52 protein-coding genes (1 of these 52 only partly in view) are annotated in these 55122 nt (G+C 71.3%); 21 read left to right on the forward strand and 31 right to left on the reverse strand.

Going from position 1 to position 55122, the window contains the following annotated elements; translation table 11 throughout:
• Positions 1–552: 552 nt before the first annotated feature.
• Entirely contained in the window at positions 553–1587 is a 1035-nt protein-coding gene (gene trpS / locus ACFYZZ_RS42240) for a tryptophan--tRNA ligase (protein ID WP_389188465.1), read from the forward strand.
• 63 nt (positions 1588–1650) lie between these two features.
• Here trpS and proC read toward each other — a convergent pair whose 3' ends face one another.
• The 6 genes from proC to ACFYZZ_RS42270 all read right to left on the reverse strand — a co-directional run bounded on the left by proC (position 1651) and on the right by ACFYZZ_RS42270 (position 6067).
• The gene (gene proC, locus ACFYZZ_RS42245; RefSeq protein ID WP_389188468.1) at positions 1651–2463 is read right to left on the reverse strand and encodes a pyrroline-5-carboxylate reductase; all 813 of its coding nucleotides are present in this window, start codon (positions 2461–2463) and stop codon (positions 1651–1653) included.
• Positions 2464–2544: 81 nt separating this feature from the next.
• Positions 2545–3345, reverse strand: coding sequence for an ABC transporter permease (locus ACFYZZ_RS42250; RefSeq protein WP_389188470.1), 801 nt, complete (start codon positions 3343–3345; stop codon positions 2545–2547).
• Positions 3342–4160 carry an ABC transporter ATP-binding protein gene (locus ACFYZZ_RS42255; RefSeq protein ID WP_389188472.1) on the reverse strand — a complete coding sequence of 273 codons (819 nt, stop codon included), beginning with the start codon at positions 4158–4160 and terminating at the stop codon, positions 3342–3344. The genes ACFYZZ_RS42250 and ACFYZZ_RS42255 overlap by 4 nt, the downstream gene beginning before the upstream one ends.
• A 126-nt stretch (positions 4161–4286) precedes the next feature.
• The gene (locus ACFYZZ_RS42260) at positions 4287–5087 is read right to left on the reverse strand and encodes a class I SAM-dependent methyltransferase (RefSeq protein ID WP_389188475.1); all 801 of its coding nucleotides are present in this window, start codon (positions 5085–5087) and stop codon (positions 4287–4289) included.
• Between the two features lie 101 nt (positions 5088–5188).
• The gene (locus ACFYZZ_RS42265) at positions 5189–5710 is read right to left on the reverse strand and encodes an EamA/RhaT family transporter (protein ID WP_389188478.1); all 522 of its coding nucleotides are present in this window, start codon (positions 5708–5710) and stop codon (positions 5189–5191) included.
• A gap of 42 nt (positions 5711–5752) precedes the next feature.
• Positions 5753–6067: an SH3 domain-containing protein gene (locus ACFYZZ_RS42270; protein WP_389188481.1), complete on the reverse strand. Its 315-nt coding sequence runs from the start codon at positions 6065–6067 to the stop codon at positions 5753–5755.
• Positions 6068–6248: 181 nt separating this feature from the next.
• On the opposite strand from ACFYZZ_RS42270, the gene ACFYZZ_RS42275 reads away from it, so the two are divergent.
• Positions 6249–8390, forward strand: a complete 2142-nt coding sequence (locus ACFYZZ_RS42275) for a serine/threonine-protein kinase (RefSeq protein ID WP_389188488.1) — start codon at positions 6249–6251, stop codon at positions 8388–8390.
• A 52-nt stretch (positions 8391–8442) separates the two neighbouring features.
• Here the strand turns inward: ACFYZZ_RS42275 and ilvD are convergent, their stop codons facing one another.
• The 4 genes from ilvD to ACFYZZ_RS42295 all read right to left on the reverse strand — a co-directional run bounded on the left by ilvD (position 8443) and on the right by ACFYZZ_RS42295 (position 13017).
• Positions 8443–10296 (reverse strand): dihydroxy-acid dehydratase, encoded by a 1854-nt coding sequence (ilvD, locus tag ACFYZZ_RS42280; RefSeq protein WP_389188491.1) that lies wholly within the window; start codon positions 10294–10296, stop codon positions 8443–8445.
• 180 nt (positions 10297–10476) lie between these two features.
• Complete coding sequence (locus tag ACFYZZ_RS42285; RefSeq protein WP_386579601.1) at positions 10477–11082, reverse strand: TetR family transcriptional regulator; 606 nt, start codon at positions 11080–11082, stop codon at positions 10477–10479.
• Positions 11079–11891, reverse strand: coding sequence for a sugar phosphate isomerase/epimerase family protein (locus ACFYZZ_RS42290; RefSeq protein WP_389188494.1), 813 nt, complete (start codon positions 11889–11891; stop codon positions 11079–11081). Before ACFYZZ_RS42290 ends, ACFYZZ_RS42285 begins: the two co-directional genes overlap by 4 nt.
• Positions 11892–12084: 193 nt before the next feature.
• Positions 12085–13017: a Ppx/GppA family phosphatase gene (locus ACFYZZ_RS42295; RefSeq protein WP_389188496.1), complete on the reverse strand. Its 933-nt coding sequence runs from the start codon at positions 13015–13017 to the stop codon at positions 12085–12087.
• Between the two features lie 71 nt (positions 13018–13088).
• On the opposite strand from ACFYZZ_RS42295, the gene ACFYZZ_RS42300 reads away from it, so the two are divergent.
• Entirely contained in the window at positions 13089–13979 is an 891-nt protein-coding gene (locus ACFYZZ_RS42300; RefSeq protein WP_389188499.1) for a hypothetical protein, read from the forward strand.
• Positions 13980–14024: 45 nt separating this feature from the next.
• Here ACFYZZ_RS42300 and ACFYZZ_RS42305 read toward each other — a convergent pair whose 3' ends face one another.
• On the reverse strand, positions 14025–15701 hold the full coding sequence (locus ACFYZZ_RS42305; RefSeq protein WP_389188501.1) for a hypothetical protein: 1677 nt from the start codon (positions 15699–15701) through the stop codon (positions 14025–14027).
• Positions 15702–15898: 197 nt separating this feature from the next.
• On the opposite strand from ACFYZZ_RS42305, the gene radA reads away from it, so the two are divergent.
• From radA to ACFYZZ_RS42320, 3 genes are all read left to right on the forward strand, one after another.
• On the forward strand, positions 15899–17308 hold the full coding sequence (gene radA, locus ACFYZZ_RS42310; protein ID WP_389188504.1) for a DNA repair protein RadA: 1410 nt from the start codon (positions 15899–15901) through the stop codon (positions 17306–17308).
• 81 nt (positions 17309–17389) lie between these two features.
• On the forward strand, positions 17390–18514 hold the full coding sequence (gene disA / locus ACFYZZ_RS42315; RefSeq protein WP_389188507.1) for a DNA integrity scanning diadenylate cyclase DisA: 1125 nt from the start codon (positions 17390–17392) through the stop codon (positions 18512–18514).
• Between the two features lie 138 nt (positions 18515–18652).
• A complete protein-coding gene (locus ACFYZZ_RS42320) occupies positions 18653–19108 on the forward strand; it encodes an RICIN domain-containing protein (RefSeq protein WP_389188510.1) in 456 nt (151 codons plus the stop codon).
• Between the two features lie 98 nt (positions 19109–19206).
• On the opposite strand, the gene ACFYZZ_RS42325 is transcribed toward ACFYZZ_RS42320, so the two are convergent.
• Positions 19207–20013: a hypothetical protein gene (locus ACFYZZ_RS42325; protein WP_389188512.1), complete on the reverse strand. Its 807-nt coding sequence runs from the start codon at positions 20011–20013 to the stop codon at positions 19207–19209.
• Positions 20014–20204: 191 nt separating this feature from the next.
• On the opposite strand from ACFYZZ_RS42325, the gene ACFYZZ_RS42330 reads away from it, so the two are divergent.
• The 5 genes from ACFYZZ_RS42330 to cseC all read left to right on the forward strand — a co-directional run bounded on the left by ACFYZZ_RS42330 (position 20205) and on the right by cseC (position 24649).
• On the forward strand, positions 20205–21080 hold the full coding sequence (locus ACFYZZ_RS42330) for an A/G-specific adenine glycosylase (RefSeq protein WP_389188515.1): 876 nt from the start codon (positions 20205–20207) through the stop codon (positions 21078–21080).
• 272 nt (positions 21081–21352) lie between these two features.
• A complete protein-coding gene (locus ACFYZZ_RS42335; RefSeq protein ID WP_132856486.1) occupies positions 21353–21892 on the forward strand; it encodes a SigE family RNA polymerase sigma factor in 540 nt (179 codons plus the stop codon).
• Positions 21880–22533, forward strand: coding sequence for a hypothetical protein (locus tag ACFYZZ_RS42340; RefSeq protein ID WP_389188518.1), 654 nt, complete (start codon positions 21880–21882; stop codon positions 22531–22533). Before ACFYZZ_RS42335 ends, ACFYZZ_RS42340 begins: the two co-directional genes overlap by 13 nt.
• Before the next feature lie 41 nt (positions 22534–22574).
• The gene (gene cseB / locus ACFYZZ_RS42345; RefSeq protein ID WP_389188521.1) at positions 22575–23276 is read left to right on the forward strand and encodes a two-component system response regulator CseB; all 702 of its coding nucleotides are present in this window, start codon (positions 22575–22577) and stop codon (positions 23274–23276) included.
• Between the two features lie 11 nt (positions 23277–23287).
• Positions 23288–24649, forward strand: coding sequence for a two-component system sensor histidine kinase CseC (cseC, locus tag ACFYZZ_RS42350; protein ID WP_389188524.1), 1362 nt, complete (start codon positions 23288–23290; stop codon positions 24647–24649).
• 234 nt (positions 24650–24883) lie between these two features.
• Here cseC and ACFYZZ_RS42355 read toward each other — a convergent pair whose 3' ends face one another.
• Complete coding sequence (locus ACFYZZ_RS42355) at positions 24884–26476, reverse strand: MDR family MFS transporter (protein ID WP_389188527.1); 1593 nt, start codon at positions 26474–26476, stop codon at positions 24884–24886.
• A 122-nt stretch (positions 26477–26598) separates the two neighbouring features.
• Between ACFYZZ_RS42355 and ACFYZZ_RS42360 the strand changes: the two genes are divergently transcribed.
• Entirely contained in the window at positions 26599–27198 is a 600-nt protein-coding gene (locus tag ACFYZZ_RS42360) for a TetR/AcrR family transcriptional regulator (protein WP_389188529.1), read from the forward strand.
• 22 nt (positions 27199–27220) lie between these two features.
• Here ACFYZZ_RS42360 and ACFYZZ_RS42365 read toward each other — a convergent pair whose 3' ends face one another.
• Positions 27221–27772 carry a M23 family metallopeptidase gene (locus ACFYZZ_RS42365; RefSeq protein WP_389188532.1) on the reverse strand — a complete coding sequence of 184 codons (552 nt, stop codon included), beginning with the start codon at positions 27770–27772 and terminating at the stop codon, positions 27221–27223.
• A 455-nt stretch (positions 27773–28227) separates the two neighbouring features.
• On the opposite strand from ACFYZZ_RS42365, the gene ACFYZZ_RS42370 reads away from it, so the two are divergent.
• The gene (locus ACFYZZ_RS42370) at positions 28228–28848 is read left to right on the forward strand and encodes an HAD family acid phosphatase (protein WP_386579572.1); all 621 of its coding nucleotides are present in this window, start codon (positions 28228–28230) and stop codon (positions 28846–28848) included.
• A 124-nt stretch (positions 28849–28972) separates the two neighbouring features.
• On the opposite strand, the gene ACFYZZ_RS42375 is transcribed toward ACFYZZ_RS42370, so the two are convergent.
• The gene (locus ACFYZZ_RS42375) at positions 28973–31498 is read right to left on the reverse strand and encodes an ATP-dependent Clp protease ATP-binding subunit (RefSeq protein ID WP_386579570.1); all 2526 of its coding nucleotides are present in this window, start codon (positions 31496–31498) and stop codon (positions 28973–28975) included.
• Positions 31499–31946: 448 nt separating this feature from the next.
• On the opposite strand from ACFYZZ_RS42375, the gene ACFYZZ_RS42380 reads away from it, so the two are divergent.
• Positions 31947–32597, forward strand: coding sequence for an SCO3374 family protein (locus ACFYZZ_RS42380; RefSeq protein WP_389188536.1), 651 nt, complete (start codon positions 31947–31949; stop codon positions 32595–32597).
• Here the strand turns inward: ACFYZZ_RS42380 and ACFYZZ_RS42385 are convergent.
• From ACFYZZ_RS42385 to ACFYZZ_RS42430, 10 genes are all read right to left on the reverse strand, one after another.
• Positions 32576–32911 carry an Lsr2 family protein gene (locus ACFYZZ_RS42385; protein WP_386579568.1) on the reverse strand — a complete coding sequence of 112 codons (336 nt, stop codon included), beginning with the start codon at positions 32909–32911 and terminating at the stop codon, positions 32576–32578. The two genes, ACFYZZ_RS42380 and ACFYZZ_RS42385, sit on opposite strands and share 22 nt — an antisense overlap.
• 203 nt (positions 32912–33114) lie before the next feature.
• On the reverse strand, positions 33115–33648 hold the full coding sequence (locus tag ACFYZZ_RS42390; protein WP_386579566.1) for an amino-acid N-acetyltransferase: 534 nt from the start codon (positions 33646–33648) through the stop codon (positions 33115–33117).
• Positions 33649–33657: 9 nt separating this feature from the next.
• The gene (locus tag ACFYZZ_RS42395; RefSeq protein WP_386579565.1) at positions 33658–34053 is read right to left on the reverse strand and encodes a BlaI/MecI/CopY family transcriptional regulator; all 396 of its coding nucleotides are present in this window, start codon (positions 34051–34053) and stop codon (positions 33658–33660) included.
• Positions 34054–34222: 169 nt separating this feature from the next.
• Positions 34223–34402: a hypothetical protein gene (locus ACFYZZ_RS42400; protein ID WP_351216009.1), complete on the reverse strand. Its 180-nt coding sequence runs from the start codon at positions 34400–34402 to the stop codon at positions 34223–34225.
• Between the two features lie 57 nt (positions 34403–34459).
• Entirely contained in the window at positions 34460–35131 is a 672-nt protein-coding gene (locus ACFYZZ_RS42405; protein ID WP_389188768.1) for a hypothetical protein, read from the reverse strand.
• A 194-nt stretch (positions 35132–35325) separates the two neighbouring features.
• The gene (locus tag ACFYZZ_RS42410) at positions 35326–36123 is read right to left on the reverse strand and encodes a type III pantothenate kinase (RefSeq protein ID WP_145885761.1); all 798 of its coding nucleotides are present in this window, start codon (positions 36121–36123) and stop codon (positions 35326–35328) included.
• A 5-nt stretch (positions 36124–36128) separates the two neighbouring features.
• A complete protein-coding gene (gene nadC / locus ACFYZZ_RS42415) occupies positions 36129–37106 on the reverse strand; it encodes a carboxylating nicotinate-nucleotide diphosphorylase (RefSeq protein ID WP_389188541.1) in 978 nt (325 codons plus the stop codon).
• Complete coding sequence (locus ACFYZZ_RS42420; protein ID WP_389188544.1) at positions 37103–38830, reverse strand: L-aspartate oxidase; 1728 nt, start codon at positions 38828–38830, stop codon at positions 37103–37105. The genes nadC and ACFYZZ_RS42420 overlap by 4 nt, the downstream gene beginning before the upstream one ends.
• A complete protein-coding gene (panC, locus tag ACFYZZ_RS42425) occupies positions 38827–39828 on the reverse strand; it encodes a pantoate--beta-alanine ligase (protein ID WP_389188547.1) in 1002 nt (333 codons plus the stop codon). Before panC ends, ACFYZZ_RS42420 begins: the two co-directional genes overlap by 4 nt.
• Positions 39828–40772: a Rossmann-like and DUF2520 domain-containing protein gene (locus ACFYZZ_RS42430; RefSeq protein ID WP_389188550.1), complete on the reverse strand. Its 945-nt coding sequence runs from the start codon at positions 40770–40772 to the stop codon at positions 39828–39830. Before ACFYZZ_RS42430 ends, panC begins: the two co-directional genes overlap by 1 nt.
• Before the next feature lie 172 nt (positions 40773–40944).
• Here ACFYZZ_RS42430 and ACFYZZ_RS42435 point away from each other — a divergent pair, with 172 nt between their 5' ends.
• A complete protein-coding gene (locus ACFYZZ_RS42435; RefSeq protein WP_389188553.1) occupies positions 40945–42117 on the forward strand; it encodes a threonine aldolase family protein in 1173 nt (390 codons plus the stop codon).
• A gap of 27 nt (positions 42118–42144) precedes the next feature.
• Here the strand turns inward: ACFYZZ_RS42435 and ACFYZZ_RS42440 are convergent, their stop codons facing one another.
• Positions 42145–42351 carry a hypothetical protein gene (locus tag ACFYZZ_RS42440; RefSeq protein ID WP_389188556.1) on the reverse strand — a complete coding sequence of 69 codons (207 nt, stop codon included), beginning with the start codon at positions 42349–42351 and terminating at the stop codon, positions 42145–42147.
• Positions 42352–42511: 160 nt separating this feature from the next.
• On the opposite strand from ACFYZZ_RS42440, the gene ACFYZZ_RS42445 reads away from it, so the two are divergent.
• Positions 42512–43615, forward strand: coding sequence for a DUF5937 family protein (locus tag ACFYZZ_RS42445; protein ID WP_389188559.1), 1104 nt, complete (start codon positions 42512–42514; stop codon positions 43613–43615).
• Between the two features lie 188 nt (positions 43616–43803).
• On the opposite strand, the gene ACFYZZ_RS42450 is transcribed toward ACFYZZ_RS42445, so the two are convergent.
• Together ACFYZZ_RS42450 and ACFYZZ_RS42455 are read right to left on the reverse strand one after the other, a co-directional pair.
• The gene (locus tag ACFYZZ_RS42450) at positions 43804–44475 is read right to left on the reverse strand and encodes a response regulator transcription factor (protein ID WP_097253150.1); all 672 of its coding nucleotides are present in this window, start codon (positions 44473–44475) and stop codon (positions 43804–43806) included.
• Between the two features lie 74 nt (positions 44476–44549).
• Complete coding sequence (locus ACFYZZ_RS42455) at positions 44550–45755, reverse strand: sensor histidine kinase (RefSeq protein ID WP_389188562.1); 1206 nt, start codon at positions 45753–45755, stop codon at positions 44550–44552.
• 118 nt (positions 45756–45873) lie between these two features.
• On the opposite strand from ACFYZZ_RS42455, the gene ACFYZZ_RS42460 reads away from it, so the two are divergent.
• Positions 45874–46953 carry an SAM-dependent methyltransferase gene (locus tag ACFYZZ_RS42460; protein WP_389188565.1) on the forward strand — a complete coding sequence of 360 codons (1080 nt, stop codon included), beginning with the start codon at positions 45874–45876 and terminating at the stop codon, positions 46951–46953.
• Positions 46954–46963: 10 nt separating this feature from the next.
• Here the strand turns inward: ACFYZZ_RS42460 and ACFYZZ_RS42465 are convergent, their stop codons facing one another.
• Positions 46964–48112, reverse strand: coding sequence for an NADH-quinone oxidoreductase subunit D (locus ACFYZZ_RS42465; protein ID WP_386579546.1), 1149 nt, complete (start codon positions 48110–48112; stop codon positions 46964–46966).
• 31 nt (positions 48113–48143) lie between these two features.
• Between ACFYZZ_RS42465 and ACFYZZ_RS42470 the strand changes: the two genes are divergently transcribed.
• Together ACFYZZ_RS42470 and ACFYZZ_RS42475 are read left to right on the forward strand one after the other, a co-directional pair.
• Positions 48144–48647: a PH domain-containing protein gene (locus ACFYZZ_RS42470; RefSeq protein WP_389188568.1), complete on the forward strand. Its 504-nt coding sequence runs from the start codon at positions 48144–48146 to the stop codon at positions 48645–48647.
• Positions 48644–49969 (forward strand): PH domain-containing protein, encoded by a 1326-nt coding sequence (locus ACFYZZ_RS42475; RefSeq protein WP_389188571.1) that lies wholly within the window; start codon positions 48644–48646, stop codon positions 49967–49969. The genes ACFYZZ_RS42470 and ACFYZZ_RS42475 overlap by 4 nt, the downstream gene beginning before the upstream one ends.
• A 60-nt stretch (positions 49970–50029) precedes the next feature.
• On the opposite strand, the gene ACFYZZ_RS42480 is transcribed toward ACFYZZ_RS42475, so the two are convergent.
• Entirely contained in the window at positions 50030–51337 is a 1308-nt protein-coding gene (locus tag ACFYZZ_RS42480; protein ID WP_389188574.1) for a hypothetical protein, read from the reverse strand.
• Between the two features lie 97 nt (positions 51338–51434).
• Positions 51435–52562 (reverse strand): alpha/beta hydrolase, encoded by a 1128-nt coding sequence (locus ACFYZZ_RS42485; protein ID WP_389188577.1) that lies wholly within the window; start codon positions 52560–52562, stop codon positions 51435–51437.
• Between the two features lie 226 nt (positions 52563–52788).
• Here ACFYZZ_RS42485 and ACFYZZ_RS42490 point away from each other — a divergent pair, with 226 nt between their 5' ends.
• Together ACFYZZ_RS42490 and folP are read left to right on the forward strand one after the other, a co-directional pair.
• Positions 52789–54603: a phosphatidylglycerol lysyltransferase domain-containing protein gene (locus tag ACFYZZ_RS42490; protein ID WP_389188580.1), complete on the forward strand. Its 1815-nt coding sequence runs from the start codon at positions 52789–52791 to the stop codon at positions 54601–54603.
• Positions 54604–54736: 133 nt separating this feature from the next.
• A protein-coding gene (gene folP / locus ACFYZZ_RS42495) for a dihydropteroate synthase (protein ID WP_389188583.1) crosses the window boundary here: on the forward strand, positions 54737–55122 show its 5' end (the start). 475 nt of this gene lie beyond the right edge of the window; the window shows 386 of its 861 coding nt (coding positions 1–386); the start codon lies at positions 54737–54739; its stop codon lies off the right edge, out of view.

Below are 55122 nucleotides of genomic sequence, written 5' to 3' on the forward strand. Positions count from 1 at the left end.
CCTTTGTACTCACCCTCTCGGGCTTTCCTCCGGGCTTCCCTTCGGTGTTTCCGACTCTATCAGATCCTTTCGGCGTCCGATTCCCGGTCGGCGGGTTTGTCTTCGCGGCTGTTGGGCCGTTCCGACGAGTGAGACTTTAGCGGATTCCCGGCTCCCGAGCTAATCGGGGGCTGCGTCCTTTCGAACGCGGATTCCTCATTTCGCAAATATGCACGCCGAAGCACACGACGACGGGTCGCCGATTGCTGGCAGATACTTGCGGAATGGCTGTCCGGGGACCGACCGGAGTCGGCGCTCACGTCGGACAACCCGGAGAACATTACGTAGCGGGCCGGGGTGTGTCAACTCGCTGCGGGCGGGACCCCTGCGGGCGTACGCTGGCCGACGTGATGACGCGTACGTGTACCCAGCTCTGGTGGGCCGCCTGACCGGCGGCCGTACTCACGTATGCACTCAACGGCCGCCGCCTCGGCGGCCGTTCTCGTATCTCCCTCCAGGACTCCGGGGGCCGGCCGACCGGGACGGCGGTCTCGATCTGGAGGTGGAGTAGAGATGACGCGGGTCTTCAGCGGGGTCAAGCCGACCGGACATCTGACGCTGGGGAACTACCTGGGTGCCATGCGGCAGTGGGCCGCGGTGGACCAGCACCGGGCGGACTCCCTGTTCTGCATCGTCGATCTGCACGCGCTGACCGTGGACCACGATCCGGCGCGGGTGCGCAGGCTCAGTCGTCAGGCGGCGACGTTGTTGCTGGCGTCGGGGCTCGACCCCGAGCTGTGCACGGTGTTCCTGCAGAGCCATGTCGACGAGCACACCCGGCTGTCGTACGTGCTGGAGTGCGTGGCGACGGACGGCGAGATGCGGCGGATGATCCAGTACAAGGAGAAGTCCGCGCGGGAGCGTGAGCGCGGTGGGAGTGTGCGGCTGTCGCTGCTGACGTATCCGGTGCTGATGGCGGCGGACATCCTGGCCTACGGGGCGGACGAGGTGCCGGTCGGGGACGACCAGACGCAGCACGTCGAGTTGACGCGGGATCTGGCGGTGCGGTTCAACCAGCGGTACGGGCACACCTTCGTGGTGCCGAGGGCCACTCCGCCGAAGGTGGCCGCACGGGTGATGAACCTGCAGGACCCGACGTCGAAGATGGGGAAGTCGGACGACTCGGGGCCGGGGATCGTCTATCTGCTGGACGAGCCGGACGTGGTGCGCAAGAAGGTCATGCGGGCCGTGACCGACAGCGGGCGGGACGTGGAGTACGACCGGGAGGCCCGGCCGGGGGTCTCGAATCTGCTGGAGATTCTCGCAGCGTGCACGGGCGGGAACCCTGAGTCACTGGCGGCCGTTTACGACTCGTACGGCGCTTTGAAGAAGGACACCGCTGAGGCGGTGGTGGAGGTTCTCAGGCCCGTGCAGGCCAGGCACAGGGAGCTGTGCGCGGATCCTGTCTATTTGGAGGGGGTGCTGCGAGATGGTGCGGAGAAGGCTCGGGCGATGGCCCGGCCGATCGTCGATACCGCCTATCGGGCCATCGGGTTGCTGCCGCCCGTGGCGGAGCCTTCACTGAACTCGCTGAGCGCCGCTCGCTAGCCGTGGGGCGGCGGGGTGGCCCGCCGCCTTCGCGGTGTCGTGGGTGTCAGTCCTTCTTGGGTGTCAGTCCTTCTTGCCGGAGGCGAGTTCGCGGCTGCGGTCGCGGGCGGCCTCGAGTGCGGCGATGAGCGCGGCGCGGACTCCGTGGTTCTCCAGTTCGCGGATGGCGCTGATCGTCGTACCGGCCGGGGAGGTGACGTTCTCGCGGAGCTTGACGGGGTGCTCGCCGCTGTCGCGGAGCATCACGGCGGCGCCGATCGCGGACTGGACGATGAGGTCGTGGGCCTTGTCGCGGGGCAGGCCGAGCAGGATGCCGGCGTCGGTCATGGCTTCGACCAGGTAGAAGAAGTACGCCGGGCCGGAGCCGGACAGGGCGGTGCAGGCGTCTTGCTGGGACTCGGGGACGCGGAGGGTCTTGCCGACGGCGCCGAAGATCTCCTCGGCGTGGGCGACGTGTTCGGGGGTGGCGTGGCTGCCGGCGGAGATGACGGACATGGCCTCGTCGACGAGGGCCGGGGTGTTCGTCATGACGCGGACGACCGGGGTGCCCGCGGCGAGGCGCTCCTCGAAGAAGGAGGTGGGGATGCCGGCGGCTCCGCTGATGACCAGGCGGTCGGCGGGGATGTGCGGGGCCAGTTCGTCCAGGAGGGCGCCCATGTCCTGCGGTTTGACCGTGAGGATCAGGGTGTCGGCGGTCTTGGCGGCCTCGGGGTTGGTGACCGCGGCGACTCCGTAACGGGCGCGGAGTTCTTCGGCGCGTTCGGGGCGGCGGGCTGTGACCAGGAGGTCGTCGGGGGCCCAGCCGGCTCGGATCATTCCGCTGAGCAGGGCTTCGCCGATCTTGCCGGTGCCGAGGACTGCGACTTTCTGGCTCATGCGGTTCAGTCTGGCACCGGGGTCGGGTGTGCGGGTCGGTTGTCCGGCAGGCGGAATGCCGGTCGGCGGGTGGGCCCGCAGCTATGCCGTGCGTCGTCGCAGCGTCGCTGCCCCGAGTGCCAGGACCAGCACCGCGCAGCCCGCCACGACCGAGACGTCCCGTACGAATGTCGCGGTCATGTCCGTGTGGTGGAGGACCTCGTTCATGCCGTCGACGGCGTAGGACATCGGGAGGACGTCGGAGATGGCCTCCAGGACGGGGTGCATGTTGGCGCGGGGAGTGAAGAGGCCGCAGAGGAGGAGCTGGGGGAAGATCACCGCGGGCATGAACTGGACCGCCTGGAATTCCGAGGCCGCGAAGGCCGAGACGAAGAGTCCGAGGGCCGTGCCGAGCAGGGCGTCGAGCAGGGCGACCAGCAGGAGCAGCCAGGCTGAGCCGGTGACGTCCAGGCCGAGGAGCCAGACGGCGAGTCCGGTGGCGAGGGCCGACTGGACGATGGCGAGGCCGCCGAAGGCGAGTGCGTAGCCGGCGATGAGGTCGGCCTTGCCGAGGGGCATGGCGAGGAGGCGTTCGAGGGTGCCCGAGGTGCGTTCGCGCAGGGTGGCGATGGAGGTGACCAGGAACATCGTGATCAGCGGGAAGATGCCGAGCAGGGAGGCGCCGATGTTGTCGAAGGTGCGCGGGCTGGCGTCGAAGACGTAGCGCAGCAGGATCAGCATCAGGCAGGGGACGAGGATCAGCAGCGCGATGGTCCGCGGGTCGTGGCGGAGCTGGCGCAGGACGCGGGCCGCGGTGGCCGTGGTGCGGGCGGCGTTCAGGGCGCTGGTGGGCGCGGTGGGGGTGGCAGGAGTGGCGGGCGCTGCCGGTGTGGTCGTGCTCATCGGGTCGTCTCCTTGGTGCGGTCCGCGGCGTCCGCGTCGGCGTCGTCTGCTCGGTCTGATTCGTCGACGAGGCGGAGGAAGGCGGCCTCGACGGTGTCGGTGCCGGTACGGGTGCGCAGGGCGTCCGGGGTGTCGTCGGCGAGGATCCGGCCTTCGCGCATGAGGAGGAGGCGGTGGCAGCGCTCGGCCTCGTCCATGACGTGGGAGGAGACGAGGAGGGTGGCGCCTCGGGCGGCGAGGTCGTGGAAGAGGTTCCACAGGTCTCGGCGCAGGACGGGGTCGAGGCCGACCGTCGGTTCGTCGAGGACGAGGAGTTCGGGCGTGCCGAGGAGGGCGACGGCGAGGGAGACGCGGCTGCGCTGGCCGCCGGAGAGGTTGCCGGCGAGGGCGTCGGCGTGGCTGGTGAGGTCGACGTCGGCGAGGACGCGTGCGACGTCCTGGCGGCGTTCGGCGGGGGCGTGGCCGGGGTCGAGGATCGCGGCGAAGTAGTCGAGGTTCTGGCGGATGGTCAGGTCGTCGTAGACGGAGGGAGCCTGGGTGACGTAGCCGATGCGGCTGCGCAGGGTGGGGTGGCCGGCGGGGCGGCCGAGGACGTCGAGGGTGCCGGTGACCTTGGCCTGGGTGCCGACGATGGAGCGCATCAGGGTGGACTTGCCGCATCCGGAGGGGCCGAGCAGGCCGGTGATCTGGCCGCGCGGGACGGTGAAGCGGAGGTGGTGGAGGACGGTGCGGGGGCCGCGTACGACGGTGAGGTCTTCGGCGTGGACGGCGTCCGGTGCGGTGGGATGGGGTGGATCGGGCGCATAATTCATCATGCGATGAATAATCTTCCCGGCGGCCGGTGCCGTCAAGGGGAGGAAGTAGGTGTGCCGCACACGAAAGCGGCGGCCCGGGAAGGAACCGGGCCGCCGCTGCCGCTGGGAGGTTGACGAGGTGTCGGATCAGGGCTTGGTCGCGACGAGCAGAAGCACGTCGTACGTCTCCTCGACGATGCCGTCCGGGAAGACCTTCAGCACATGGCCGCGCTCTTCCTCCAGGAACGCGTTCCGGCGCTCCTCGGGAGTGACGAGGAAGGCCGAGTGGCTGCCGATGTTGGCGATGTGGGTGTCGATCGGGACTCGGCGGCTCCAGCGGACCTCACGGCGGGTGAAGCGGAGGCGGCCGCTGGGGTCGGCGTGCTCGGTGCGGTCTCCGGTCTGGCGCTTCTCGGCGGCGATGTCCACGCCGAAGAACCGACCGAACCGGTCGGCGGCCTCGGCGATCCACTCGACGTCGAGGGCGGAGGTGTTCCACCACAGCGCCAGCGCACCGCCCGGCCGCAGCACGCGCAGCGCCTCCGGCACCGAGTGCGCGGTGTCGGTCCAGTGCCAGGCCTGGGCGTAGGTGAGGAAGTCGGCGTGGGCGTCGGCGACGGGGAGGGCGTTGCCGTTGCCGCGCACGATCGGGATGTGCGGCAGGGCACGGCGGAACTCGGCGGCCATGCCCGCACCGGGTTCGACCGCGAGGACGTCGGCACCGCGGCCGTCCAGCAGGGCGGTCGCGATCCCGGTCCCGGCACCGACGTCCACGACCCGGGCACCTGACAGCGACTGGCCGGCCAGCTCCTCGACGGTGTCGAAGAGGGCGGGCGGGTAGGAGGGGCGGTTCGCGGCGTACTGGGCCGCGGCGGCGTTGAAGGAGTGGGCGCGCAGGGCGGGGGACGGGGCGGCGGCCGGTTCCGGGGTGGCTGGACTCGTGGTCATGCCGCCATCGTGCGCGAGGTGGGGTGGGAGGAGACAGCGGGTTTCCGGCTCACGGGCTGCACGGCTTACCGGCTTTACGGCTCACCTGTGCCCGTCGCGGCTTACCGGTGCCGCTTCTTCTTCGACGGGTTGCCCGTGCGCCGGGAGGACCGGCGCTCGTACTCCTCGCGGGCCTTCTCGTACTCCTCGCGGTGCAGCTTCTCGCCCGGGGCCTCGGTGAGGGAGCGGAAGAAGTAGGCGAGCAGGGAGCCGACGAAGCCGATGGCGAGCAGGCCGCGCAGCTGGGCCTGGCGCTGGGGATCGTGGCGCCGGCCGAAGCCCTCCCAGGTGTTGCGGAAGGCGAGCGCGCTGCAGATCGCGAACATGGCGACGACCAGCACGGTCACGAAGGCGCCGGTGTCGGCGATCCGGATGCCCTCGTAGGCGAAGTTCAGGACCAGGCAGGAGGCGGCGGCCGCGGCGAGGGAGCCGATGGCCACGCCGGCTCGGCGGGCCGCGTACCCGTTGTCGTGGTTCACCCAGGAGGTGCCGAAGAAGCGGAGGGGCTCGGGGCGGGGGCCGCCATGGGCCGCGCCGCCCATAGAGCCCGCCGGGGTGTCCGGGGTGCCGGTCTCGTCGCTCACGGGACGATTATGGCTCCGGGCGGGGGCGGGCTCTTCGCGGGGTCAGCCGCAGCGAGGGGCGACGTAGCCGTCGCTGCCGGTCTGGACGAAGGCGTCCGAGACGTACTCACCGTTGCCGATGTTGTCCCAGATGTTCGAGGTGCCGTACGGGCCGGAGATGGTGGTGCCCGGCGACTGGCAGTAGATGTGGACCTTGGCGCCCTCGGGCAGGACGCGGACGAGGTTGTAGCTGGTGCCGGGTCCGCTGCGGACGTTCAGGCGTACGCCCGGCGCGACCGAGTAGTAGCGCAGGGTCTCCGTCGCGACCGCGGCCGCGGCGCTGCTGTTGTCGTCTTCTTCGACGCGCTCGACAGACATCGAGTGCCTCCCCCCATTGTCCCCATGACTGTCATGGGGTCACGTTGATTCCCCTGAAGCGAATTGCGAAACACCGGTGCGCAACTCGCATGCAGACGCTAGCAAGCCGCCTCTGTCTCGTACGAGTCATCGACTAGGCTCCGTGCGTCGCGCGCGCGGACGAAGAGCACGGGGGTGGTCCATGGCGCCACAGCGCAACACCGGAGCGGGCGCGGAAGCGGAACTTCCCGAGTACGCCGGTCAGTATCACCTGGAGTCGTGTCTGGGCTCCGGTGGCATGGGCGTGGTGCATCTGGCCCGGAGCACCTCGGGACTGAGGCTCGCGGTGAAGGTCGTACACGCCGAGTTCGCCCGGGATCGCGAGTTCAGGGGGCGTTTCCGGCAGGAGGTGGCCGCCGCCCGGAGGGTGAGCGGTGCCTTCACGGCGCCTGTCGTGGACGCCGACCCGGAGGCCGAACGGCCCTGGATGGCCACGCTGTTCATACCCGGTCCGACCCTCTCCGAGCACGTGAAGCGGAGCGGTCCGATGCCGGCGGCGCAGCTGCGCCGGCTCATGGCCGGGCTCGCCGAGGCGTTGCGCGACATCCATCGGGTGGGGGTCGTGCACCGGGATCTGAAGCCGAGCAACGTGTTGCTCGCCGAGGACGGGCCGAAGGTCATCGACTTCGGTATCTCCCGGCCCAAGGACAGCGAACTGCGCACCGAGACCGGCAAGTTGATCGGTACACCGCCGTTCATGGCGCCCGAGCAGTTCCGGCGGCCGCGGGAAGTGGGACCGGCGGCGGACATATTCGCCCTCGGGTCGGTGCTGGTGCACGCGGCGACGGGGAGGGGACCGTTCGACTCCGACAGTCCGTATGTGGTCGCGTACCAGGTGGTGCACGACGAGCCCGACCTGGCCGGGGTGCCGGAGAGTCTGGCGCCGCTGATCCTTCGCTGCCTCGCCAAGGAACCCGACGACCGGCCGACTCCCGACGAGCTGATGCGGGAGCTGCGGTCGGTGGCCGCCTCGTACGACACACAGGCGTTCATACCGGCGCAGCGGACGAGTGAGAGCGGCCGGGAGCCGAAGGCCGGTGCCGAGCAGGCCGTGGAACAGTCCTCGGAGCAGTCCGTGGAGCAGTCCGTGGAGCGGTCCGCGAGACGTCGTCGCCCGGGGAGGCGAGTGGTGGTTCTGGGCGCCGCGGCGCTCGGACTGGCCCTGCTCAGCTCCCTGGTCTCGGTGCGGCTGTTCGAGAGCAGCCGGCACACGTCGCAGCACGGGAGCCCGCGGACGGTGTCGACGGCCTCCGCCGGCTGGACGGCCGAACCGGTCGGGGCGGACAAGGGCATGCCGCAATGCTCCTACGGAGCCGGGAAGTTGCTCTGTGCCCAGCCCGGTGCGGTGTTCGCCGTGTCCCCCGCCGACGGCACCCTGTTGTGGCGGCACTCCGTCGCCACCCGGACCACGAGCGAACCGCCCGTGGTCTCCGCCGGTCTCGTGCAGCCCTATACGAACGGCGGGGCCCGGCTGGCGGCTCTCGCCCCCGCCTCGGGCAAGGAGGTCTGGGAGCGGAGCCTGCCCCCTGACACGACGATCCGTTACGCGGGCGGCATGGCCCTGCTCACGCGTGCCGACGGGACGGTCACCGGGGTGGACGCGGCGACCGGTGAGGCGAAGTGGCAGCGCGGGTTCCCCGGTCAGGGCGCACCGGCCTTTCTCTCGTTCCCGGGGGACTCCTCGGCCTACGCGGCCCGTACGTCCGATGACGGGTCGAGCACGCAGGTGACCGCGGTGGATCCGCGCACGGGGCACGTACGGTGGGACGTCCGGCTCGCCGGAACTCTGCGGCCGTTCGGTGCCCGGGGCGGCTCGGTGTTCTTCCTGTCCGTCGACAGCGTCTACGGACAGACCAAGGAGGTCGTCCGCTACACGGCCGCCTCCGGGCAGACGAGCCGGGTGAGGTTGCCCGTCGCGGTGGACGACGCCCAGGCGACCGTGCGGGGGTCCCTCGTCCACCTCCTGGGCACCGGTGGTTCCCTGGTCGCCGTCGACCTGGACGCGCACAAGCAGCTGTGGCGGCTGGAGACCTCCGTGAGCCTGGGGTCGGCACCGGTCACCGACGGCGCGAGGGTGTACTTCAGCGCGGGTGACGGGCGTCTTCTCGCCGTCGACGCGGCGAAGGGGAGGCTCGTCGGGCAGACCGAGGCCCGTCTCGGCAGCCACTCGGCCCGGGTTGCGGGGGCGCCGCCCGCACCGGTCGTCGTCGGCCATCGCGTGTGCGCCACCGCCCCGGACGGCACCGTCTTCGCCCTCGACGCACGCGATCCCTCGGCCTGGTGACCTGCGAAAGGGGCCGCCCCCGTCCGGGAGGCGGCCCCTTTGCGTGGACCGGTCAGCCCAGCTTGCTCACGTCGCGCACCGCGCCCTTGTCCGCGCTGGTGGCCATCGCGGCGTAGGCGCGCAGCGCGGCCGAGACCTTGCGCTCGCGGCTCTTGGGGGCGTAGACGCCGCCGAGGGCCTGCTCGCGTCGCGTCAGCTCCGCCTCGTCGACCAGCAGCTCGATCGTGCGGTTCGGGATGTCGATGCGGATGCGGTCGCCGTCCTGGACCAGGGCGATCGTGCCGCCGGAGGCCGCCTCGGGGGACGCGTGGCCGATGGAGAGGCCGGACGTGCCGCCGGAGAAGCGGCCGTCGGTGATCAGGGCGCAGCTCTTGCCCAGGCCGCGGCCCTTCAGGTACGAGGTCGGGTAGAGCATCTCCTGCATGCCGGGGCCGCCCTTGGGGCCCTCGTAGCGGATGACGACGACGTCGCCCTCCTTGACCTCCTGGGTGAGGATGCGCTGGACAGCCTCCTCCTGGGACTCGCAGACCACGGCCGGGCCCTCGAAGGTCCAGATGGACTCGTCCACGCCGGCGGTCTTCACGACGCAGCCGTCGACCGCCAGGTTGCCCTTGAGGACCGCCAGGCCGCCGTCCTTGGAGTACGCGTGCTCGGCGGAGCGGATGCAGCCGTTCTCGGCGTCGTCGTCCAGGGCCTCCCAGCGCTCGGACTGCGAGAAGGCCTCGGCGGAGCGGACGCAGCCGGGGGCCGCGTGCCACAGGTCCACGGCCTCGGGGGACGGGGAGCCGCCGCGGACGTCCCAGGTCTTCAGCCAGTCGGCCAGGGAGGGGCTGTGGACCGCGTGGACGTCCTCGTTCAGCAGGCCGGCGCGGTGCAGTTCGCCGAGGAGGGCGGGGATGCCGCCGGCGCGGTGCACGTCCTCCATGTAGTACGTGCGGTTCTTCGCGACGTTGGGCGCGACCTTGGCCAGGCAGGGGACGCGGCGGGAGACGGCGTCGATCTGCTCCAGGCCGAACGGGACGTCCGCCTCCTGGGCGGCGGCCAGCAGGTGCAGGATCGTGTTGGTGGAGCCGCCCATCGCGATGTCCAGGGCCATGGCGTTCTCGAAGGCCGCGAAGGTGGCGATGTTGAGCGGGAGGACCGACTCGTCGTCCTGCTCGTAGTAGCGGCGGGTGAGGTCCATGACCGTGCGGGCCGCGTCCTCGTAGAGCCGGCGGCGGGCCGTGTGGGTGGCGAGGACCGAGCCGTTGCCCGGGAGGGAGAGGCCGATGGCCTCGGTCAGGCAGTTCATCGAGTTGGCGGTGAACATGCCGGAACAGCTGCCGCAGGTCGGGCAGGCGTTCTCCTCGATCCGGAGGATGTCCTCGTCGGAGATCTTGTCGTTGACGGCGTCGGAGATCGCGTCGACCAGGTCGAGGGTGCGGACCGTGCCGTCGACCAGGGTGGCGCGGCCGGACTCCATCGGACCGCCGGAGACGAAGACCGTCGGGATGTTCAGACGCAGGGCCGCCATCAGCATGCCCGGGGTGATCTTGTCGCAGTTGGAGATGCAGACCAGGGCGTCGGCGCAGTGGGCCTCGACCATGTACTCCACCGAGTCCGCGATCAGGTCGCGGGAGGGCAGGGAGTACAGCATGCCGCCGTGGCCCATGGCGATGCCGTCGTCGACCGCGATCGTGTTGAACTCGCGCGGGATGCCGCCGGCCTCCTTGATCGCCTCGCTGACGATCCGGCCGACCGGCTGCAGGTGGGTGTGGCCCGGGACGAACTCGGTGAAGGAGTTGGCGACGGCGATGATGGGCTTCCGGCCGATGTCCGCACCGGGTACACCGGAGGCGCGCATAAGGGCGCGGGCGCCCGCCATGTTGCGGCCGTGGGTGACTGTGCGGGACCTCAGCTCGGGCATCGTCGCTCGCTCCTTCAGAGACTGCGATCAGAGAGACTTCTGACTTCTTACGAGCGTACGCCGCCCCTCCAAGGGCTGGACAAGGTTGTCCGGAATGCGGGACGCGTGTTTCACGGAACGCCGACGTCAGGACTGCGTCACCTTCAGGACCGCGTCACCTTCGGGACCGGGTCCTCACCCTCAGGGCTGAGTCAGATGTCCCTGCACCACCGGCGCCACCCGCGCGATGATCTGCTCCAGGTCCGCCGAGGCCAGCGGCTCCAGCTTGATCACGTAGCGCATCATCGCCGTGCCCACCAGCTGCGCGGCCGCCAGCTCGGCCCGCAGTTCCGCGTCCGGCAGGTCCACCTGGGCGGCGATGCGGCGCAGCAGCTGGGCGGCGACGAGGCGGCGGAAGACGGCGGCGGCGGTCTCGTTGTTCACGGCGGACCGGAGGATCGCGAGGAGGGGCGTACGGGTCGTGGGGTTCTCCCAGACGCCGAAGACGAAGCGGGTCAGCCGCTCCCCCACCCCCTCCAGCGGGCCGTCGGCCACCGCGTTCGGCGCGTTGAGCGCGGGGGCGAAGGCGACCTCGATGGCGGCCTCGAAGACCTGTTCCTTGGTGCCGAAGTAGTGGTGGACCAGCGCGGAGTCGACCCCGGCGGCCTTGGCGATACCGCGTACGGACGTCTTCTCGTAGCCGCGTTCGGAGAACTCCTCGCGGGCCGCGGCGAGGATCCGGTCGCGGGTGTCGGCGGACTCGGCGCGCGGCGGCCGTCCCCTGCGGCGTGCGGTGGCCCCGGTCATCGCCGGGGCACCTGCACGGCGGCGGCCAGATGCTTGCGGGTGAAGGCCAGGGCCTCGGCGAGGTCGGCCTCGCGCTCGGCGCTGGACATCGCCCGGCGGGTGTTGACCTCGATGACGACATGGCCGTCGTAGCCGGTGCGCGCGAGGCGCTCCAGCAGCTCGGCGCAGGGCTGGGTGCCGCGGCCGGGGACCAGGTGCTCGTCCTTGGCCGAGCCCCGGCCGTCGGCGAGGTGGACGTGGCCGAGGCGGTCGCCCATGCGGTCGAGCATGCCCAGCGCGTCCGTGCGGGCCGTCGCCGCGTGGCTGAGGTCGATCGTGAAGTGCCGGTAGTCGTCCTTGGTGACGTCCCACTCGGGCGCGTAGGCCAGCATCTCGCGGTCGCGGTAGCGCCACGGGTACATGTTCTCGACGGCGAACCGTACGTCCGTCTCGTGCGCCATCCGCCAGATCCCGGAGACGAAGTCGCGGGCGTACTGCCGCTGCCAGCGGAAGGGCGGGTGTACGACGACGGTGGAGGCGCCCAGCTTCTCCGCGGCCGCCCTGGCCCGCTGGAGCTTGACCCAGGGGTCTGTGGACCAGACCCGCTGGGTGATCAGCAGGCAGGGGGCGTGCACGGCCAGGATCGGAATGCCGTGGTAGTCGGACAGGCGACGCAGGGCCTCGATGTCCTGGCTGACCGGGTCGGTCCAGACCATGACCTCGACGCCGTCGTACCCGAGGCGCGCGGCGATCTCGAAGGCCGTCGCCGTCGACTCCGGGTAAACGGAGGCTGTCGACAGCGCGACGGACACGTCCCTTGGTTCAGCCACGTCCGTCACCTTACGGGGTCGAGTGGTGAGGGGGTGGGGTGCCTATTCGCCGTTGTGACGTTCGCCATTCGGGTGGGTGCGGGTGTGCTGCGGTTGCCTGCGCCCACGCCGCGGAGCCGCCCACCGACACGGCCCGCACCCCTTCCGATACGGCCCGCACCCCTTCCGACACGGCTCGCGTCCCTTCACGCAGTCAAGCCGTACCCATGTGATCAAGGCGCCGCAGGATCACGCCCTCGCGCAGGGCCCACGGGCAGACCTCCAGGCTCTCCACCCCGAACAGATCCATCGCGCCCTCGGCCACCAGCGCCCCTGCCAGCAACTGGCCGGCTCGGCCCTCGGAGACTCCGGGGAGTTCGGCGCGCTGCTGCGTGGACATGCCGGCCAGGCGGGGGACCCAGGCCTCCAGGGACTCCCGCTTGAGGTCGCGCTGGATGTAGAGGCCCTCGGCGCTGCGGGCGGCGCCGGCGATGCGGGCCAGCTGCTTGAAGGTCTTGGAGGTGGCGACCACGTGGTCGGGGGTGCCGAAGCGGTGGAACTCGCCGACGGTCCGGGCGATCTGCGCGCGGACGTGGCGGCGCAGGGAGCGGACGTCCTCGGCGGCCGGCGGGTCGCCGGGCAGCCAGCCGGCGGTGAGGCGGCCGGCGCCGAGCGGGAGGGAGACGGCGGCGTCCGGCTCCTCGTCGATGCCGAAGGCGATCTCCAGGGAGCCGCCGCCGATGTCCAGGACCAGCAGCTTTCCGGCGGACCAGCCGAACCAGCGGCGGACGGCGAGGAAGGTGAGCCGGGCCTCCTCCGCACCGGTGAGGACCTGGAGTCGTACGCCGGTCTCGTCCTCCACGCGCGCGAGGACGTCGTCGGCGTTGGTGGCCTCCCGCACCGCGGAGGTCGCGAACGGCAGCAGGTCCTCCACGCCCTTGTCCTCGGCGGCCTGGAGCGCGTCCTGTACGACCGCGATCAGCTTCTCGACACCGTCATCACCTATGGCACCGCTGTCGTCGAGCAGCTGGGCGAGCCGAAGTTCGGCCTTGTGCGAATGCGCGGGCAACGGGCGCGCGCCGGGGTGAGCGTCCACCACCAGCAGATGCACCGTGTTCGAACCCACGTCCAGGACACCGAGTCTCATGTACGGAACGCTACTGCCAGAACCGCCGTCCTCGGTCCCCGAAGCGGCCTCGGGCCACTTACCCTGGACGGGTGCCAAAGACGAAAAAGGCTAACTCCGACAAGAGCACCAAGACCACCAAGGGTGCCAAGTCGGGCAAGACGCCCAAATCCTCCAAGGGGTCGAAGGACCCTTCGCAGGTGAAGGCGTCGACGTCCGGGAAAGGCCCGAAGGTGAGCGACGAGAAGGGTCTCGACTTCGCGCGAGCCTGGGTGGAGTTCCCGGATCCGGCGGACGACGAGCAGATCTTCCGCTGCGATCTGACCTGGCTGACCTCGCGCTGGAACTGCATCTTCGGCAGCGGCTGCCAGGGCATCCAGGCGGGCCGCGCGGACGACGGGTGCTGCTCGCTGGGGGCCCACTTCTCCGACGAGGACGACGAGAAGCGGGTCGCCGAGCATGTGGCGAGGCTCACCCCGGAGATCTGGCAGCACCACGACGAGGGCACGCGGGGCGGCTGGATCTCCGAGGACGAGGACGGTTCCCGCCAGACCCGGCCCTTCCAGGGTTCGTGCATCTTCCAGAACCGTCCCGGGTTCGCCGGCGGCGCGGGCTGCTCGCTGCACATCCTGGCCCTGAGGGAGGGCCGGGAGCCGCTGGAGACCAAGCCGGACGTGTGCTGGCAGCTGCCGATCCGGCGCACCTACGACTGGATCGACCGGCCCGACGACACCCGCGTCCTGCAGGTCTCCATCGGTGAGTACGACCGCCGGGGCTGGGGTCCGGGCGGCCATGACCTGCACTGGTGGTGCACGTCGGCGACCTCGGCACACGGAGCGGGCGAGCCGGTGTACGTCTCCTACCGCGCCGAACTGACCGAACTGATGGGCAAGGCCGGCTACGACCGCCTGGTCGAGCTGTGCGAAGCGCGACTGGCCTCGCAGCTGCCCCTGGTGGCACCGCATCCGGCGGATCCGGCGTAGGGGTGCCGGGGCGCCTTCCGGGGCGCCGCGCTGCCTGCGGGGGCACTAGCTGTCCGACGGGCTCGGAGTTCCGTCGTCGCTCGGGGACGGTGACGGGCTCGGGGGGTCGGACGGGGTGGGGGCCGTGGGACTTGGGCTCGGGTCGGCCGGGGTCGGGGACTGGCTGGACGGCGGGTTCGTCGGGGGCGGGGTCGTCGGGCTCGGGTCGGGGGTGCCGGGGACCGGGGGCGGGGTCGTCGGGCGGGTCGGGGCGGTGCCGTAGCCGTCGATGGTGACCACGGCGCCCGCCGGTGAGATGGCCACCTGTGCGTGCCAGTGGCCGGAGGGCTCGCGGAGAGGATCGACGTACACCTTGATCGTCAACGTCTCGCCGGGGGCCAGGGTTCCCGTGGAGTGGCTGAGGTAGAGCCAGGCCGCGGAGGTGGCGGCGGACCAGCGGACGGGGCCAGAACCTGAGGCCGTGAGGGTGATCAGGGTGGTGTCACCGTCGTTGGCGGCACTGACCGCGAGCTGCCCCGCTCCCTTCTTGTCTCCTCCGGAGACGCTGATGACCTCCACGGAGACGTCCGACGTGCCGCCCTTGCCGCGGCCGCCGGGCTTCACGCTGGCGTTTCCGGCGTTCTCGTAGCCGCCTGCGGTGTCGCTGCCGAGCGCGTCGGGCCCCTGCGCCTCGCGCGCGGTGGCCGAGCGTCCCCCCTCGACGTCCGGGGTGCCCCGGTAGGCGGCCCACAGGGCCAGCACGGGGGCCGCGACGACGGTGGCGACGACGGTCGTGGTGACGGCACGCGCGCGCAGGCGGTCACGGCGGGCCGCGCGGTCCTTGGGGTCCATCGGGAAACCGCGCCGGTCGAAGCGGGGCATGGCCGCGCCCCGCGCGCGCGGCTGGTGCGTGAGGGTGCCGTGCAGGGCCGCGCGGGGTGCCTCCAGGACGGGCAGCTCGGCCGGGGTGACCGTGGCGCCGGGCCAGCGGCCGGGCACCGCGCGCTCGGCGGTACGGCGGCAGCGCGGGCAGTCGTCGACGTGCCGGACCAGCTCGCGGCGCAGGGCCGTGCTGAGGACCAGCTGGCTGTCTCCGGTCAGATGGGCCACGCTCGGGCACCCGCCGGTCTCGACCACGGCGAGCGCGGCGCGGGTGCGCTCGACCTCGCAGGCGGCGGAGGCGAGCAGCTCGCGCGCGGCGGCGGGCTCCATACCGAGGACGGCTGCGACCTCGGGGGCGGCGAGGTGGTGGCGGACGGCGAGTTCCAGGGCCTCGCGCTGCTCGGGGGTGGTACCTGCCGCCTCCGGCCACGCGAGCAGGGCCAGTTCGCGGCGCCGCTGCTCCTGGATCTCCGGGGCGACGGGCGGATCGGGTGCCTGTCTCGTGGCCGCGGGCCGGCCCGCCGCGTGGGTGGCCTGACGTTTCTGCTTGGCCTCGGCGAGCCCCCGCAGGCACGCCCAGCGGGCCAGCGCGTACAGCCAGGCCCTGCGGTCGGCGGGGGCCTCCGGGACACGCTGCCCACGCCGCTCGGCCAGCACCAGGACGTCCCCGAGGGCGGCGGTGGCCGCGTCGTGGTCGCACAGCACCGACAGGCAGTAGGTGAACAGACCGTCCAGGTACGGCTCGTAGCGGGCCGGCGGCCGCTGGGCGAGGGTGCGCGCGGCGGCTCGATCGCGCGCCTCTCGGCGCGCCCGGTGCGCGCCGGTGCTGCGGGTCGTGGTCTGAGGACTGCTGCTCATCACCCGTGCGACCGTAGGCGGCTACGGAGTGCACCTTCTTGTACCTTGAGCACTTTTAATCCGTACGGGTGAAACGATCCCTCATAAGGGGACAGGAACCCTTTGCTCCGCGGCTCGAACCCGACGGGCATTGGCCAATACCGATCCACCCACATGCGCCCCGAGCGGGCGTTGTCAGTACCGCGGGCTACGGTTTCCGCATGGCTGCCCGTACCAAGACCACCAAGGACCGACCGTCCTACCGCTGCACCGAGTGCGGCTGGCAGACGGCCAAGTGGCTCGGCCGCTGCCCCGAGTGCCAGGCCTGGGGGACGGTCGAGGAGTACGGCGCGCCCGCGGTCCGTACGACGGCTCCGGGCCGGGTCACCAGCTCCGCGGTGCCCATCGGCCAGGTCGACGGCCGCCAGGCCACCGCCCGCTCGACCGGCGTGCCGGAGCTGGACCGGGTGCTCGGCGGCGGTCTCGTCCCCGGCGCGGTCGTGCTGCTCGCGGGCGAGCCGGGCGTCGGCAAGTCCACCCTGCTGCTGGACGTGGCCGCCAAGTCGGCGAGCGAGGAGCACCGCACCCTCTATGTGACCGGCGAGGAGTCCGCGAGCCAGGTCCGGCTGCGCGCCGACCGCATCCGCGCAATCGACGACCATCTGTATCTCGCCGCCGAGACCGATCTGGCCGCCGTCCTCGGCCACTTGGACGCGGTGAAGCCGTCCCTGCTGATCCTCGACTCGGTGCAGACGGTGGCCTCCCCGGAGATCGACGGCGCGCCCGGCGGCATGGCCCAGGTCCGCGAGGTGGCCGGCGCCCTGATCCGCGCCTCCAAGGAGCGCGGCATGTCCACGCTGCTGGTGGGCCACGTCACCAAGGATGGCGCGATCGCCGGCCCCCGGCTGCTGGAGCACCTGGTGGACGTCGTCCTGCACTTCGAGGGCGACCGGCACGCCCGCCTGCGCCTGGTGCGGGGCGTGAAGAACCGCTACGGAGCCACCGACGAGGTCGGCTGCTTCGAACTGCACGACGAGGGCATCACGGGCCTCGCGGACCCCAGCGGACTCTTCCTGACCCGTCGTGACGAGCCGGTACCGGGCACCTGCCTGACGGTCACCCTGGAGGGCCGCCGCCCGCTGGTGGCGGAGGTGCAGGCGCTGACCGTGGACTCCCAGATCCCCTCCCCGCGCCGGACCACCTCGGGCCTGGAGACCTCCCGGGTGTCGATGATGCTCGCGGTGCTGGAGCAGCGGGGCCGGATCAGCGCGCTCGGCAAGCGGGACATCTACTCGGCGACGGTGGGCGGCGTGAAGCTGTCGGAGCCGGCCGCCGACCTCGCGATCGCCCTCGCGCTCGCCTCGGCCGCCAGCGACACCCCGCTGCCCAAGAACCTCGTCGCGATCGGCGAGGTCGGCCTGGCGGGCGAGGTCAGACGGGTCACGGGCGTGCAGCGCAGGCTCGCCGAGGCGCACCGGCTGGGCTTCACGCACGCGCTCGTACCGGGCGATCCGGGCAAGGTCCCGCCCGGCATGAAGGTCCTGGAAGTGGCGGACATGGGGGACGCGCTCAGGGTCCTGCCGCGCTCCCGTCGCCGAGAGGCCCCACGGGAGGCGGAGGACCGCCGGTAGACTTTGCCCAGGTCTCGCCCGTCCGTACGAACCGAGTGCGCGAAACGGGAGCGCCCCAGAACCTGCGACCGGAGGAGTGCAGTGGCAGCCAACGACCGGGCGGCAGCTCCCGGAAAGTCCGGTGGGAGTTCCGGTGCCGAGGGCCTGATGCGCGCCGCGCTGAGCGCGGTGGCTCCGGGCACGGCCCTGCGTGACGGCCTGGAGCGGGTTCTCCGCGGCAACACCGGCGGGCTCATCGTGCTCGGCTCCGACAAGACCGTCGAGGCGATGTGCACGGGCGGGTTCGTCCTGGACGTCGAGTTCACGGCCACGCGCCTGCGGGAGCTGTGCAAGCTCGACGGCGGCATCGTGGTCTCCTCCGACCTGTCGAAGATCCTGCGGGCCGGCGTGCAGCTGGTGCCGGACCCGACGATCCCGACGGAGGAGACGGGCACGCGGCACCGCACGGCGGACCGCGTCTCGAAGCAGGTCGGCTTCCCTGTGGTCTCCGTCTCCCAGTCCATGCGGCTGATCGCCCTGTACGTCGACGGGCAGCGGCGCGTGCTGGAGGACTCGGCGGCGATCCTGTCCCGCGCGAACCAGGCGCTGGCCACCCTGGAGCGGTACAAGCTCCGGCTGGACGAGGTCGCGGGCACGCTGTCGGCGCTGGAGATCGAGGACCTGGTGACGGTCCGGGACGTGTCGGCGGTCGCCCAGCGTCTTGAGATGGTCCGGCGCATTGCCACCGAGATCGCCGAGTACGTGGTCGAACTGGGCACGGACGGCCGGCTTCTGGCGCTTCAGCTGGAGGAGTTGATCGCCGGGGTGGAGCCCGACCGTGAGCTGGTCGTCCGGGACTATGTCCCCGAGCCCACGGCGAAGCGCTCCCGCACGGTCGAGGAGGCGCTGTCCGAGCTGGACGCGCTCTCCCACGCGGAACTGCTGGAGATGGGCACGGTGGCGCGTGCGCTGGGCTACACCGGCTCCCCCGAGACTCTCGACTCGGCGGTGTCCCCGCGGGGCTTCCGCCTGCTGGCGAAGGTGCCGAGGCTTCCCGGCGCGATCATCGACCGGCTGGTGGAGCACTTCGGCGGGCTGCAGAAGCTGCTGGCTGCGAGCGTGGACGACCTGCAGACCGTGGACGGCGTGGGCGAGGCCCGGGCGCGAAGCGTGCGGGAAGGCCTGTCGCGCCTGGCCGAGTCCTCCATTCTGGAGCGGTACGTCTGAGTCCGGGCCGGGGCGCCCCAACTCCTCGACGGCTCCCCTCAGTTGATCCAAACAACATTGCATGGGGTGATCACGCCGGAGTAGCGTGACACCGACCATCATGTTCGATTTGGAATCGAACTTTGCAGGGGGAACTCCATGAAGAAGCGCCTCATAGGCACGTTCGTCGCCGCGGCAGTCCTCGCCCCGGCACTGACCCTTGTGGGCACGGGGCAGGCGTTCGCCGCCGGCAACCCCGTGACCTGGAAGAACAACTACAGCGGCAAGTACCTGGCGTACGTCAACAACCGGGTCCGTACGATCAACGCAGACCCCTCCCAGAGCACGTCCCTGAAGTGGGACGAGTTCAAGCAGCGCGACGGCGCCTACGTCATGCAGCACCACATGACCGGGAAGTGCCTCGACAGCAACAGCAACGGTGACGTGTACCTTCTCAACTGCAACGGTGGCGACTACCAGAGGTGGTACGAGAGCCACGACTCCTCCGGCTGGCGGCTGAAGAACAAGGCCACCGGGCGCGTCCTCGAGGAGTTGACGACCGGGAAGATACAAACCGCAAACGACCACGGCTACCCGGTCCAGCGCTGGAGCTGAACCACAGTTCGCAACGCATGCAGAAGGGACACCCCGGCCTCGTCGAGACCGGGGTGTCCCCTTTACCGGCCACCCTGGGGAGCCTTCAAAGGCCCGTCTCAGTCAGCCGACAGCACGAAGGACGCCCGCACCTTCCCGAACCCCGGTGTCTTGGCCTCCAGCAGGTACGTGCCCGTCTTCGCCGAGCCCGCCGGAGGCGTCCCGCACTGGGGAGCGCTCGGCTTGCGGTCCCACGTCACGGCGTACGTGATGCTCTGCCCCGCGGGCACCCGGAACACCAGGCTCGCCGCACCCTTCGGACAGTCGCCCGAGGACCAGTAGGCGTCACTGCTGTCGGCCGGCGTGATCGTCAACACCGCGCTCTTCGGCCCGAGATCGACCTTGCAGTCACTGGACGACGCGTTCTTCGCGACCAGTTCGAACGTCGGCACCTGGTCCGGCGAGTACGAGTTGTGCCGGCTGCGCAGGCTCAACGTGACCGCCCCGGCCGTGCACTTGGGCAGCGAGGAGGACGCCGGCAGCGCGTCGCCCGTACCGACATCGCCCCCACCGGACCCCGAACCCGAGCCACCGCCCGAGCCGCCGTCGGACCCCGCCGAGCCGGAGTCGCCCTTGCCGTCCGACCCGGACCCGGTCCCGCCGGTGTCTGCCCCGCCGCTCGACTCGTCGCGCCCGCCAGGGTGTTGGCTGATCGCGGACTCCGACGAGGAGGGCCCCGGCGTGATCGTGGGCACGGGGTTCTTGCCGTTGGACGCGTCGGTGTTCTTCTTGCCGCCCCCGCCGCCGGCCGTGACGATCCAGGTGATCAGCAGCGCCAACACGGCGACCACCGACACCATAACGACCCTCCGTCGCCAGTAAATGGAGGAGGGAAGCGGCCCGACCGGATTGCGCAGAGATCCCACGGCGCAAACTGTACGAGAGATCGGCGTGCTTGCTTGCGCCACCCGCCGCCTCGGCTCCAACTTTTCCGGATCATCATCCCGGCAACTGCCGCAGGAGAAAGGGTCCTTCACGCACCGCGACCAGACGCAACGCTCCGCAACCGCGCTGTCACCGGCCCTGCCCGCCCGACCCGTGGCAGGATCGGAAGGCCATGACTGAGAAGCTCCACGCCCCCGTGATCGCCTGGTTCGACACCCACGCCCGCGACCTCCCCTGGCGCCGCCCGGAGGCGGGCCCCTGGGGCGTGATGGTCAGCGAGTTCATGCTGCAGCAGACCCCCGTCAGCCGGGTCCTGCCCGTCTACGAGCAGTGGCTCGCCCGCTGGCCGCGCCCCGCCGACCTCGCCGAGGAGGCCCCCGGAGAGGCGGTGCGCGCCTGGGGCCGGCTCGGCTACCCGCGCCGCGCGCTGCGGCTGCACGGCGCCGCGGTCGCCATAACGGAGCGGCACGGCGGGGACGTACCGACGGACCACACCCAGCTGCTGGCGCTGCCCGGCATCGGCGAGTACACGGCCGCCGCGGTGGCCTCCTTCGCGTACGGGCAGCGCCACCCGGTGCTGGACACGAACGTGCGCCGGGTCTTCGCCCGGGCGGTGACCGGGGTGCAGTACCCGCCGAACGCCACCACGGCCGCCGAGCGCAAGCTGGCCCGTGAGCTGCTGCCCAAGGATGACAGGACCGCCGCCCGCTGGGCCGCCGCGTCCATGGAGCTGGGCGCGCTGGTGTGCACGGCGAAGAACGAGGGCTGCCACCGCTGCCCGATCGCCGCGCAGTGCGCCTGGCGGCTGGCGGGCAAGCCGGAGCACGAGGGTCCGCCGCGCCGCGGACAGACGTACGCCGGCACGGACCGCCAGGTGCGCGGCAAGCTGCTCGCCGTGCTGCGGGAGGCGCACGCGCCGGTGCCGCAGGCGGCGCTCGACCGGGTGTGGCACGAGCCGGTGCAGCGCGCCCGCGCGCTCGACGGGCTCGTCACGGACGGTCTGGTGGAGCCACTGCCCGGCCAGCTGTACCGGCTGCCGCTGACCTGACACACAGCCAAGTCACGGCGTACAGGCCTTCGTTACGAACCCTCCAGCCATACAGACCATCTCATAAAGGGACATTAGGGCCAGCTTCCTTACCCCGAACCCACTTCCGTTACACAACCGACGGACAGCCGATTGCTAGCCGCAGGCTGCTCCGCACAGCCCCGTGACAACAGCTCCGTAACTTCTTTCTCGTGCCCGGCAGACCACGGGCCGGCAGGACAGCGGGACTTCGGCGGGGAGCCGGAGTACACGGGGAACGGAGGCGGTTGATCATGGCGCAGGGTGAGGTGCTCGAGTTCGAGGAGTACGTCCGCACCCGGCAGGACGCGCTGCTGCGCAGCGCCCGCCGGCTGGTTCCGGACCCGGTCGACGCCCAGGACCTGCTGCAGACCGCGCTGGTGCGGACGTACGGCCGCTGGGAGGGCATCGCCGACAAGCGGCTCGCCGACGCCTATCTGCGCCGGGTGATGATCAACACCCGTACCGAGTGGTGGCGGGCGCGCAAGCTGGAGGAGGTTCCGACCGAGCAGCTGCCGGACGCCTGCGTCGACGACTCCACCGAGCAGCACGCCGACCGGGCCCTGCTGATGGACATCATGAAGGTGCTCGCTCCGAAACAGCGCAGCGTCGTGGTGCTGCGACACTGGGAGCAGATGTCCACTGAGGAGACGGCCGCGGCCCTCGGCATGTCGGCCGGTACGGTCAAGAGCACGCTGCACCGGGCGCTCGCCCGGCTCCGCGAGGAGCTGGAGGCCCGCGATCTGGACGCACGCGCGCTGGAGCGTGAGGAGCGGGAGCGTTGCGCGGCCTGACCGGGGCCGGGCCCAGCGAGGCCCGAGGCAGTACACAGGCGGTGATCGCGGCTGCGGCCGCGGTCGCCGCCCTCGCCCTTTTCGTCGTCGCGTGCGGCACCGGGGGAACCGGCACCCGCGACGAGGGCCCGGCGCAGGCGTCGGCGGTCCCGGGAGCCGCCGACTCTCCCAGCCCGAGCACGAGCGCCGGCTATCAGGAGGTGGACGCGGTCGCGCTGATCGAGAAAGACCCGGCGGTCTCCCCGACGGTGAAGCGGGAGCTGAAGCCGTGCAGCGGCGACGACGACTACCCGATCGAGACCACCTACGGCTATCTGACCGGCGGATCCGTCAACGACGTCCTGATCAACGTGTCGACCTGCGGTGACTGGGTGGGCATCGGCACATACATGTACCGGGATGTCGGCGGCACATACAAGAGTGTGTTCAAAGCGGAGGATTCGCCGGTCGTCGGGGAGATCGACGGCACCGCCCTGACCGTGACGAAGCAGGTGTACGACACGGACGATCAGATGTCGAACCCGTCCAGGGAGACCGTGCTCACCTACGTGTGGAAGGCGGGCCGGTTCACCCAGCGGTACAGGCACGACACCTACTACAACAGAACCGGCGGCGACACGGCGTCCGCGTCGGACAGCTGAACCCCCCACGTACGCCCACCACAAGGACTGAGAGCACCGGGATGGCAGACCAGACCCACGTCCTGTTCGTCGAGGACGACGACGTCATCCGCGAGGCCACCCAGCTCGCCCTGGAGCGGGACGGCTTCGCGGTGACCGCCATGCCCGACGGACTGTCCGGCCTGGAGGCGTTCCGGGCGGACCGCCCCGACATCGCGCTGCTGGACGTCATGGTCCCGGGCCTGGACGGCGTGAGCCTGTGCCGTCGTATCCGGGACGAGTCGACCGTGCCGGTCATCATGCTCTCGGCGCGGGCGGACTCGATCGACGTTGTCCTCGGTCTGGAGGCGGGCGCCGACGACTATGTGACCAAGCCGTTCGACGGTGCCGTCCTGGTCGCCCGGATCCGCGCGGTGCTGCGCCGCTTCGGCCACGCCGGTGCCGCGCACGCCGCGGAGGACCCGGCGCAGGTGAACGGCGGCCCGCTGACCTTCGGTGACGTGGAGATCGACACCGAAGGCATGGAGGTGCGCCGGGCCGGGCAGCCGGTGGCGCTGACCCCGACCGAGATGCGGCTGCTGCTGGAGTTCTCCACCGCGCCCGGCACCGTGCTCTCCCGGGACAAACTGCTGGAGCGGGTGTGGGACTACGGCTGGGGCGGTGACACCCGGGTCGTCGACGTCCATGTGCAGCGGCTGCGGCAGAAGATCGGCCAGGACCGGATCGAGACGGTCCGCGGCTTCGGCTACAAGTTGAAGGCCTGAGCGGGGCCGACATGCGGGGGATCATCAGGCGCCCGGTGGGGTGGGCGGAGCGCGCAGGACTGCGGACCGGGCTCAGATGGAAGCTCAGCGCGGCGATCGCCCTGGTCGCCGGGCTGGTGGCCATAGCGCTCAGCCTGGTCGTGCACAACGCCGCCCGGGTCTCGATGCTGGACAACGCGCGCGACCTGGCCAACGAGCGGGTGCAGCTGGCCCAGGGAAACTACGAGCGGTTCGGGCGGCCGAACTTCCCCAACATCAAGATCGACGACCCCGAGCTGCCGCTGGTGCTGCGCGAGAAGGTCCAGGAGGGCCGCCGGGCCAGCTACGTCAGCGACCACCGCGGCGGCGTGCCGGACATCTGGGCGGCCGTACCCGCCAAGGACGGGCATGTGCTGTCCCTGCACAGTCACTTCCCGGACCGCTCCACCGACGTGATGAAGGACCTCGACCAGGCCCTGGTCATCGGGTCCATCGCGGTCGTGCTCGGCGGCAGCGCGCTCGGCGTGCTGATCGGCGGGCAGCTGTCGCGGCGGCTGCGCAAGGCGGCGGCCGCTGCGGGCCAGGTCGCCAACGGCGAGACCGACGTACGGGTGCGGGAGGCCATCGGCGGGGTCGTACGGGACGAGACCGACGATCTCGCGCGCGCGGTGGACGCGATGGCGGACGCGCTGCGGCAGCGTCTGGAGGCCGAGCGGCGGGTGACCGCCGACATCGCGCACGAGCTGCGCACCCCGGTGACCGGCCTGCTCACCGCCGCCGAACTCCTGCCGCCCGGCCGCCCCACCGAACTGGTCCTGGACCGGGCGAAGGCGATGCGCACGCTCGTCGAGGACGTCCTGGAGGTGGCCCGCCTCGACAGCGCCTCCGAGCGGGCCGAGCTGCAGGACATCGTGCTGGGCGAGTTCGTGGCCCGGCGCGTGGCGGCGAAGGACCCGGACATCGCCGTACGCGTGGTGCACGAGTCGGAGGTCACCACCGACCCGCGCCGCCTGGAGCGCGTCCTGTTCAACCTGCTCGCCAACGCCGCCCGGCACGGCAAGCCGCCGATCGAGGTCACCGTCGAGGGCCGGGTCATCCGGGTCCGCGACCACGGCCCCGGCTTCCCCGAGGCGCTGCTCGCCGACGGACCGAGCCGCTTCCGCACCGGCAGCGCGGACCGCGCGGGCCAGGGTCACGGCCTGGGCCTGACCATCGCGGCCGGCCAGGCCCGGGTGCTGGGCGCCCGCCTGACCTTCCGCAACGTGCGCCCCGTCGGCACCCCCGACCACCTCCCGGCCGAGGGCGCGGTGGCCGTCCTCTGGCTCCCGGAACACGCGCCCACGAACACGGGCAGCTATCCGATGCTGCCGCGGTCCGGGGGCGCCGGCAGCTGAGCACGGGGCCGGGTTCCCTGAGGGGCCGCCCTCACGTGGTGGCGACGAGCAGCACCGGGCGGTTGTGGCTGAAGGGCAGGCTGGTTTTGAAGCGCCCGCAGCGGCCGCAACCATCAATTGAGGAACCACGACGGCGATCAACCAAGTCCGCGAGAGCGGCGCCGGTTCAGGCGCAAAAAAGGCCGAAGGCCCCCAGGGCGGACACCTACCGGGGGCCTTCGGCTCAGGGACTGCTCAGACCGCTTCGATCACCGGCGCCGGAGCAGCATCGGCGCTGTCCGAAGACGGCTTCTGCGGGCCGCCCTTCAGCGGCACCTCTTTCACGAACAGCGAGGCGATCAGCACGACCACGGAGATCACCGCGCCCAGCAGGAAGGCCGAGTGCGTACCGGCGGACACCGCGTGCTGGTACGCCTCCCGCGCCGCCGCCGGCAGCTTCGCGAGGCTCGCCGCGTCCAGCTGGGCCGACTGCTCGGTGATCTTCGAGCCCAGCGCACCGGCCCGTTCGGCCATGACGTCCTGGACCCGGTGGTTGAACAGGGCGCCCATGATGGCGACACCGAAGGAGGAGCCGAGCGTACGGAACAGGGTGGTGGACGAGGACGCCACGCCCATGTCCTTCATCTCCACGCTGTTCTGCGCGACCAGCATGGTGACCTGCATCAGGCAGCCCATGCCGAGTCCGAGCACGGCCATGTAGATGCCGGAGGTCAGCCGGGTCGTGTCCGTGTCCATCAGCGACAGCAGGTACAGGCCGACGATCATCAGCGCGCCGCCGAGGATCGGGAAGATCTTGTAGCGGCCGCTGCCGGTGGTGACCCGGCCGGCGACCATCGAGGTCACCAGCATCGCGCCGAGCATCGGCAGGAGCAGCAGACCGGAGTTGGTCGCGGAGGCGCCCTGCACGGACTGCTGGTAGAGCGGCAGGAAGAGCGTGGCGCCGAACATCACGAAGCCGGTGATGAAGCCGATGAGGGACATCAGGGTGAAGTTGCGGCTGCGGAAGATGTGCAGCGGCACGACCGGTTCGGCGGCCTTGGTCTGCCAGAACACGAACCCGATCAGCGCGGCGACGCCGATGCCGATCAGCTCCATGATCCGCGCGGACGTCCAGGCGTACTCGGTGCCGCCCCAGGTGGTGACCAGCACGATCGAGGTGATGCCGACGGTCAGCAGGACGACGCCGAGGTAGTCGATGCCGGCCTTGGCCCGCTTCTTCGGCAGGTGCAGCACGGCGCTGACCAGCGCCAGCGCGACCACGCCGAGCGGCAGGTTGATGTAGAAGGACCAGCGCCAGCCCCAGTTGTCGGTGATGGTGCCGCCGACCAGCGGGCCGCCGATCATCGCGAGCGCCATGACGCCGGCCATCATGCCCTGGTACTTGCCGCGCTCCCGCGGCGGGATCAGGTCACCGATGATCGCCATCACGCCGACCATCAGACCGCCGGCGCCGAGGCCCTGGATCGCGCGGAAGCCGATGAGCTGGCCCATGTTCTGGGCCATGCCGCTGAGCGCGGAGCCGATCAGGAAGATGACGATCGAGCTGAGGAAGGTGGCCTTGCGGCCGTACATGTCGCCGAGCTTGCCCCAGATCGGGGTGGCCGCCGCGGTCGCGAGGGTGTAGCCGGTGACGACCCACGAGAGGTGTTCCAGCCCGCCCAGTTCGCCGACGATCGTCGGCATCGCCGTACCCACGATCATGTTGTCGAGCATCGCGAGCATCATCGCGATCATGAGCGCGAGCAGGACCACGCGCACGCTCTTCGGCTGTTTCTCCTGAGGACCGGGTATCGCCTGAACCGTCACGGCCGCCTGTGTGTCCGCCATCTCTCCCACTCCCCCTGACGACTACTTACTTGCCGCCCGGCTAGTTCACTACACTGGGGAAGGTAGACCTTTCACTAGCCGGGCGTCAAGTAAGTTTTCGCCGGGGGGCGAGGAGTACGAGGATGGGCGTCACCATGGACGGCACCAAGCAGCAGCGCCGCGGCAACACCCGCCAGCGCATCCAGGACGTCGCGCTCGAACTCTTCGCCGAGCAGGGCTACGAGAAGACCTCGCTCCGCGAGATCGCCGAGCATCTCGACGTCACGAAGGCGGCCCTCTACTACCACTTCAAGACCAAGGAAGAGATCATCGTCAGCCTCTTCGAGGACCTGACACAGCCGATCCAGGACCTGATCGAGTGGGGCCGCAGCCAGCCGCACACCCTGGAGACCAAGCACGAGCTGCTGCGGCGCTACAGCCAGGCCCTGGTCGGCGCGGAACCGCTCTTCCGGTTCATGCAGGAGAACCAGGCGACGGTACGGGAGCTGCGCATCGGCGACACCTTCAAGGACCGCATGCGCGACCTCAGGGAGATCTTCATCGACCCCGAGGCACCGCTCGTGGAGCAGGTCCGCTGCATCAGCGCGATGTTCACGCTGCACGCGGGGATGTTCGTGATGCAGGACGTGGAAGGCGACTCCGAGAAGAAGCACGAGGCCGTTCTCGAAGTCGCCATGGACCTCGTCACGCAGGCGCACCAGGGCGCCCACAAGGAGATCTAGTCAGGCCGCCCGGAGGGCCGGCTCAGACGGTCACGCCCTTGGAGTGCAGGAAGGCGACCGGGTCGATCGCGGAGCCGTAGTTCGGGGTCGTACGGATCTCGAAGTGCAGGTGCGGGCCGGTGGAGTTGCCGGTGCTGCCCGAGAGGGCGATGTGCTGGCCGGTCTTGACGATCTGACCGATCTTTATGTCGACCCGGGACAGGTGGGCGTACTGCGAGTACGTGCCGTTGCCGTGCTTGATGACGATGGCGTTGCCGTACGCGGGGCCGTCACCGGCGCCGTTGGGGCCGGCCTTGACGACGGTGCCGCCGTGCGCGGCGACGACCTCGGTGCCGGTCGGGACGGCGAAGTCCTGGCCGCTGTGCTTGGCGACCCAGTGGGCGCCGGCCTGAGCGAAGCCGGCGGAGAGCGTGTACTTCTTCACCGGGTCGACCCAGGCGGTCGCCGACGGAGCGGCGGCGCTCGCGATCCCGGTTCCCAGCACGGCCGTGGCGCCTACTCCGGCAGCCAGGACGGTTACACGGGTGCGGAGCGAGGACGTACGGGAAGAACGGGACGTGAAGCGCTGGATCATCAGGACCTCGTGGGCTCGGGGACATAACCGCCACCCGGCGCTCAGGTGTTCGCCGGGCGGGCCACTCATTGGTAACCCGCGACCCCATCTCGACTCAAAGCCCCCCATCTACGGCTCAAGCTAGTAGAAGAACCTAAAAACACCCACTTCTTGACAGGTCGCCCACCCCTGGGCATCAGCCGCGACAACGTCGGGTTTTTACGCGGGGTTCCGGGATGAAAATCCCTTTTGACCTGATAAGGAGTCCTCCTATGTGGGTTAGTAACGGACATTTCGCCTGTGCGGCTTATCACCGGCAATCCAAACCGCCGACCCGAGAAATGTGACGCACACCTCTAGCCACCTACCAGCCGGTAACCCTACGGTTCCCCTCGCGCCACCCTCACCACAGATCATGCCCCTGACAGTCAACCGTTCAGGCCGTGCAGCGTACGGACGTGAGAGGACCCCCACCGATGACCAACCGCCCCTGGGCGCGCCGGATTTCCGCCACTGCCGTCTCCGTGGCCGCGCTCACCGCGCTGGCCGCCCCGGCCGAGGCTGCGGACGCGACCACGAGCAGCGCCTCCGCCACGGCCGCCAAGGTCGACTACGCCACCTGGCAGAAGGACTGCCAGTCGGTCATGGACCAGGCCCTGCCGTACCTGAAGGCCCGCATCGCCGCCGCCAAGCCCGGTGAGAAGCAGGCGATCGTCTTCGACATCGATAACACCACGCTGGAGACCGACTTCGGCTTCAGCTACCCGCAGCCGGCCAACAAGCCGGTGCTGAACGTCGCCGAGTACGCCCAGGAGCACGGCGTCTCGCTGTTCTTCGTCACGGCTCGTCCGGGCATCATCTACTGGCCCACCGAGTACAACCTGGAGCACGACGGCTACGACGTCTCCGGTCTCTACGTCCGCGGCCTGTTCGACCTCTTCAAGGACGTCGCCGCCTACAAGACCGCCCAGCGCGTGGACATCGAGAACCAGGGCTACACGATCATCGCGAACGTCGGCAACAGCGCCACCGACCTGTCGGGCGGCCATGCCGAGAAGACGTTCAAACTGCCGGACTACAACGGACAGTTGTCGTAACCCGTCCGGAATTCACCCTTCCGGAATCGCCCTTCCGGAATTCGGCGCTCCCGCACGGGAGTCCATGCATACGAAAAGGGGCCGGTGCTCGAAAGCACCGGCCCCTTTTCGTCGACCGTGACGCTTACGCGTCCTTGCTCAGGTTCGGCCCGGCACCGCCGGCCGCCTGCTCGACCGGCGGGACGTCGGGCAGAGCCGACTTCTCCTCACCCCGGAAGGTGAAGGTGGCGGCGTCGCCCTCGCCCTCGGTGTCCACGACCACGATGTGACCGGGTCGCAGCTCGCCGAAGAGGATCTTCTCGGAGAGCGAGTCCTCGATCTCGCGCTGGATGGTGCGGCGCAGCGGCCGGGCGCCCAGCACGGGGTCGTACCCCTTCTTGGACAGCAGCTCCTTGGCGGACTGGGAGAGCTCGATGCCCATGTCCCGGTCCTTCAGGCGCTCGTCCACCTTGCCGATCATCAGGTCGACGATCCGCAGGATGTCCTCCTGCGTCAGCTGCGGGAAGACGACCACGTCGTCGACGCGGTTGAGGAACTCGGGGCGGAAGTGCTGCTTGAGCTCGTCCGAGACCTTGTTCTTCATGCGCTCGTAGTTCGACTTCGTGTCACCCGTGGCCGCGAAGCCCAGGTTGAAGCCCTTGGAGATGTCCCGGGTGCCGAGGTTGGTCGTCATGATGATGACCGTGTTCTTGAAGTCCACGACCCGGCCCTGGGAGTCGGTCAGGCGACCGTCCTCCAGGATCTGCAGCAGCGAGTTGAAGATGTCCGGGTGGGCCTTCTCGACCTCGTCGAAGAGGACGACGGAGAACGGCTTGCGACGGACCTTCTCGGTCAGCTGGCCGCCCTCTTCGTAGCCCACGTAGCCGGGGGGCGAACCGAAGAGACGCGAGACCGTGTGCTTCTCGCTGAACTCCGACATGTCGAGGGAGATCAGCGCGTCCTCGTCACCGAAGAGGAACTCGGCGAGCGCCTTGGACAGTTCGGTCTTACCGACACCGGACGGGCCGGCGAAGATGAACGAACCACCCGGACGCTTCGGGTCCTTCAGACCCGCACGCGTACGACGGATCGCCTTCGACAGCGCCTTGACGGCGTCGTTCTGGCCGATGACCCGCTTGTGCAGCTCCTCCTCCATGCGGAGCAGGCGGCTGGACTCCTCCTCGGTCAGCTTGAAGACCGGGATGCCGGTGGCCGTGGCGAGGACCTCGGCGATCAGCTCGCCGTCGACCTCGGCGACGACGTCCATGTCGCCGGCCTTCCACTCCTTCTCCCGCTTGGCCTTGGCGGCCAGGAGCTGCTTCTCCTTGTCGCGCAGGGAGGCGGCCTTCTCGAAGTCCTGCGAGTCGATCGCGGACTCCTTGTCCCGGCGGACGGCGGCGATCTTCTCGTCGAACTCGCGCAGGTCCGGCGGCGCGGTCATCCGGCGGATGCGCATCCGGGAACCGGCCTCGTCGATCAGGTCGATCGCCTTGTCCGGCAGGAAGCGGTCCGAGATGTAGCGGTCGGCCAGGGTGGCGGCCTGGACCAGCGCCTCGTCGGTGATGGAGACCCGGTGGTGGGCCTCGTACCGGTCGCGCAGACCCTTGAGGATCTCGATGGTGTGCGGCAGGGACGGCTCGGCGACCTGGATGGGCTGGAAGCGGCGCTCCAGGGCCGCGTCCTTCTCCAGGTGCTTGCGGTACTCGTCCAGCGTGGTCGCGCCGATGGTCTGCAGCTCACCGCGGGCCAGCATCGGCTTCAGGATCGAAGCGGCGTCGATGGCGCCCTCGGCGGCACCCGCACCGACCAGCGTGTGCAGCTCGTCGATGAACAGGATGATGTCGCCGCGGGTGCGGATCTCCTTGAGCACCTTCTTCAGGCGCTCCTCGAAGTCACCGCGGTAGCGGGAGCCGGCGACCAGGGCGCCGAGGTCCAGCGTGTAGAGGTGCTTGTCCTTGAGCGTCTCGGGCACCTCGCCCTTGACGATGGCCTGGGCGAGGCCCTCGACGACGGCGGTCTTGCCGACACCGGGCTCACCGATCAGGACCGGGTTGTTCTTCGTACGGCGGGACAGCACCTGCATGACCCGCTCGATCTCCTTCTCGCGCCCGATGACCGGGTCGAGCTTGGACTCACGAGCGGCCTGGGTGAGGTTCCGGCCGAACTGGTCCAGGACGAGGGAGGTCGAGGGGGTGCCCTCGGCCGGGCCGCCGGCGGTGGCGGTCTCCTTGCCCTGGTAACCGGAGAGCAGCTGGATGACCTGCTGCCGCACCCGGTTGAGGTCTGCGCCCAGCTTGACCAGGACCTGGGCGGCGACGCCCTCGCCCTCGCGGATCAGGCCGAGCAGGATGTGCTCCGTGCCGATGTAGTTGTGGCCCAGCTGAAGAGCCTCGCGGAGCGACAGCTCCAGGACCTTCTTGGCACGGGGGGTGAAGGGGATGTGGCCGGACGGGGCCTGCTGGCCCTGGCCGATGATCTCCTCCACCTGCTGGCGGACCGCCTCAAGCGAAATGCCGAGGCTCTCCAGGGCCTTAGCGGCGACACCTTCGCCCTCGTGGATGAGACCCAGGAGGATGTGCTCGGTGCCGATGTAGTTGTGGTTGAGCATCCGGGCTTCTTCCTGAGCCAGGACGACAACCCGCCGCGCGCGGTCGGTGAACCTCTCGAACATCGTTAATCGCTCCTCAGAGCGGTCAGGCAGTGGGGGGAACTTCCCCTCCCTGTCCTTCCGCAGCTTAGTCCCGCAAGCGGGGACCGCTCATTCCAACTGCCGACACCGTCCTTGGCCTCCTGACCCCGAACGCCGACATCTGCTCCAACCCGATGGTGCGAGACGATGTTCCCGCAGGCCAGGCAGTTACCCCACTCGCCACTACGCCGATGGCGAACGTGAGACGGCCCGTTCTGCGCGTCGCCCCCTCCCACTAGGCATGTCTTACCCGCAGGGACTGACACTCCATGCCGTGCGCACCGGTTCCCTCCGCTATGGGCGAACAACCTTGCGCCTCCCCGGACCCCCACACGCTTCCCTTTTGGGAACTCTGCGCAATCGTCAGAGCACCCAGCGTAACCTGTGGCCCGCTTCGGCTGTTGCGCTTGGCATGGCTGGCTCGGTCTCCATGACCTCCACTGTCCCCCTTCCTCGCCGACCGCTCGACCGGAAGCTCTCAGATCTTCGGGAGAACCCGGAAGTACGGGCCCGGTACTGGTACGAGAACGATCTGGGCTGGCCGACCGTGCCCGGACGGCCGCTGATGTTGGTCACGGGGTTGCGGTTCGACGTCCTGGACGTGCCGGCCGAGGCGGGAGCCGCGGCGCTCAGGCATCTCGCGCCGGACTCTCCGGTGGCCCTGTGGGGCGACCGGATGCGGCTGCTGCTGGCCGTCGGCAGCGCGGAGGAGCTGCCGGCGCTGCTGGAGTGGCTGGAATGGGGGGCGCTGGCGCTGGACCTTCGGGTCCTGGGCGCGGGCGGCCTGATGGAGGCGCCGGCTCCGCCCGAGCGGGCCCGGAGCGGGGCTCAGCCGCTTCTCGACGGGCCCTGCGCCGCCGATTCCCTGCAGGGGGCCGCCGTATGGCTGCGGCCCCCCGGGCCGGGGAGCGAGGTCGAGGCCTCGCTGCCGGCGTTGCCGGCCATGGGGAGCCCGGGAGGCGCCCCCGATCTCGTACGAGTGATGGACACGGTGGCAGCGCAGTGCCACCGGGTCCGGCTGCGGCGCGCGAGCGCCCGGCCGTTCACCTGCCGGCGAAATCAGCCGTTGGCCTTCTCGTAGGCCTCGCGAATGGACGCGGGAACACGGCCGCGGTCGTTGACCTCGAAGCCGTTGTCCTTCGCCCAGGCGCGGATCTGCGCGGTGTCCTGGCTGCCGCCGGAAGCGGCACGCGTCTTTCCGCGCCCGCCCGAAGCACGGCCACCGGTACGCCGACCACCCTTCAAGTAGGGGTCGAGAAGGCCACGCAGCTTGTCCGCATTGGCAGTCGTGAGATCGATCTCGTACGTCTTGCCGTCCAGCGCGAACGTCACGGTCTCGTCCGCCTCGCCGCCGTCGAGGTCGTCGACAAGAAGGACCTGAACCTTCTGTGCCACCGGATTTCCTTTCATCGATAACGTGAGGGCCAGGGGGTGTGCGGCGCCCGCCGTTTCGCCGCCCCTGTTATATGCAGTACTGCAGTACGTCGGAAAGCAAACCGCTTTTGCCGGAAAAACACAAACCCCTGGGAGAGACCCAGGGGCCCGCCTCGGCCCGGAAACATGCGCGTTTCGGACATAGGGCACCCGGGCAAAGACGATCACAGATGCAGAAGCATCCGGCTGTTGCCCAAGGTGTTCGGTTTCACTCGTTCGAGACCGAGGAACTCGGCGACACCCTCGTCATAGGAACGCAACAGCTCCGCGTACACATCGGTGTCGACCGGTGTCTCCCCGATCTCCACGAAGCCGTGCTTCCCGAAGAAGTCCACTTCGAAGGTGAGACAGAAAACGCGCCGAACGCCGAGCCAGCGCGCCGTCTCCACCAACTTCTCCAGCAACTGATGGCCGACACCGGCGCCCTTGAGGCCGGGCTTCACCGCGAGAGTGCGGACTTCCGCCAGGTCTTCCCACATGACGTGCAGCGCCCCGCAGCCGACCACCTCGGCGTTGTCGTCGCGTTCCGCGACCCAGAACTCCTGGATGTCCTCGTAAAGCGTCACCGTGGCTTTGTCGAGCAGGATGCGGTCGCGGGCGTAGGCGTCGAGGAGGCGGCGCACGGCCGGAACATCGCTGGTCCGGGCCCGCCGGACGGTGATGGCTTTTGCGGTGACTTCGGGACGCTCTGCTGACATGAGCGGACGCTATCGCCCGGCGGCCTCCCCCGCCGCGCCGGGGTTCTCCACTTGCGGGGCTTGGGGGGCTTCCTGGGTTTCCGGACCCTGGACGATGCGTACGGCGTCCCTGAGGGCCTGGCGCTGTTCCTCGCTCATCATCCCGAAGAAGGCGACGAGAGCCGCGGCGGGGTTGTCGCTCTGCGACCAGGCGTCGTTCATCAGAGCGGCGGCGTAGGCGGCTCGGGTGGAGACGGCCTCATATCGATAGGCGCGCCCTTCGGCCTCACGGCGCACCCAGCCCTTCTGATGGAGATTGTCCAAAACGGTCATCACGGTCGTGTACGCGATGGACCGTTCCTGCTGCAGGTCTTCCAGGACTTCTCGAACGGTCACCGGGCGGTTCCACTTCCACACCCGCGTCATGACCGCGTCTTCGAGTTCTCCCAATGGGCGAGGCACAGCTCAGAACAATAGTGGGAGATCCCGTCAATGGCGTGCCGGACGTGCACTTAGGTTACGAAAGCGAACAAAAAGGGCGCACGACTCGGAGAGCACCGGGGTGCGAGGAGTCGTGCGCCCAGAGCCGTACGGTTCAGGCGTCGCCGGCGGCGGAGGCCTGACGTGCGCTTTCCGCGCGCGCGAGGGCGGCGTCCACGGCCGCGTCCTCCTTGGCCTTGGCGGCCCCGCCCTGGGTCTTCACGATCACCCTGACCACACCGATGAAGAACACGGCCATGACGACCGGGGGCACGAGCGCGGAGACGTAGTCCATGGCTCCAGAGTAGCCAGACGGGCCGGGGCGAAAGGGGCGGGGTGGGCGAACCGGCGCTCAGCCGGCGGCGAGCTGCCGCGACTCGGCGGGCTCGGCCGGGTCGGCGGGCGGCGCCGGCGGCTTGCGGCGGGGGAAGACCTCGCCCGGCGTGGGGATGGGTCGCTTCGGGGCGGCCGGTTCGGAGGCCGGGCGCTCGGCGGGGCGCGCGGGAGGGGTCTTGCCGGGCTTCGGAGCGGGCTTCTGGGCGGGCTTCTCCGCCTCGTCGGCCTCCGCGGCCAGGATCTCGCCCGCGCCGCCGGGAAGGGCCAGCAGGCGCGCCCTGGAGGGCGGTACGGCGGGGGCCGGGACCTTGCGGGCGCCCTGGGCGAAGCGTGCCCGTACGTCCTGCTCGGCGAGCCCCTGGCAGCGGTCCAGCAGGGCGGCCGCCACGGGGTTCCCGCGCAGCGCCCGGAGTGCGGCGAGGTCGTCCGGCGTCGGCCGGTGCCCGGCGCCCAGCGCCTCCTCCAGCAGGGTGAGGTAGCCGGCGGCGGTGCCCGGCAGGGCGGCGCGGTACCGGCCCAGGTCGGCCACCAGGAAGGCGCGCAGTCTGGCCCCCTCGTGCATCGCCTCGTCGAGGGACTCGGCGAGGCGGAAGCAGTCCTTGACGTCCTCGGCGGACGCTCGGCCGGGGTGAAGGGCGAGGGCGAGAGCACGGCGGAGCACACGCAGCTCCTCCGCGCCGAACGCCATGCCGCCGCGGGATCCGTATGGCGTGGGCATGCGGCGACGCTACCGCTAATCGGACAAAAGTGACGAATCGGAATGCTGTGTCGTCGCGTGTCGCTGCCAGGTTTCCCCCGACCGGGGTCACCCGCGCGCGTGCGGCACAAAGACCGGGCGCGCGGCGCCCGCGAAGGCCGGCGCCCGCCACGGGCGCCGGTGCCTCACATCCGGGACACGTTCCGCTCGTACACCAGGCGCAGGCCGATCAGGGTCAGCCACGGCTGGTGCTCGTCGATCACCGAGGACTCGCCCAGCACCACCGGCGCGAGGCCGCCCGTGGCGATCACCGTCACGTCGTCGGGGTCGTCGGCCAGCTCCCGGGCCATCCGGCCCACCACGCCGTCGACCTGCCCGGCGAAGCCGTACACGACACCCGACTGCATGGCCTCGACGGTGTTCTTGCCGATCACGTTCCTGGGCCGGGCCACCTCGATCTTCCGCAGCTGCGCGGCCCTGATCCCGAGGGCCTCCACCGAGATCTCGATGCCGGGGGCGATGACCCCGCCGACGTACTCCCCGCGCGCGGAGATCGCGTCGAAGGTGGTCGCCGTGCCGAAGTCGACGACGATCGCCGGGCCGCCGTACAGCTCGTTCGCCGCGACCGCGTTGATGATGCGGTCGGCGCCGACCTCCTTGGGGTTGTCGAACTGGATCGGCACGCCCGTCTTCACGCCCGGCTCGACCAGCACCGCGGGCACGTCGCCGTAGTAGCGCCGGGTGACCTCGCGCAGCTCGTGCAGCACCGACGGCACGGTCGCGCAGATCGCGATGCCGTCGATGCCGTCGCCCAGCTCCTCACCGAGCAGCGGGTGCATGCCCATCAGGCCCTGCAGCAGCACCGCCAGCTCGTCCGCCGTGCGGCGCGCGTCCGTGGAGATGCGCCAGTGCTCGACGATGTCCTCGCCGTCGAACAGGCCGAGCACGGTGTGCGTGTTACCGACGTCGATCGTGAGCAGCATGGCCGTTACTCCGCCTCGCGCAGGTCCAGGCCGATGTCGAGGATCGGCGAGGAGTGGGTGAGGGCGCCGACGGCCAGGAAGTCCACGCCGGTGTCGGCGTACATGCGCGCGGTGTCGAGGGTGAGCCGCCCGGAGGCCTCCAGCAGGGCCCGCCCGCGGACGATCCCGACGGCCTCCGCGCACTGGTCGGGCGTGAAGTTGTCCAGCAGGATCAGGTCGGCGCCCGCCTCGACGACCTCGCGCAGCTGGTGCAGGGTGTCGACCTCGACCTCGATCGGCACCTCCGGGAAGGCCTCCCGTACGGCCTTGAAGGCCTGTGCGACACCGCCGGCGGCCACCACGTGGTTGTCCTTCACCAGGGCGGCGTCGGAGAGCGACATGCGGTGGTTGACGCCCCCGCCGCAGCGCACCGCGAACTTCTCCAGCGAGCGCAGCCCCGGCGTGGTCTTGCGGGTGTCACGCACGCGCGCGTTGGTGCCCTCCAGCACGTCGGCCCACGCGCGCGTGGCGGTCGCGATGCCGGAGAGGCTGCACAGGAGGTTGAGGGCGCTGCGCTCGGCGGTGAGCAGGTCACGCGTGCGCGTGGTGACCGACAGCAGCTTCTGTCCGGCCTCGACGCGGTCGCCGTCCTCGACGTGCCGCTCGACCTCGAACTCGTCCGTGCAGACCACCGAGAGCACGGCCTCGGCGACCCGCAGGCCCGCCGCCACGCCGGCCTCACGCGCGGTGAAGTCGCCGGTGGCCACGGCCTCCTCGGGGATGGTCGCGACGGTCGTCACGTCCACGCCGCCGGCCAGGTCCTCCTGGATGGCGACGTTCGCGATGTCCTCGACCTCGACGGGGTCGAGTCCGGCAGCGGCCAGCAGCTCGGCGAGCGCGGGGTCGAGCCCGCACTCCAGGTACTCCTCGTCGCCCTCCGCGCCGCAGGCGCAGCCGTCACCGCAGCCGCCGGTCGGGGCGAGGGGAAGGTCGTCGGTGCTCACTTGTTCTGCTCCTGAGGGCGCTGGTGTTGCCGGGTCGGGGGGAAGTCTGCGGTGTCCGTGGTGCGTACGGCCAGCGACCGGTCGGGATTGAGCCGTACGACGATGTGGCGTCGCCAGTCGGTGTCGTCGCGCTCGGCGCGGTCCTCGCGCCAGTGGCAGCCGCGGGTCTCCTCGCGCAGCCGCGCGGCGGCGATCAGGACGCGGGCCACGCACAGGAGGTTGGTCGACTCCCAGGTGTCGACGCCCGGCTCGGCGGTCTTGCCGTTCTCCTCCAGGGCGTCGCGGGCCTCGCTGTGCAGCCGCTGGAGCTGGTCCGCGGCCTTGTCCAGCGACTCCGCCGAGCGGAGCACGCCCGCGCCCTCGGTCATGATCCGCTGGATGGCGAAGCGGGCCTCGGGGGCGAGCAGCGGGTACGCGGGCTTCTCCGGGTCCGGGACCGGTACGGGCACGCGCGCGTGCAGGCCGTCCGCGGCGTGGGCCGACACGATGTCGGCGGCGATCCGCTCGGCGTAGACGAGGCCTTCGAGGAGGGAGTTGGAGGCGAGCCGGTTGGCGCCGTGCACGCCGGTGCAGGCGACCTCGCCGCACGCGTACAGGCCGGGGACGGTCGTCCGCCCCCGCGCGTCGGTGCGGACGCCTCCGGAGGCGTAGTGGGCGGCCGGGGCGATCGGGATGGGCTCGGTGACCGGGTCGATGCCGTTGGCGCGGCAGGCGGCCAGGATGGTCGGGAAGCGGTGCTCCCACATGTCGGCGCCGAAGTGCCGGGCGTCGAGGAACATGTGCTCGGCGTCCTGCTCCTGCATGCGCCGCATGATGCCCTTGGCGACGATGTCCCGGGGCGCCAGCTCGGCCAGCTCGTGCTGCCCGACCATGAAGCGCACCCCGTCGCCGTCGACCAGGTGGGCGCCCTCGCCGCGCACCGCCTCGGAGACGAGCGGCTGCTGGCCCTCGGCGTCCGGGCCGAGGAAGAGCACGGTCGGGTGGAACTGGACGAACTCGAGGTCGCTGACCTCCGCGCCCGCGCGCAGCGCCAGCGCCACGCCGTCGCCGGTCGACACGGACGGGTTGGTGGTCGCGGAGAACACCTGGCCCATGCCGCCGGTGGCGAGGACGACCGCGGGGGCGTGCACGGCGCCCACGCCGTCGTGCTGGCCCTCGCCCATCACGTGCAGGGAGACACCCGCGGTGCGGCCCTCGGCATCCGTGAGCAGGTCCAGGACCAGCGCGTTCTCGATCATGCGCACCCCGCGCGCAAGTGCGGCCTCCACGAGCGCCCGGGAGACCTCCGCGCCGGTCGCGTCCCCGCCCGCGTGCACGATACGGCGCCGGTGGTGGCCGCCCTCGCGGGTGAGCTGGATGTCGCCCTCGTCGTCGGTGTCGAAGTGGGCGCCGGTGGAGATCAGCCGCCGCACCGCGCCGGGGCCCTCGGTGACGAGGATCCGTACGGCGTCCTCGTCGCACAGGCCCGCGCCGGCCACCAGGGTGTCCTCGAGGTGCTGCTCCGGGGTGTCGCCCTCGCCCAGGGCGGCGGCGATGCCGCCCTGCGCCCAGCGCGTGGAGCCGTCGTCCAGGCGGGCCTTGGTGACGACGACCGTCGTCAGGCCCGCGGCCTCGCAGCGCAGGGCGGCGGTCAGGCCGGCCACTCCGGAGCCGACGACGACCACGTCCGCGGAGATGGACCACCCGGGTGCGGGCGCGTGCAGTCGTATGCCTGTGCTGGTCACGAGGCGGCTCCGAGGGATCCGAAGGTGAGAGGGAGGTTGTCGATCAGCCGGGTGGTGCCCACCCGGGCGGCCACCGCGAGGACGGCCTCGCCGGTGAAGCCGTCACCGATCTCGGTGAAGTCGGACGGGTCCACGAGGGCGAGGTAGTCCAGCTGGAGCGGCGGGTCGAGGCGGACTGCCTCGTCCAGGACCTGGCGGGCGGCCGCGCGGACGGCCGCCGGGCCGCCGGGCGCGGCGGTGGCCACGGCGTGCGCGTCGGCCGCCGCGCGGGACTCCCCTATGGCGCTCAGCGCCTCGGCACGCGCGCGCGTGGAGGGCACTTCGCGGGCCCGCGCGCGCAGCGCCTCCTGCGCGGCGTGCCGGTCGCGGCCGGCGAACAGCGCGCGGGACAGGGCGAGGGCGGTGCGGCGCTCGTCGGGCGAGAGGTAGCGGTTGCGGCTGGACAGGGCGAGCCCGTCCTCCTCGCGCACGGTCGGTACGCCGACGATCTCGATGCCGAAGTTCAGGTCCCGCACCATGCGCCGGATCAGGGCCAGTTGCTGGGCGTCCTTCTGCCCGAACAGGGCCACGTCGGGGCGGCTGAGGTGCAGCAGCTTGGCGACGACGGTGAGCACGCCGTCGAAGTGCCCGGGCCGCGAGGCTCCCTCCAGGCGTGCGCCCATCGGACCCGCGGAGACGCGCACCTGGGGTTCGCCGCCCGGGTACACCTCGTCCACGGAGGGCGCGAACACGGCGTCGGCGCCCGCCTGCTCGGCGAGCTTCAGGTCGGCTTCGAGGGTGCGCGGGTAGCGGTCCAGGTCCTCGCCGGCGCCGAACTGCAGCGGGTTGACGAAGACGGTGACGACGACCTCGCCGCCCGGGCCTGCCAGCTCGCGCGCGGTGCGGATCAGCGTGGCGTGGCCCTCGTGCAGGGCGCCCATGGTCATCACGACGGCACGGCGGCCGTGGCGCACGCGCGCGTGCAGCTCTTCGGCGGTGCTCAGCAGGGCGGCGGTCATCAGGCGTTCCCCTCGGTGCTGTTCGTGCCGTCGGTGCCGTTCCCGCCGTCGGCCAGCACGCCGAGCAGGTCCTCGGCGAGTTCCGGCTTCAGCAGGCCGTGGGCGAGGGCGCGGTCGGCGGTCGCGCGGGCCATCGCCAGATAGCCCGCGACGGTCTGCGGGGCGTGTCTGCGCAGCTCGGTGACGTGCGCGGCGACCGTGCCCGCGTCCCCGCGCGCGACCGGTCCGGTGAGCGCCGCGTCGCCGGAGCGCAGCGCGTTGTCCAGAGCGGCGCCGAGGAGCGGGCCGAGCATCCGGTCGGGGGCCTCGACGCCCGCCGTGCGCAGCAGCTCCATGGACTGGGCGACCAGGGTCACCAGGTGGTTGGCGCCGAGGGCGAGGGCCGCGTGGTAAAGCGGGCGGTTCTCCTCGCTGATCCACTCGGGCTCGCCGCCCATCTCGATGACGAGGGCCTCGGCGGCCAGGCGCAGCTCCTCGGGCGCGGTGACGCCGAAGGAGCAGCCCGCCAGGCGCTGGACGTCCACCGGGGTGCCGGTGAAGGTCATCGCCGGGTGCAGCGCCAGGGGCAGCGCGCCCGCGCGCAGGGCGGGGTCGAGGACCTTGGCGCCGTACCGCCCGGAGGTGTGCACGAGCAGCTGTCCCGGCCGCACGGCGCCGGTCTCGACGAGGCCGGCGACCAGATCGGGCAGGGCGTCGTCGGGGACGGTGAGCAGAACGAGGTCGGCGCACTGGAGGACCTCGGCGGGCGGCACCAGGGGCACGTCGGGGAGCATCGTCTCGGCGCGCCTGCGGGAGGCGTCGGAGACTCCGGAGACGGCCACCGGGCGATGCCCGGCGAGCTGGAGGGACGCGGCCAGGGCGGGGCCCACCCGTCCGGCGCCGACGACGCCGACGGTGAGCCGCGCGGGGCGGTCCTTGAGGTCTGGCTGGTGGACTGTACTCACGCGACGGCGGCCTTCCCGTTCCAGTCCGCTCTGGGTACCGGACGATTTCTCGTCATGTTAACGCTATCGGGTCGGGTCACGGCCGGTCGTCCACAGGCTGTGGGTTACGCCACGCCTTCGCCGTACGGAAATTGCGCTGCCGCGCGCACACGCGCGGGGCATGATCCACGGCATGACTGATACGGCTGAGCAGGGTGACGACCGGTCCACCGAGGAACAACTGCAGGAGCGGCGCGCGGCCGGCTACCGGAAGGCCACGCGCGTCCTGGCGCGCACGGGTCTGCGCGCTTCGGTCCGCGAACGGCTCGCGCTGCTCCAGGAGACGGCGCATGAGGTGTACGACCTGGACGAACCGGCGGACGTGTACGGCAACCGGATCGTCGCAACCCTGGAGGAACGGGTCGCCGCCCTGCTGGGCACGGAGGCCGCCGCGTTCTTCCCGACCGGCACGATGGCCCAGCAGGTGGCCCTGCGCTGCTGGGCGGCCCGTACGGGCAACCCCACGGTCGCCCTGCACCCGCTCGCCCACCCCGAGGTGCATGAACGCAACGCGTTCCGGGAGGTCAGCGGCCTGCGCACGGTACACGTCACCGAGGAGCCCCGGCTCCCCACGGCCGAGGAGATACGCGGCTTCGAGGAGCCCTTCGGGGCGTTGATGCTGGAACTGCCGCTCAGGGACGCCGGTTTCGTGCTGCCCTCCTGGGAGGAGCTGACGGAAGTCGTGCAGGCGGCGCGGGAGCGCGACGCAGTGGTGCACTTCGACGGCGCGCGCCTGTGGGAGACCACCGTCCACTTCGGGCGTTCCCTGCACGAGATCGCGGACTTGGCGGACAGCGTCTACGTGTCGTTCTACAAGTCCCTCGAAGGCTTCGGCGGCGCCGCGCTGGCCGGCCCGAAGTCCCTGGTCGAGGAGGCGAAGACCTGGCGGCACCGCTACGGCGGCGCGATCTTCCAGCAGTTCCCGAGCGCTCTGTCGGCGCTCGTCGGCCTGGAGCGGGAGCTGCCCCGGCTGCCCGACTACGTGCGCCACGCGCGCGTGGTCGCCGCCGCGCTGCGCGAGGGGTTCGCCGAGGCCGGGCTGCCGTGGGCGCGCGTGCACCCCGAGGAGCCGCACACCCACCAGTTCCAGGTCTGGCTGCCGTACGACACCGACGTACTGGTGGAGGCGGCCGTACGCCAGGCCGAGGAGACCGGAACCTACCTCTTCGTCGGGCCCTGGGCCGCCAAGGGGCCGGGGCTGTCCTCGATCGAGGTGACCGTGACCGCCGCCGGCCTGGAGTGGACCACGGACGACGTACGAGCGGCGGTCGCGGACTTCACGGCGCGCCTGCCGGAGCGGGCGTAGCCGGCGCGCTTTCCGAAGCGGGCGTAGCTACAGCGCGCGGGGGCGCAGCCAGCGGGTCAGGGCCTGGCGGAGCCGCCCGCGCGCCGGGCGCTCGGCGAGGACCGCGCGGAAGCGGCGGTAGTCGCGCAGCTCGCGCATCAGGTCGCGGTCGTGGCTGCCCGGCGCGGGCGGTGCGGGCTCGCCGTGCAGGCGGGCGCGGTAGGTGTCGAGGAGGTACTGCTGCGTGATGCTCATGGCGGATCGCCTTCTCGGGACGTGGCTGATCGATGACTGATCGGGCTCCGCGGTTGCCCCGGTGTCCTCAGATTGCTCCTGCTCAGAGCGGATGTCCCGTGGATTGACGGCAGCCGTCAATTCACGGGGCACTGTCGGCGGCCGGGTGCACCATGGGGGCATGAGCGTGACCATCGACATCGCCGGACTGCCGCCGGAGCGCATCTCCGTCGTGCCCTCACCGCTGGCGGAGCTGGGGATGGCGCTGCATGCGCTCAGCGAGCCCGGCCACCACCCGCAGCTGCAGGGCTGGGTGACCGCCGTGTCGACGCGGCTGGACCCGGGTCTGGCCGACCGGCTGTGCGAGGCGGACTTCCTGTGGCACACGACGTTCTCCGACGTCTTCGCCCCGTTCGCCGGGATCCCCGGCGGGCGTGCGCAACCGGGCGCCACGCTCGCCGAGGAACTGGACCAGCTGGACATGCTGACGGACGAACAGTTCGTCCACGCGGCCCTGGAGTTCACCTGCCAGCTGCGCTACGACATCGCCGAGCCCGGCCCGCTCGACGATCCGGAGCTGCGCCGGCGCTCCCTGGAGCTGGCCGCCGCGCGCGGTGCTGTCCAGGAGCGGGTCACCCGCCGGCTGCTGGAGGACCCGCCGGCCGTCCGCGCCTGGTTCCGGCAGCTCGTGCTCGACTGCGACGAGGCCTTCTTCGCCGACACCTGGGCCCGGCTCCAGCCCCGGCTCGCGGCGGACGCCCGGCACAAGACCGAACTGCTGCGCCGCAAGGGCCTGGGCGAGGCCCTCGCCTCGCTGTCCGGCGCCGTCTCGCTGGACGAGGAGGCCGGGCTCATCACGGTCGACAAGCTCCTGGTGGGGCGGACGACCATCGGCGACGGCGGCCTCGTCCTGGTGCCGACCAGCCTCGGCTGGCCCCATGTGATGGTCCTGCACCGGTACGGCTGGCAGCCCACGATCACCTATCCCGTCAGCGGCTGCCACCCGCAGGCGCCGTCCGTCGAGCAGCTCACGCTCCGCCTGGAGGCGCTGGCCCACCCGGTGCGGATGCGACTGTGCCGCCATCTGGCCCGCGCCCAGCACACCACGAGCGAACTGGCGGACGCGCACGGCATGTCCGCCCCCGAGATATCCCGGCACCTGGCGGTGCTGAAGAAGGCGGGCCTGATCACGAGCGGCCGCCGCGGCCGCTACGTCCAGCACCAGCTGGACCTGTCCGCGGTGGCCCGCCTGGGCAGCGACTTCATCGAGGGCGTCCTGCGCTAGGTCCTCTCGTCAAGGCGCTCCGCTGACTGTGCCGATATGCGGCTCCGCCGCGGGGCCGCGATGTGCCGTCGATCGCCTGCAGCACCGTCGTGGCTGGTCGCACCCACGCGACGGTAGCCGCATGTCAAACACGGCCCCGCGCCCCCTCAGGGCGCCGCCGAACTGCAGCGGACTTCACCGAGGGGGCGTCAGCCGTGGCCGCCGGCCCGGACCAGTCCGGTCTCGTACGCCAGCACCACCACCTGCACCCGGTCACGCAGGCCGAGCTTGGTCAGGATGCGCCCCACATGGGTCTTCACCGTCGCCTCGGACAGCACCAGCCGGGCCGCGATCTCGCCGTTCGACAGGCCCTGTGCGACCAGCACCATGACCTCGCGCTCCCGGTCGGTGAGCCGCTCCAGCTCCTTGTGCTGGGGCTCCCGGCCGGCGGAGGGCAGCATCGGCGCGAACCGGTCCAGCAGGCGCCGGGTGGTGGACGGGGCCACCACCGCGTCGCCGCTGTGCACGGAGCGGATGGCCGCGAGCAGCTCGCCGGGCGGCACGTCCTTGAGCATGAAGCCGGAGGCGCCCGCCTTCAGCCCGGAGAAGGCGTACTCGTCCAGGTCGAAGGTGGTCAGGATGAGCACCTTCGGCGGGTTCGGCTCCTGGCAGATGCGGCGCGTGGCCTCGACGCCGTCCAGCTTCGGCATGCGGACGTCCATCAGGACGACGTCGACGGCGGTGGAACGCACCACCTGAAGGGCCTCGACTCCGTCACCCGCCTCCGCGACGACCTCCATGTCCGGCTGGGCGGCGAGCACCATCCGGAACCCGGTGCGCAGCAGCACCTGGTCGTCGACGAGCATCACGCGGATCGTCATCGGGGGCCTCTTCCGTTTGCTCTGGGGGTTGCTCTGGGGGCGCGACAGGTGTCAACAGGGGGCGTGCGGCGGCGTCAGCGCGCCGGTTTGAGCGGGAGCAGCGCGCTGATGCGGAATCCTCCGCCCGGGCGCGGGCCGGCGTCCAGGGTGCCGCCGACCATGCCGACCCGCTCGCGCATGCCGATCAGGCCGTGCCCCTGGCCGTCGGCGCCGCCCTCCTCGTACAGCTCGTGCGGGGCGCCCTTGCCGTCGTCCTCGACGAGCAGGCCGAGCCCGTCGTCGAAGTAGACCAGCCGCACGCTCGCGCCCGCGTTGGGCCCGCCGTGCTTGCGGGTGTTGGTGAGCGCCTCCTGCACGATGCGGTACGCGGTCAGCTCCACCCCGCTGGGCAGCGGGCGCGGGGTGCCCTCGACCTTGAAGTCGACGGGCAGACCGGAACTGCGGCACTTCTCGATGAGGTCGTCGATCTGCTCGACGTCCGGCTGCGGGACGTACTCCCCGCTCTCCTGGTGCTCGCCGGTGCGCAGCACGCCCAGCAGGCGGCGCATCTCGGCGAGAGCCTGGCGGCCGGTGGAGGAGATCGTCTCCAGGGCCTTCTTCGCCTGGTCGGGCGCGGCGTCGAGGACGTAGGCGGCGCCGTCGGCCTGGACCACCATCACCGACACGTTGTGCGCGACGACGTCGTGCAGCTCGCGCGCGATCCGGGCGCGCTCGGCCGCGACCGCCACCTTCGCCTGTGCCTCGCGCTCCTTCTCCAGCCGGGCGGCGCGCTCCTCCAGCTGGGCGAAGTAGGCCCGGCGGGTGCGCATGGAGTCGCCGAGCACCCAGGCCAGGGCGAACGGCACCGTCTGGAACACCGCGATCGCCGCCTGGCCCAGCCCGCTGGAGTGCGGGTCCGGCCAGCGGATCTGCGCCAGGGCGGCCGCGGACAGGCTGACGAAGAGCGCGAGCCGGGAGGCCCAGCGCGCACCGACCGCCGCGACCGTGTAGGTGATCACCAACATGGCGAAGTCGGCGGCGGTCATCTCGATGTCCAGGACCAGCTGGGCCAGCCCGGTCGCGAAGGCCAGCAGCAGCATCGCCTCCGGGAAGCGGCGACGCAGCGCCACGACGACGCACAGAACGGCGGACACCGTCAGCCCGCCGCCGACCGACATGTGGTGGTCCGGCACGCCGTTCTGACTCACCACGCTCACGCCGGAAATCCCGAACAGGACAACGGCCCAGAAGCTGTCGACCCATGTCGGGTGCCTGCGGAGGAAGTCATAAAGGCGTTGCACGTAACCCAGAGTAGGGAAGCGAGATGCGTGCAGGGGTCAACCGGAGGGCCGATCCGCAAGAGCGACGCGTACTCCGCAAGGTGGATGCCGTGATCACCTGTACGCCTAGTCTGTCCCGGTGACGGATGAGGCGACGGCGGAGAGCATCCGCGAGGGACGCGGCTGGCGGGAGGCGACCCAGGAGGCGCTCTACGGGCCGGGCGGCTTCTACCGGCGGCCCGAGGGCCCGGCCGGTCACTTCCGTACCTCCGTGCACGCCTCCGCGTTGTTCGCGGGCGCCGTGGCACGGCTGCTGTGCCGGGTCGACGAGGCGCTCGGGCGGCCGCGGACGCTGGACTTCGTCGACATGGGCGCCGGGCGCGGGGAGCTGGTGACCGGCGTGCTCGCCGCCCTGCCGGCCGACGTGGCGGCCCGCGCGCGCGGGCACGCCGTCGAGATCGCGGACCGTCCGGCGGGCCTGGACGACCGGATCACCTGGCGGAGCGAACCCCCGGAGACGATCACCGGGCTGCTGTTCGCCAACGAGTGGCTGGACAACGTGCCCGTGGACGTCGTCGAGGTGGACCCGGCGGGCGTGCCCCGGCTGGTGCTCGTCGCGGCGGACGGCACCGAACGGCTCGGGGAGCCGGTGTCGGGCGCGGACGCGGACTGGCTGGCGCGGTGGTGGCCGCTGCCGGGCGAGCAGGGACTTCGCGCGGAGATCGGGCTGCCCCGGGACCTGGCGTGGGCGGCCGCGGTGGACCGGGTGGTGCGGGGACTCGCGGTGGCCGTGGACTACGCGCACACCGCGGACGCGCGCCCCCCGTTCGGGACGCTCACCGGCTTCCGGGAGGGGCGCGAGACGGCACCCGTGCCGGACGGCTCGTGCGACATCACGGCGCATGTCGCGCTGGACGCGTGCGCGGCGGCAAGCACGCCGGTCCCCTCGACGCCTCACACGCACCTTGCCGCGGCGCACACACCCTCCGGCACGGCGCGCACACTCCCCGCCGCACGCCTGCTCACGCAACGCGCCGCCCTGCGCGCCCTGGACCTCACCGGCGCACGCCCGCCGCTCGCGCTGGCCTCGACGGACCCCGCCGCCTACGTACGCGCCCTGGCGAGTGCCGGCGAGGCCGCCGAACTCACCGCCCCGGGCGGCCTCGGCGACTTCGGCTGGCTGCTCCAGCCGGTTGGAATCCCGGACCCACTCGCCTAGGGCCGGCAGCTCACTTGTCGATGTCGCCGACCACGAAGAACATCGACCCCAGGATCGCCACCATGTCCGCCACCAGCGTCCCCGGCAGCAGCTCGGTCAGAGCCTGGATGTTGTTGTAGGACGCGGAGCGCAGCTTCAGCCGGTACGGGGTCTTCTCGCCCTTGCTGACCAGGTAGTAGCCGTTGATCCCGAGCGGGTTCTCGGTCCACGCGTACGTGTGCCCCTCGGGCGCCTTCAGCACCTTGGGCAGCCGCTGGTTGATCGGCCCGGGCGGCAGTTCGGCGAACCGGTCCAGGCAGGCGTCGGCGAGGTCGAGTGCGTTGTGGGTCTGCTCCAGGAGCACCTCGAAACGGGCGAGACAGTCGCCCTCGCTCCGGGTGACGACCTTCAGCGTGTCCTGGAGGTCGCCGTAGGCCAGGTACGGCTCGTCGCGGCGCAGGTCGAAGTCGACGCCCGACGCGCGTGCGATGGGCCCGCTCACACCGTAGGCGTGCACGGTCTCCGGCGTGAGCGCCCCCACGTCCCGCGTACGCCCCCGGAAGATCTCGTTGCCGAGCACCAGGTCGTCGAAGACGTCCATCCGGGAGCGCACGGCGGCGACGGCGGCACGCGCACGTGCCGTCCACCCGGCCGGCAGGTCCTCCTTGAGGCCGCCGACGCGGTTGAACATGTAGTGCATGCGCCCGCCGGAAACCTCCTCCATGACGTTCTGGAGCACCTCGCGCTCCCGGAACGCGTAGAAGACCGGCGTGATCCCGCCCAGCTCCAGTGGGTACGAACCGAGGAACATCAGGTGGTTCAGCACCCGGTTCAGCTCGGCGAGCAGCGTGCGCGTCCACACCGCGCGCTCGGGGACCTCCATGCCGAGCATCCGCTCCACGGCGAGGACCACGCCCAGCTCGTTCGAGAACGCCGACAGCCAGTCGTGGCGGTTGGCGAGCATGATGATCTGCCGGTAGTCGCGCGCCTCGAAGAGCTTCTCCGCGCCCCGGTGCATGTAGCCGATGACCGGCTCCGCGTGCAGGATGCGCTCTCCGTCCAGCACCAGCTTGAGCCGCAGCACGCCGTGCGTGGACGGATGCTGGGGGCCGATGTTGAGCACCATGTCGGTGCTCTCGGCGGCACCGCCGATGCCGACCGTGGTCTCCGTCGCAGTCATGGACCCAGTTTCCCCTACGTACGCTGGCTCCATGGAAACGGGGATCCCCAAGGAGACCGGGATATCGGGGGAAGAGCCGGTGTGGCGGGGACTGCCGCCCGGCCTGCTGCGCATGCGCCGCCTGCTGCTGGCGGTGTGGACGGGCGTGTTCGCCGTCGCGGCGGGGCTGCTGCCCGGCCTGCTCGCCGGCTGGACGTGGGCCGCCTTCGCGCTGCTCCCGCTGGCCCTCGGCGCGTGGGGCCGGCGTCTGCTGGCCCGCAACTGGCGCTCCTGGCGGTACGCCGAGCGCGCCGACGACCTGCTGATCAGCCGCGGTGTCCTGTGGCGCGAGGAGACCGTGGTGCCGTACGGGCGGATGCAGCTGGTGGAGGTCACCTCGGGGCCCGTGGAGCGCTCCTTCGGGCTGGCCAGCGTGCAGCTGCACACCGCCGCCGCGGCGACCGACGCGACCATCCCGGGTCTGGACCCGGCCGAGGCGGAGCGGCTGCGCGACCGGCTCACCGAGCTGGGCGAGGCCCGATCGGCGGGCCTGTGACCACATCCGACCTCGACGACGTGGCGGCACACCCGCCCCTGGCCGAGCGGCGGCTGCACCCCGTCACGCCCTTCCGGCGGGCCTGGGCGCCGGTCGCCGTACTCGCCGGCTGGGCCGGGCACGACCCGAGCGGCGCGCAGGAGCAGCTGCAGCGGCTGACCTCCACGATGCTGCTCGTCGGACTCGCCGTGCTGGTCCCGGCGGCCGGCCTCTACGGCTTCCTGTCCTGGTGGTTCACGCACTTCGCGGTCACCGACAGCGAACTGCGCATCCGTACCGGGCTGCTGTTCCGGCGCACCGCGCACATCCGGCTGGAGCGCATCCAGGCGGTCGACGTCACGCGCCCGCTCCTCGCGCGCGTGGCGGGTGTCGCCAAGCTGCGCATCGATGTCGTCGGGGCCGACAAGAAGGACGAACTCGCCTTCCTGGGCGAGCAGGAGGCGCGCGCTTTGCGCGCGGAGCTGCTCGCGCGCGCCGCGGGTTTCGCGCCCGAGACGGCGCGCGAAGTCGGCGAGGCACCGGCGCACGAGCTGCTGCGGGTGCCCCCGCGCGAGCTGGCGCTCTCCCTCGTGCTGACGGGCGCCACCTGGGGCTCCCTGGCCGCCGCCCTCGTCGTACCGCCCGTGCTGTGGCTCGCCACCCACAGCCTGTGGACCGTCCTCGCCGCCGCCCTGCCGCTGCTCGGTACGGCGGGCGCGAGCAGCGCGGGGCGGTTCGTCGCCGAGTACGACTGGACGGTGGGCGAGTCCCCGGACGGGCTGCGCATCGACCACGGGCTGCTCGACCGCGCGCACGAGACGGTGCCGCCGGGACGGGTGCAGACCGTGCGGATCGTGGAACCGCTGCTGTGGCGACGGCGGGGCTGGGTGCGGGTGGAGCTGGACGTGGCCGGGTCCGACAACTCCGTGCTGGTGCCGGTCGCTCCGCGCGCGGTGGCCGAGTCGGTCATAGCGCGCATACTGCCCGGCGTGACCGTACCGGAGTCGCTGTCCCGCCCGCCCCGGCGGGCCGGTCGGTGCGTGCCGGTGTGGTGGCGCGGGCACGGCCTCGCGGTCACCGAAGCGGTGTTCGCCGCCCGGCACGGCCTGCTGCGCCGCCGCCTGTCGCTGGTCCCGCACGCCAAGGTGCAGAGCGTACGGCTCACCCAGGGGCCCTGGGAGCGGCTGTGGCGGCTCGCCGACGTCCACGTGGACACCGGGGCCGACAAGACCGTCACGGCCCGCCTGCGGGACGCCGAGGAGGCCGCACTGCTGCTGCGCGCCCAGGCGGAGCGGTCCCGCACCGGCCGCAGGGACGCCCGCCCCGACCGCTGGATGGCGTGAGCCCGGCCCACCCCTCGCGGATGGACCGGGCTCGGTGCCTGGTGGATGCCTGGCGGAGACTCAGGAAGCGGCGGTGCGCAGCCCCTGGAGGTCGATCTGCTCCGTCTCGTCGTGCGCGGTCAGGTCGATGACCTGGCCGACGCCGCGCGACTCCGCGTCGGCGGGCTTGAACTCGGCCTCCGCCTCGGCCTTGTGCAGCGCGAGGGCCTCCTGGCCGACGACGTCGGCGAGGTCCTCGTTCTGCACGGACTCCAGCGCGGCGGACGCCGACTGCTTCTGGGTGCCGAAGAAGTCGAACCCGCCCTCGATCGCCGGGCGCCGCGCGGGCGCGGCCGGTACGACGGCCACCGCGGTCGGCACCGTGAAGTGACCGGCGGGCTGCTGCCCCGCGGGCTTGGCGGGCTGGTCCGCAGTCGTCGAGGTGGCGGCCGCGGGCTCGTGTCCGCCGGCCGCCTCGGGCTTCCCCTGCGCCTCGCCCTCCGTGTCGGCCTCCTGCACGGGCTCCTTGCGCACACCGTCACCCGGGGCCTCGGCGGACCCGGCCGACTTCGACTCGGCCGGGACGGGCTCGGGCCTTACGGGCTCGGGCCTGACCGGCTCGGGTTCGGCGGACTCGGGCGCGACAGACTCGGCCTGGGCAACCGCGACCTCGGCGGACTCGACCTCGCCGGACTCGACCTCGACCTCGGCCTCGGCTGACGCCCCGTCACGGTCCAGCCGGGACAGCGCCACCGCGGCCTTCAGGAACAGCTGAGCGCCCTCGGCGGAGAACACCGGGCCGGCCTTCGGCTTCTCCTCGGCGGCCTCGGCGGTCTCGACCGTGTCACCGGACTCGGACTCGCCGGCCTCGGACTCAGCGGCCTCGGGCTCGGCGCTGCGCGCGGGCGGCAGTGCGGGCGGGCCGGACGGCACGGCCGCCTCGATCTCCAGCAGCCGGCGCCCCTCCAGGGCGCTCGCGCGCTCGGTCTCCGCCGTGGCGTAGCGGCGCAACAGGGCCGCGTGCTCGTTGCGCAGCCCGGCCAGCTCCGCGCGCTTGGCGCGCAGCCGCTGCTCGAGCTTGGTGCGCAGCTCGCGCGACTCCTCCAGGTCGGTCTCCAGTTCGGCGACCCGTTCGTCGTAGCGCCACTCGTCGCTGACCCGCGCGCGCGTGAGGTCGGCGACCTGCTTGCCCGCCTGGGAGTCCCAGCGGCGCATCACGACGGCACCCACGACAGCGGTCGCCGCGGCGGCCGCGGCCAGCGTGCGCAACACCGTGACCTCGGAGAACACCCAGGGACCCAGCGCGCAGACGACGGACACGCCGGCGATCGCCGACGGAGGCAACAGCCGGTGCAGAGGTGGTGAATGGCGGTGGCGTCCACGTGGCATGGCCAGAAACTTACCGCGCGTAGGCGCTTCGCGGACCCCCGCCCCGTAAAAACACCGCCACACCACGAGCTTGTCCGGGCATCGGGCACCCGGCGGCTCAGCGGTCGCTCAGCCGCCCGCTGAGCCACTGCAGCGTCGGCGGGATCTCCCGGCGCCAGGTGTTGAAGTTGTGCCCGCCGCTGTCCAGGATGATCGACGAGATCCGGGTCAGGTTCGTGGCCTGCACATCCCCTATGAACTTGAGGGTGTCCTTGTAGTTGTGTTCGCCGATCCTGCTGCTGGTGACGAGCAGCGAGGTGTCGGGCGCGGGCTCGTGCTTGAGGAGCCACCACAGGTCGGCACGATTCTGCAGTTTCGTGTCGCCCTTGAAGAGGTCACCGGTCGTGGGGTCGATCGGCGCCTTGTAGTAGGGCGAGAGACCGGCGGCGGCCGCGTAGACGCTCGGGTGGTGCATGGCGAGCTTCAGCGCGCAGTAGCCGCCGGTGGAGTCGCCGACGATGCCCCAGCTGCCGGGCCGCTTGCCCACCCTGTAGTGCGCGAGTACGGCCTCGGGCAGGTCCTCGGCGAAGAAGGTCTCGCTCTGCGGCCCGCCCGGGACGTCCACGCACTCGGTGTCGCGCGGCGGCGCCACGGTCGGCCGCAGCATCACCAGGATCATCGGCTGCATCCGCCCGTCCTTGGCCAGCTCCTGCGCCGTACGCGGGTAGTGCAGTTTGTCCACCAGCGCCTGCGCCGTACCGGGGTAGCCGGTCAGTACGACGGCCGCCGGGAACGTACGCGTGCGGTACTGCGGCTGGAAGTACTCGGGCGGCAGATAGACGTACGCCGGGGTGGCGATGTGGGTCTTGCGGCCCACGATGTCCACCTTCTGGATCTGCCCGGCCGTCTGCGGCCGTGCTCCGTTGACGCCCTTGACCAGGGAGGAGGAGACCACCTGCAGCGGGCCGCCCGTACCGGCGTTGGCCGAGTGGTCGACGACTATGCCCTGGTCGGTCTCCTGGCCGAACAGGTCGGCCCAGCTGGCGTAGAACCCGAAGGCCTGGTTGGCGGCGACCCCGAGGGAGCCGAAGAGTGCCAGCTGGGTGGCAAGGAGCAGACCGACGCGCCCGCTGACGGCCCGCCAGTTCTGCCGGGCGAGCCGCGGCCACAGCCACACCGTGGCGATGAAAAGCACCGCGGCGAGCACGACGGCAAGCGCCAGCACCTTGTTGCTCGTGAGACCCATGAGCTCTTCCTGCCTGCGCTTTCCGCCCGTGGCCCACCCAGCATCGTTGCAAGGGCTTGCCCGGGGCTTTCCTTGGCCTTTGACCCGACTTTCCGGAGGGGAGTGAACCTCTCTCCCCAAGACACCGTCCTAGAGGGCGCAATGTCGCCGGATGCCCCGATCGGCACCGGGTTCAAGGTCTCTCGCAGAACTACGGGATGCGATGTCTGTCAGGATAGATGGGGAAATGTCGGGCGGGGTTCCGAGCCGATCAAGCCGGGCGCGGCGCATACTGCGCGGCCCGCGCCCCGAGGCCGTTCCCGCTCTGGTCGGCAGGGCGTGCGCCCTCGTGGGCGTGGTGGACATCGCCGCGGGCGTGTTCCCGCGCTTCCGTCACAGCCGTATGCACGCCCTGGCCGAGGTACTGCCCGGCTCCTTCGGGCCGTTCGCGGCGGCACTCTCGCTCAGCGCGGGCGTGCTGCTGCTCCTGCTCGCACACGGGCTCAAGCGGCGCAAGCGCCGGGCGTGGCGCGCCGCGGTCGCGCTCCTGCCCGCCGGTGCGGCCGCCGAGTTCGTGTACCGGCACTCGGTCATCGGCATGCTCATCTCGTTGGCGATCCTGATTCCGCTGCTGCGCCACCGCGACGAGTTCGCGGCGCTGCCGGACCCGCGCAGCCGCTGGCGCGCGCTCGCCAACTTCGTCCTGATGGCCGCCGGTTCCCTCGCCCTCGGCCTGGTCATCGTCAGCGTCCATCCGAACCGGATGGTCGGCGACCCGAGCCTGGCCGACCGTCTGACGCACGTCGTCTACGGCCTGTTCGGCTTCGAGGGCCCGCTGGACTACGACGGCAACACGTCCTGGACGGTCGCCTTCTCCCTCGGCGCCCTCGGCTGGCTGACCGCGGTCACCACCATCTACTTCGCCTTCCGCCCCGAGCACCCGGCCGCCCGCCTCACCGAGGAGGACGAGGCCCGGCTGCGCGCCCTGCTGGACAAGCACGGCGGCCGCGACTCCCTCGGCCACTTCGCGCTGCGCCGCGACAAGGCGGTCGTCTTCTCGCCCAGCGGGAAGGCGGCGGTCACCTACCGCGTGGTCTCCGGCGTGATGCTCGCGAGCGGCGACCCGATCGGCGACGTCGAGGCCTGGCCCGGCGCCATCGAACGCTTCATGGACGAGGCCAAGGCGCACTCCTGGACCCCGGCCGTCATGGGTTGCTCGGAGACGGGCGGCGAGGTGTGGACCCGCGAGACCGGCCTGGACGCCCTGGAACTGGGCGACGAGGCGGTGGTCGACGTGGCGGATTTCTCACTCGCCGGACGCGCGATGCGCAACGTGCGCCAGATGGTCAAGCGCATCGAGCGGGCCGGCTACGAAACCCGGGTACGGCGCATCCGTGACCTCGGCGAGGCCGAGCTGGAGCGCATCCGCCGGGCGGCGGAGGACTGGCGCGGCACGGACACCGAGCGCGGCTTCTCCATGGCGCTCGGCCGCATCGGCGACCCCACCGACGGCGACTGTCTGATCGCCACCGCCCACAAGGCCGACGACGAGCCCGGCGAGTACGGCGACCTGAAGGCGATCCTGCACTTCGTGCCCTGGGGATCCGACGGTGTCTCCCTGGACCTGATGCGCCGCGACCGCGCCGCCGATCCCGGCATGAACGAGCTGCTGATCGTCGCCGCCCTGCAGGCCGCCCCCAAGTTCGGCATCGCGCGGGTCTCGCTGAACTTCGCGATGTTCCGCTCCGCCCTCGCGCGCGGGGAGAAGATCGGCGCGGGCCCGGTGCTGCGCGCCTGGCGCGGACTGCTGGTGTTCCTCTCGCGCTGGTTCCAGATCGAGTCGCTGTACAAGTTCAACGCCAAGTTCCAGCCGCGCTGGGAGCCGCGCTTCGTCGTCTACCGCGCCTCCGCCGACCTGCCCCGCATCGGCTTCGCCGCCATGCAGGCGGAGGGCTTCGTCGACCTCGCCCTGCCGCTCCCGCGCTTCCTGCGCCGGCGCCGGCCGGCCGCCGAGCGCCCCTGCGCGCACTCCGTGGCGGAACGCGACGTCCGAGCCGCCTGACCCCGGCCTGCCGCGCCGAGAGCCCGGCCCGGCCCCTGACCGGCCCGGGCGGAAGCCCCATCCCCTCCAGCACGGGAGCTTCCGCCCGGGCCGCGGCGCGTGTGCGACACCCCCCTGGGCCTACGCTGAACGTATGAACAACCTCAGCGGGCGCGGCCGAGTGGCAGGCCTTCCGGCATGGGACCGGTGCGCGGTCATGGGGGTCGTGAACGTGACCCCCGATTCCTTCTCCGACGGCGGCCGCTGGTTCGACACGACCGTCGCCGTCAAGCACGGCCTGGACCTGGTGGCCGAGGGCGCGGACCTGGTCGACGTCGGCGGCGAGTCCACCCGCCCCGGCGCCACCCGCGTCGACGAGGCCGAGGAACTCAGGCGCGTCATCCCCGTCGTCCGCGGCCTCGCCTCCGAAGGCGTGGCCGTCTCCGTCGACACCATGCGCGCCTCCGTCGCCGAACAGGCCCTCGCCGCCGGCGCCGTCCTCGTCAACGACGTCAGCGGCGGCCTCGCCGACCCCGCGAT

It is taken from the genome of Streptomyces sp. NPDC001816, assembly GCF_042892235.1.
GTDB lineage: Bacteria > Actinomycetota > Actinomycetes > Streptomycetales > Streptomycetaceae > Streptomyces.

Excerpts from the sequence above, each read along its gene's own strand:
- trpS (WP_389188465.1), top strand. The coding sequence starts at position 553 with ATGACGCGGGTCTTCAGCGGGGTCAAGCCGACCGGACATCTGACGCTG.
- proC (WP_389188468.1), bottom strand. The coding sequence starts at position 2,463 with ATGAGCCAGAAAGTCGCAGTCCTCGGCACCGGCAAGATCGGCGAAGCC.
- ACFYZZ_RS42250 (WP_389188470.1), bottom strand. The coding sequence starts at position 3,345 with ATGAGCACGACCACACCGGCAGCGCCCGCCACTCCTGCCACCCCCACC.
- ACFYZZ_RS42255 (WP_389188472.1), bottom strand. The coding sequence starts at position 4,160 with ATGATGAATTATGCGCCCGATCCACCCCATCCCACCGCACCGGACGCC.
- ACFYZZ_RS42260 (WP_389188475.1), bottom strand. The coding sequence starts at position 5,087 with ATGACCACGAGTCCAGCCACCCCGGAACCGGCCGCCGCCCCGTCCCCC.
- ACFYZZ_RS42270 (WP_389188481.1), bottom strand. The coding sequence starts at position 6,067 with ATGTCTGTCGAGCGCGTCGAAGAAGACGACAACAGCAGCGCCGCGGCC.
- ACFYZZ_RS42275 (WP_389188488.1), top strand. The coding sequence starts at position 6,249 with ATGGCGCCACAGCGCAACACCGGAGCGGGCGCGGAAGCGGAACTTCCC.
- ilvD (WP_389188491.1), bottom strand. The coding sequence starts at position 10,296 with ATGCCCGAGCTGAGGTCCCGCACAGTCACCCACGGCCGCAACATGGCG.
- ACFYZZ_RS42285 (WP_386579601.1), bottom strand. The coding sequence starts at position 11,082 with ATGACCGGGGCCACCGCACGCCGCAGGGGACGGCCGCCGCGCGCCGAG.
- ACFYZZ_RS42295 (WP_389188496.1), bottom strand. The coding sequence starts at position 13,017 with ATGAGACTCGGTGTCCTGGACGTGGGTTCGAACACGGTGCATCTGCTG.
- radA (WP_389188504.1), top strand. The coding sequence starts at position 15,899 with ATGGCTGCCCGTACCAAGACCACCAAGGACCGACCGTCCTACCGCTGC.
- ACFYZZ_RS42320 (WP_389188510.1), top strand. The coding sequence starts at position 18,653 with ATGAAGAAGCGCCTCATAGGCACGTTCGTCGCCGCGGCAGTCCTCGCC.
- ACFYZZ_RS42330 (WP_389188515.1), top strand. The coding sequence starts at position 20,205 with ATGACTGAGAAGCTCCACGCCCCCGTGATCGCCTGGTTCGACACCCAC.
- ACFYZZ_RS42335 (WP_132856486.1), top strand. The coding sequence starts at position 21,353 with ATGGCGCAGGGTGAGGTGCTCGAGTTCGAGGAGTACGTCCGCACCCGG.
- cseB (WP_389188521.1), top strand. The coding sequence starts at position 22,575 with ATGGCAGACCAGACCCACGTCCTGTTCGTCGAGGACGACGACGTCATC.
- cseC (WP_389188524.1), top strand. The coding sequence starts at position 23,288 with ATGCGGGGGATCATCAGGCGCCCGGTGGGGTGGGCGGAGCGCGCAGGA.
- ACFYZZ_RS42355 (WP_389188527.1), bottom strand. The coding sequence starts at position 26,476 with ATGGCGGACACACAGGCGGCCGTGACGGTTCAGGCGATACCCGGTCCT.
- ACFYZZ_RS42360 (WP_389188529.1), top strand. The coding sequence starts at position 26,599 with ATGGGCGTCACCATGGACGGCACCAAGCAGCAGCGCCGCGGCAACACC.
- ACFYZZ_RS42365 (WP_389188532.1), bottom strand. The coding sequence starts at position 27,772 with ATGATCCAGCGCTTCACGTCCCGTTCTTCCCGTACGTCCTCGCTCCGC.
- ACFYZZ_RS42370 (WP_386579572.1), top strand. The coding sequence starts at position 28,228 with ATGACCAACCGCCCCTGGGCGCGCCGGATTTCCGCCACTGCCGTCTCC.
- ACFYZZ_RS42375 (WP_386579570.1), bottom strand. The coding sequence starts at position 31,498 with ATGTTCGAGAGGTTCACCGACCGCGCGCGGCGGGTTGTCGTCCTGGCT.
- ACFYZZ_RS42380 (WP_389188536.1), top strand. The coding sequence starts at position 31,947 with ATGACCTCCACTGTCCCCCTTCCTCGCCGACCGCTCGACCGGAAGCTC.
- ACFYZZ_RS42390 (WP_386579566.1), bottom strand. The coding sequence starts at position 33,648 with ATGTCAGCAGAGCGTCCCGAAGTCACCGCAAAAGCCATCACCGTCCGG.
- ACFYZZ_RS42395 (WP_386579565.1), bottom strand. The coding sequence starts at position 34,053 with ATGACGCGGGTGTGGAAGTGGAACCGCCCGGTGACCGTTCGAGAAGTC.
- ACFYZZ_RS42400 (WP_351216009.1), bottom strand. The coding sequence starts at position 34,402 with ATGGACTACGTCTCCGCGCTCGTGCCCCCGGTCGTCATGGCCGTGTTC.
- ACFYZZ_RS42405 (WP_389188768.1), bottom strand. The coding sequence starts at position 35,131 with ATGGCGTTCGGCGCGGAGGAGCTGCGTGTGCTCCGCCGTGCTCTCGCC.
- ACFYZZ_RS42410 (WP_145885761.1), bottom strand. The coding sequence starts at position 36,123 with ATGCTGCTCACGATCGACGTCGGTAACACGCACACCGTGCTCGGCCTG.
- panC (WP_389188547.1), bottom strand. The coding sequence starts at position 39,828 with ATGACCGCCGCCCTGCTGAGCACCGCCGAAGAGCTGCACGCGCGCGTG.
- ACFYZZ_RS42435 (WP_389188553.1), top strand. The coding sequence starts at position 40,945 with ATGACTGATACGGCTGAGCAGGGTGACGACCGGTCCACCGAGGAACAA.
- ACFYZZ_RS42440 (WP_389188556.1), bottom strand. The coding sequence starts at position 42,351 with ATGAGCATCACGCAGCAGTACCTCCTCGACACCTACCGCGCCCGCCTG.
- ACFYZZ_RS42445 (WP_389188559.1), top strand. The coding sequence starts at position 42,512 with ATGAGCGTGACCATCGACATCGCCGGACTGCCGCCGGAGCGCATCTCC.
- ACFYZZ_RS42450 (WP_097253150.1), bottom strand. The coding sequence starts at position 44,475 with ATGACGATCCGCGTGATGCTCGTCGACGACCAGGTGCTGCTGCGCACC.
- ACFYZZ_RS42465 (WP_386579546.1), bottom strand. The coding sequence starts at position 48,112 with ATGACTGCGACGGAGACCACGGTCGGCATCGGCGGTGCCGCCGAGAGC.
- ACFYZZ_RS42470 (WP_389188568.1), top strand. The coding sequence starts at position 48,144 with ATGGAAACGGGGATCCCCAAGGAGACCGGGATATCGGGGGAAGAGCCG.
- ACFYZZ_RS42480 (WP_389188574.1), bottom strand. The coding sequence starts at position 51,337 with ATGCCACGTGGACGCCACCGCCATTCACCACCTCTGCACCGGCTGTTG.
- ACFYZZ_RS42485 (WP_389188577.1), bottom strand. The coding sequence starts at position 52,562 with ATGGGTCTCACGAGCAACAAGGTGCTGGCGCTTGCCGTCGTGCTCGCC.
- ACFYZZ_RS42490 (WP_389188580.1), top strand. The coding sequence starts at position 52,789 with ATGTCGGGCGGGGTTCCGAGCCGATCAAGCCGGGCGCGGCGCATACTG.